The 42,245-nt window shown below is 74.2% G+C and carries 30 protein-coding genes; 15 read left to right on the forward strand and 15 right to left on the reverse strand.

The genetic code is table 11. From position 1 onward, the window contains the following. The first annotated feature begins 208 nt into the window (after nt 1-208). Both ACMA1D_RS00295 and ACMA1D_RS00300 read left to right on the forward strand, forming a co-directional pair. On the forward strand, nt 209-868 hold the full coding sequence (locus ACMA1D_RS00295) for a GNAT family N-acetyltransferase (RefSeq protein ID WP_414721771.1): 660 nt from the start codon (nt 209-211) through the stop codon (nt 866-868). Beyond that, nucleotides 865-1,236 (forward strand): glyoxalase superfamily protein, encoded by a 372-nt coding sequence (locus ACMA1D_RS00300; protein WP_414721772.1) that lies wholly within the window; start codon nt 865-867, stop codon nt 1,234-1,236. The genes ACMA1D_RS00295 and ACMA1D_RS00300 overlap by 4 nt, the downstream gene beginning before the upstream one ends. A gap of 111 nt (nt 1,237-1,347) precedes the next feature. Here the strand turns inward: ACMA1D_RS00300 and ACMA1D_RS00305 are convergent, their stop codons facing one another. Beyond that, entirely contained in the window at nt 1,348-2,793 is a 1,446-nt protein-coding gene (locus tag ACMA1D_RS00305) for an alpha/beta hydrolase-fold protein (protein WP_414721773.1), read from the reverse strand. A 562-nt stretch (nt 2,794-3,355) separates the two neighbouring features. On the opposite strand from ACMA1D_RS00305, the gene ACMA1D_RS00310 reads away from it, so the two are divergent. Continuing rightward, complete coding sequence (locus ACMA1D_RS00310) at nt 3,356-5,542, forward strand: DUF5107 domain-containing protein (RefSeq protein ID WP_414721774.1); 2,187 nt, start codon at nt 3,356-3,358, stop codon at nt 5,540-5,542. A gap of 106 nt (nt 5,543-5,648) precedes the next feature. Here the strand turns inward: ACMA1D_RS00310 and ACMA1D_RS00315 are convergent, their stop codons facing one another. Next, the gene (locus tag ACMA1D_RS00315) at nt 5,649-6,005 is read right to left on the reverse strand and encodes a VOC family protein (protein ID WP_414721775.1); all 357 of its coding nucleotides are present in this window, start codon (nt 6,003-6,005) and stop codon (nt 5,649-5,651) included. A 23-nt stretch (nt 6,006-6,028) separates the two neighbouring features. Beyond that, entirely contained in the window at nt 6,029-6,850 is an 822-nt protein-coding gene (locus tag ACMA1D_RS00320) for a class I SAM-dependent methyltransferase (protein WP_414721776.1), read from the reverse strand. Nucleotides 6,851-7,171: 321 nt separating this feature from the next. On the opposite strand from ACMA1D_RS00320, the gene ACMA1D_RS00325 reads away from it, so the two are divergent. Beyond that, nucleotides 7,172-7,516 (forward strand): VOC family protein, encoded by a 345-nt coding sequence (locus ACMA1D_RS00325; RefSeq protein ID WP_414721777.1) that lies wholly within the window; start codon nt 7,172-7,174, stop codon nt 7,514-7,516. A gap of 123 nt (nt 7,517-7,639) precedes the next feature. Here the strand turns inward: ACMA1D_RS00325 and ACMA1D_RS00330 are convergent, their stop codons facing one another. Then, nucleotides 7,640-9,232 carry a bifunctional phosphatase PAP2/diacylglycerol kinase family protein gene (locus tag ACMA1D_RS00330; protein WP_414721972.1) on the reverse strand — a complete coding sequence of 531 codons (1,593 nt, stop codon included), beginning with the start codon at nt 9,230-9,232 and terminating at the stop codon, nt 7,640-7,642. 665 nt (nt 9,233-9,897) lie between these two features. On the opposite strand from ACMA1D_RS00330, the gene ACMA1D_RS00335 reads away from it, so the two are divergent. Then, nucleotides 9,898-10,485 carry a TIGR03086 family metal-binding protein gene (locus ACMA1D_RS00335; protein ID WP_414721778.1) on the forward strand — a complete coding sequence of 196 codons (588 nt, stop codon included), beginning with the start codon at nt 9,898-9,900 and terminating at the stop codon, nt 10,483-10,485. A 220-nt stretch (nt 10,486-10,705) separates the two neighbouring features. Here ACMA1D_RS00335 and ACMA1D_RS00340 read toward each other — a convergent pair whose 3' ends face one another. Further along, complete coding sequence (locus tag ACMA1D_RS00340) at nt 10,706-11,254, reverse strand: type 1 glutamine amidotransferase domain-containing protein (RefSeq protein WP_414721779.1); 549 nt, start codon at nt 11,252-11,254, stop codon at nt 10,706-10,708. Between the two features lie 389 nt (nt 11,255-11,643). On the opposite strand from ACMA1D_RS00340, the gene ACMA1D_RS00345 reads away from it, so the two are divergent. Next, nucleotides 11,644-12,438, forward strand: a complete 795-nt coding sequence (locus tag ACMA1D_RS00345; RefSeq protein WP_414721780.1) for a SigB/SigF/SigG family RNA polymerase sigma factor — start codon at nt 11,644-11,646, stop codon at nt 12,436-12,438. Nucleotides 12,439-12,769: 331 nt separating this feature from the next. Here the strand turns inward: ACMA1D_RS00345 and ACMA1D_RS00350 are convergent, their stop codons facing one another. Both ACMA1D_RS00350 and ACMA1D_RS00355 read right to left on the reverse strand, forming a co-directional pair. Next, a complete protein-coding gene (locus tag ACMA1D_RS00350; protein ID WP_414721781.1) occupies nt 12,770-13,204 on the reverse strand; it encodes a VOC family protein in 435 nt (144 codons plus the stop codon). Between the two features lie 422 nt (nt 13,205-13,626). Continuing rightward, nucleotides 13,627-14,271 carry a class I SAM-dependent DNA methyltransferase gene (locus tag ACMA1D_RS00355; RefSeq protein WP_414721782.1) on the reverse strand — a complete coding sequence of 215 codons (645 nt, stop codon included), beginning with the start codon at nt 14,269-14,271 and terminating at the stop codon, nt 13,627-13,629. Between the two features lie 328 nt (nt 14,272-14,599). On the opposite strand from ACMA1D_RS00355, the gene ACMA1D_RS00360 reads away from it, so the two are divergent. The 5 genes from ACMA1D_RS00360 (at nt 14,600) to ACMA1D_RS00380 (ending at nt 22,271) form a co-directional block, all read left to right on the forward strand. After that, nucleotides 14,600-16,000 carry an aminotransferase class I/II-fold pyridoxal phosphate-dependent enzyme gene (locus tag ACMA1D_RS00360; protein WP_414721973.1) on the forward strand — a complete coding sequence of 467 codons (1,401 nt, stop codon included), beginning with the start codon at nt 14,600-14,602 and terminating at the stop codon, nt 15,998-16,000. Nucleotides 16,001-16,345: 345 nt separating this feature from the next. Continuing rightward, nucleotides 16,346-17,449 carry an MBL fold metallo-hydrolase gene (locus tag ACMA1D_RS00365; RefSeq protein WP_414721783.1) on the forward strand — a complete coding sequence of 368 codons (1,104 nt, stop codon included), beginning with the start codon at nt 16,346-16,348 and terminating at the stop codon, nt 17,447-17,449. 376 nt (nt 17,450-17,825) lie between these two features. Continuing rightward, the gene (locus ACMA1D_RS00370) at nt 17,826-19,319 is read left to right on the forward strand and encodes an erythromycin esterase family protein (protein WP_414721784.1); all 1,494 of its coding nucleotides are present in this window, start codon (nt 17,826-17,828) and stop codon (nt 19,317-19,319) included. Between the two features lie 290 nt (nt 19,320-19,609). Next, nucleotides 19,610-20,812 carry a serine hydrolase domain-containing protein gene (locus tag ACMA1D_RS00375; RefSeq protein WP_414721785.1) on the forward strand — a complete coding sequence of 401 codons (1,203 nt, stop codon included), beginning with the start codon at nt 19,610-19,612 and terminating at the stop codon, nt 20,810-20,812. A 190-nt stretch (nt 20,813-21,002) separates the two neighbouring features. Beyond that, the gene (locus ACMA1D_RS00380; protein WP_414721786.1) at nt 21,003-22,271 is read left to right on the forward strand and encodes a serine hydrolase domain-containing protein; all 1,269 of its coding nucleotides are present in this window, start codon (nt 21,003-21,005) and stop codon (nt 22,269-22,271) included. A gap of 227 nt (nt 22,272-22,498) precedes the next feature. On the opposite strand, the gene ACMA1D_RS00385 is transcribed toward ACMA1D_RS00380, so the two are convergent. Both ACMA1D_RS00385 and ACMA1D_RS00390 read right to left on the reverse strand, forming a co-directional pair. Next, nucleotides 22,499-23,119: a DedA family protein gene (locus ACMA1D_RS00385; RefSeq protein WP_349993091.1), complete on the reverse strand. Its 621-nt coding sequence runs from the start codon at nt 23,117-23,119 to the stop codon at nt 22,499-22,501. After that, nucleotides 23,116-23,898 (reverse strand): MBL fold metallo-hydrolase, encoded by a 783-nt coding sequence (locus ACMA1D_RS00390; RefSeq protein WP_414721787.1) that lies wholly within the window; start codon nt 23,896-23,898, stop codon nt 23,116-23,118. The genes ACMA1D_RS00385 and ACMA1D_RS00390 overlap by 4 nt, the downstream gene beginning before the upstream one ends. A gap of 457 nt (nt 23,899-24,355) precedes the next feature. Between ACMA1D_RS00390 and ACMA1D_RS00395 the strand changes: the two genes are divergently transcribed. Then, nucleotides 24,356-25,708, forward strand: a complete 1,353-nt coding sequence (locus tag ACMA1D_RS00395; protein WP_414721788.1) for an MFS transporter — start codon at nt 24,356-24,358, stop codon at nt 25,706-25,708. A 262-nt stretch (nt 25,709-25,970) separates the two neighbouring features. Beyond that, the gene (locus ACMA1D_RS00400) at nt 25,971-28,280 is read left to right on the forward strand and encodes an alkaline phosphatase family protein (protein WP_414721789.1); all 2,310 of its coding nucleotides are present in this window, start codon (nt 25,971-25,973) and stop codon (nt 28,278-28,280) included. Nucleotides 28,281-28,386: 106 nt separating this feature from the next. On the opposite strand, the gene ACMA1D_RS00405 is transcribed toward ACMA1D_RS00400, so the two are convergent. Both ACMA1D_RS00405 and ACMA1D_RS00410 read right to left on the reverse strand, forming a co-directional pair. After that, on the reverse strand, nt 28,387-29,148 hold the full coding sequence (locus ACMA1D_RS00405; protein WP_414721790.1) for an SDR family NAD(P)-dependent oxidoreductase: 762 nt from the start codon (nt 29,146-29,148) through the stop codon (nt 28,387-28,389). A gap of 320 nt (nt 29,149-29,468) precedes the next feature. Next, the gene (locus ACMA1D_RS00410) at nt 29,469-30,077 is read right to left on the reverse strand and encodes a TetR/AcrR family transcriptional regulator (protein ID WP_414721791.1); all 609 of its coding nucleotides are present in this window, start codon (nt 30,075-30,077) and stop codon (nt 29,469-29,471) included. A gap of 206 nt (nt 30,078-30,283) precedes the next feature. Between ACMA1D_RS00410 and ACMA1D_RS00415 the strand changes: the two genes are divergently transcribed. Then, nucleotides 30,284-33,556 (forward strand): chondroitinase family polysaccharide lyase, encoded by a 3,273-nt coding sequence (locus ACMA1D_RS00415; protein WP_414721792.1) that lies wholly within the window; start codon nt 30,284-30,286, stop codon nt 33,554-33,556. A gap of 205 nt (nt 33,557-33,761) precedes the next feature. Here ACMA1D_RS00415 and ACMA1D_RS00420 read toward each other — a convergent pair whose 3' ends face one another. Both ACMA1D_RS00420 and ACMA1D_RS00425 read right to left on the reverse strand, forming a co-directional pair. Next, nucleotides 33,762-34,448 (reverse strand): response regulator, encoded by a 687-nt coding sequence (locus tag ACMA1D_RS00420; RefSeq protein ID WP_414721793.1) that lies wholly within the window; start codon nt 34,446-34,448, stop codon nt 33,762-33,764. Beyond that, nucleotides 34,445-35,626: a sensor histidine kinase gene (locus tag ACMA1D_RS00425; protein WP_414721794.1), complete on the reverse strand. Its 1,182-nt coding sequence runs from the start codon at nt 35,624-35,626 to the stop codon at nt 34,445-34,447. Before ACMA1D_RS00425 ends, ACMA1D_RS00420 begins: the two co-directional genes overlap by 4 nt. Nucleotides 35,627-35,892: 266 nt before the next feature. Here ACMA1D_RS00425 and ACMA1D_RS00430 point away from each other — a divergent pair, with 266 nt between their 5' ends. Next, entirely contained in the window at nt 35,893-38,253 is a 2,361-nt protein-coding gene (locus ACMA1D_RS00430) for an MMPL family transporter (protein WP_414721795.1), read from the forward strand. 108 nt (nt 38,254-38,361) lie between these two features. On the opposite strand, the gene ACMA1D_RS00435 is transcribed toward ACMA1D_RS00430, so the two are convergent. Both ACMA1D_RS00435 and ACMA1D_RS00440 read right to left on the reverse strand, forming a co-directional pair. Next, the gene (locus tag ACMA1D_RS00435) at nt 38,362-39,669 is read right to left on the reverse strand and encodes an acyltransferase family protein (protein ID WP_414721796.1); all 1,308 of its coding nucleotides are present in this window, start codon (nt 39,667-39,669) and stop codon (nt 38,362-38,364) included. 99 nt (nt 39,670-39,768) lie between these two features. Further along, nucleotides 39,769-41,898, reverse strand: coding sequence for a PIG-L family deacetylase (locus tag ACMA1D_RS00440; RefSeq protein ID WP_414721974.1), 2,130 nt, complete (start codon nt 41,896-41,898; stop codon nt 39,769-39,771). Nucleotides 41,899-42,245: the final 347 nt, after the last annotated feature.

The raw sequence follows: 42,245 nt of genomic DNA on the forward strand, positions 1-42,245 counted from the left end.
GGCCCGGCCGGCCGGGCCGCGGGGTGACGCGCAGGACGCCCCACTGATCCGAGGGCGGGAGCCGGTCCCGTACGGAGCGTACGGTCGTTCACCAGGCGAACCCCCGGGCACCACCCGCCCCTCACCGGCGCGTCCCCGCCCCGTGTTCGCCGGTTCGGCGCGGGCCCGGTGGCTCGCACGCCGGGTGTCGCGTTCGTACGATGGAACGATGCCTGACCCGCACCCGGGACCGTCGTCCCGCGAAGACCACACCCAGGCCCCGGCGACCGACGGCACCCCCGAGACGGTCCTGCTGCCCACCGGGCCGTGCCACGCCTATCTGGCCCGGGCCGAGCGCACGGGCATCCGCCCGCTCCAGCCCGAGGACGAACGGGAGTTCATCACGCGCACGCGGGAGAGCGTCGCGCTGCACCGGCCGTGGCTGACGCCGCCGGAGACGCCGGAACAGTTCGCGTACTACGTGCAGCGCCTCGCTGCGCCGGACCGCGCCGGGTTCGTCATCTGTGAACTGGCGAACGACCAGATCGCCGGCTACGTCACCATCAACAACATCGTCGGCGGCGCATTCCAGTGCGGGGCGCTCGGCTACGGAGCCTTCGCGCACGCCGCCGGTCGGGGGCTGATGGCCGAGGGCCTCGGCCTCGTCATCGACCACGCCTTCGGGCCGCTCGGCCTGCGGCGCCTCGAAGCCAACGTGCAACCCGACAACGACCGCTCCAACGCCCTCGCCCGCCGCCTCGGCTTCCGTCACGAGGGTTACTCGCCCGAGTTCCTCTACGTCGACGGCGACTGGCGCGACCACGAGCGCTGGGCCCTGACCACCACGATGCGTTACCCGAGCCCCGGGCAAGGCACGATGGTCCCATGAAGATCACCCTCCGCCCCGCCGTGCCCATCCTCCGCGTCTTCGACCGGGCCAAGGCGCACGAGTTCTACGTCGACTACCTGGGCTGCGCCCTCGACTGGGAACACCGCTTCGCCCCCGACCTGCCCGCCTACGCCCAACTCTCCCGCGGTGCCCTGGTCCTGCACCTCTCGGAGCACCACGGCGACGGCACCCCGGGCACCGCGGTCTACGTCGAACTCGACGGCGTACGCGCGCTGCACGCCGAACTCGACGCCAAGCAGTACCCGTTCCTCAAGCCCGACCTGGAGGAGGACGAGGAGATCGGCCTCTCCCTGACCCTGCTCGACCCGTTCGGCAACCAGTTGCGGTTCGCCGAGCCCGTGGAGTGACCGAGGCTGTGCCGGTAGCTGGTAGCTGGTAGCTGGTAGCTGGTAGCTGGTAGCTGGTAGCTGGTAGCCGGTAGCTGGTGGAGGTGGCGGGCCGGGTGGGTCCGCCCCGGCTCACCCCGTTCCCAACAGGTCCACCAACCCGTCGGCCAACTCCGTGCGCCAGCACAGGTAGTCGTGGCCGCCGTTGAACTCCCGGTACTGCGCCGAGTAACCCTGGGCGCGGAGCAGCTCCGGCAGTCGGCGGTTGGCGGGGAGCAGCACCCACTCCTGCTCGCCGGCCGACAGCCAGCAGCGGACCGGGTGGGCCGGGTCCGCCGGTGTCCCGGCGACCAGCGACGTCAGCCACTCGCCGGCCGGGCCGTCCGGCCACCAGAAGGAGCCCGACTGGCTCAGCGCGTTGCCGAACCGGTGCGGGGCGCGTACCGCCGCGTACGTGGCGAGCAACCCGCCCAGGCTCTGCCCGGCGAGTACGGTGCGCGCCGGGTCGGTCGTCAGGGGCCAGCGGGCGGCGGCCCACGGCAGCAGGTCGTCCGTGAGGAAGTCCACGAACCTGTCGTTGCAGGCCAGTTCGGACCAGCGGGTGTCGCTGTCCAGTGCATCGGGCAGCAGCGCGACCAGGGGCGGCAGCCGTCCGTCGGCGATCAGGTTGTCGAGCAGGGTGGCCACCCCGAGTTCGGGTTGCCACATCTCGCCGTCGAAGAGCACCAGGACGGGGAGGGGCGTGGCTGACTCGGGGCCGGCCGGTGCCGGTGTGGCCGATGCCCCGCTGGCTGGTGCTGGTGCCGGCGGCTGGGTGGGTGACGTGGTGGCGGGTGTGTACACCCACACCCTGCGTTCGTTGCCGAGCGCCGCGCTGCGCACCGTGTGGAGCGTGACCGTGCCGCGGGGGACGTCGGCCCGCGGTTGCCAGTCGGCCTCGCCGGGGGCGTTCGGCAGGCGCACCACCGACTGGGGGGCGCCGCCCCAGCGGCGGGGGAGCGTGTGCGGGTTGCGCGGGTCGGGGCGGCCCTGGCCGCGCAGCCAGGGGAGGTAACCGGGGTCGCTGGGGGCGGGCGCGGCCACACCCTGGGCGGTGCGCGGTGCCGCGGGTCGCACGGCCGCGACCGGGGAGGCCGTGACCGCTGGCGCCATCGCTGTGACCGTCGGTGCCGGTTCCACCGCCGTGCCTGCCGGTTCCACCGCCGGGGCCTGGGCTTGCGCCACCACGGGTGCCCCACCTGCGGGTGTCTCACCCACCGGCTCCCCACCCGCAGGCCCCCCGGCCACCGGCTCTCCCGCCGCACCAGCGGGCTCGTCCACGCACAGTGCGTAGCTGGCCCGCCAGTCGCGGCGCATCCGTAGCGACCAGTGCCACACGTCGGTGCCCGGCAGGTGCGCCATCAGGTTGTCGCTGGGGGTACGCGGGTCGATGACCTTGTTCGGCAGGACCAGCACCGAGCGGGTGGCGGGCGTGCCGCGCCACAGGAAGGTGACGACCGCGTGGTCGGGGTCGCCCGCCGGGTCGGGCTCGACCAGCGGCGTGCCCGCCGCCTCGACCTCACTCCAGAACTCCGCCACGGCGTCCCAGTGCCCACCCCGGAGCACCCCCGCCGCCGTGCCCGTACCACCCGCTACCTGCGCCCCGTACGCCCCAGCCCCGCCCCCATGCGCCCCAGACCCATTCCCATTCCCAGCCTCATCCCCGTGCCCCGCCCCGTCGGCCGTCGTGGTCAGGCCGAGCCGGCGGGCCAGGGCGGCCACCCGTGGGCTGGTTGCCCGGGGCACCGGGGCGGGGCGGGGGGTGCGCGGCGGGCGGCGCGGGGCGTCGGTCGGCGGCGGGGATGCGGACATCGGGTGGAACCTCCGGCACGGCGGACGCCCGAACGGAAGACCCCATCGGGTACCGGACGGAAGACTGGCAAGGATCTGCTACAGATGAGGTTCACCTTACTTACCGTGGGGCGTGCGCTGCCCACCGGCCGTCCGGTGCAGCGTGCGGCCCCCGGGAGGGCCGGCCTAACTCCACATGCTGGAAGCCCTGTTCAGCGGGGCCCGCAGGATGTTCCATGGTGATCACACGGCCGCCGTAGCCACGGCGGCTGCACGTGAAGGACTGAGAGAGGCAGTTGTGGTAACGAGCGTGCGACGCACCACCCTGACCCTGCCCGCCGCCCCGCTGGGCCCGGAGAACCCGCTGCCCGCTCTACGCCCGCTGGACGAGGTCCACCAGATCGACGACCGGACACGCGCCGGGCTGCCCGACCAGATGGCCCGGCAGGTCGCGTACGAGCCCCTGCGCTCCATACTGCCCACCAGGCTCCGCGACGCGTACACCCGGGAGAGGGTGACGACCGAGCTCGATGCGATCGTGATCGAGAACGACCGGCTGCGGGCCACCGTGCTGCCCGGCCTCGGCGGGCGCGTCGCCTCCCTCTTCCACAAGCCGACCGGGCGCGAGCTGCTCTACCGCAACCCGGTCTTCCAGCCGGCGGACTTCGCGCTCAACGGCGCCTGGTTCTCCGGCGGCATCGAGTGGAACATCGGCGCCACCGGTCACACCACCCTCTCCTGCGCCCCGGTGCACGCGGCGCGGGTGCCGGCGCCGGACGGTTCGGGCGGCGAGATGCTGCGCCTGTGGGAGTGGGAACGGCTGCGCGACCTGCCCTTTCAGGTGGACTTGTGGCTGCCGGACGGTTCGGACTTCCTGTACGTGGGCGTCCGGGTGCGCAACCCGCACCCGCATCCGGCGGCCGTCTACTGGTGGTCCAACATCGCCGTCCCCGAGGACGCCCGCACCCGCGTCATCGCGCCGGCCGAGGCCGCGTACCACTTCGGCTACGAGCGCACCCTGCGCCGCGTCCCCGTGCCCACCTGGCAGGGCGTCGACCACAGTTATCCGCTGCGCGGCGACTTCGCGGCCGACTTCTTCTACGACCTGCCGGCGGGCGCCAGGCGGTGGATCGCCGCGCTGGACGGTACGGGGCACGGGCTGGTGCACACCTCGACGGACCTGCTGCGGGGCCGCAAGCTCTTCCGCTGGGGCGCCGGCGCCGGCGGGCGCAGGTGGCAGGAGTGGCTGACCGAACCCGGAACCGGCGGCTACGCCGAGATCCAGGCCGGTCTTGCCCGTACCCAACTCGAACACGTACGGCTCGGCGCCGAGGAAGAGTTCAGTTGGCTGGAGGCGTACGGGCCGCTGTCCGCCGACGCGGCCACCGTGCACGGCGACCACTGGGCCGCGGCCCGGGGCGCGGTCGCCGAGGCGCTGGCGGCGGCCCTGCCGCGGGACCGGGTGGACACCGCCTACCGGACGTGGCTGGTCAGTGCGGACGCCGAACCCAAGGAAGTGCTGGCCGAGGGGTCGGGCTGGGGCGCGCTGGAGTTGGAGCGTGCCGGTTACGAGTTGCCGGGCACCCCCTTCGCCCCCGCCTCGCTGGGCGCGCCCCAGCAGCCGTGGCGCGAACTGCTGCGCACCGGCGCCCTGCCCACCCCGCAACCCGCCCGCCCGCCGGGCACCTCGCTGGTCTCCCGCCCCTGGCGCGAACTCCTGGAGACCGCCGACGCCGACGTGCTCGTGGACCCACACCTGAAGTACCACCTCGGGGTGGCCCAGTGGCACGAGGGCGACCGCTCGCAGGCCGTACGGAGCTGGGAGCGGGCCATCGAGATCAGCGACTGGTGGCCGGTGCTGCGCTGTCTGGCCGTGGCCGACCAGACCGACGGCCACGTCAACCGGGCGGCCGATCGCTGGCTGGCCGCGTTCCGCGGGGCGTTGGGGGAGTGGCGGGCCGCTACCGCCGCGGAGGGTGTGGCCGCTGCGCAGGAGGGTGTGCCGGGGCCGGATGCTGCGCCGGCGCCGGAGGGTGTGTCGGGGTTGGGCGCTGCCCTGGGACCGGACGCGCAGGTTGTTGATGCCCGGGCTGCTGATGCCCAGGCCGCGGCCGAGTGGCGGTCCGCGCTGGCGGGGCTCGCCCGGGAGACGGTGGGGGCGCTGCTCGCGGTGGAGCGCGCGGCGGAGGCGCACGAGGTGCTGACCGCGCTGCCGGACCAGGTGCGGGCCCGCGGCCGGTTCGTCCTGCTGGAGGCCAGGGTCCTGCTGGCCACCGGCGACGCCGCGGCGGCCCGGGCCCTGTTCGACCGCGGTTTCGAGGTGGCTGACCTGCGCGAAGGCGAGGAGACGCTGAGCGAGACCTGGTACGCGATCGCCGAAGGTCTGGTCGCCGCCGAACCCGGGGCGAGCGGCCTCGACCCCGCGGCACTGCGCGCCCGCGCCCGTACGGATCACCCGCTGCCCGAGCGGTACGAGTTCCGTATGCGGCCGTCCTGAGCGGGCCGGGCCGGGCTGGCCCGCGCGGCGGGCCTACCCCGGCCCGCCGCATCCGCACCACCCCACCCCGCGGTGCAGCGGGTCGCCGCGGGGCGGGGCAGCGGTCCTACTGGGGTGCGCGCTGCACGTCCACGTACTCGAAGACGGAACCGTCCGGGTGGCGGGCGACCAGGTTGCGGCCGATCGGGGTGGGCAGCGGGCCGGCGATGATGTGCGCGCCGACCGCCTGGAGGTCCATCACCGCCTGGTCCACGTCCCGCACTGCCAGGGTCGCCGTGACCTTCCGCAGGATCTCCAACTCGTTCTCCGGGCCGCTCATCAGGAAGAAGCAGCCGACCGCGGCGACCGAGACGCCGCCCCGTTGGAAGCGCATGGCCTGGGCGCCGGTCAGCCGCTCGTAGACGGCGATCGCGGCGTCCAGATCCGGCACGCACACCCGCAGTGAAGTCCCCAGAATGTCCATGCGTCGAGCCTAGTTGAGCGCGATCACGCGCGGCAGAGGATCTCCCCGTGGAGGACGGCGAACCAGCCGTCGGCCGCCCGACCCCACTGGCGCCAGGCGTCGGCGGCGGCCAGCAGCCCGGCCTCCGTGACGTGCCCGCCGGGCACGGCCGACGCCCGGTAGTGCGAGGAGAGCGTACGGTCCGCCCACAGCCCGCTCCACCAGGAACGCTCCTCGTCGGTCGCGTAGCACCAGGCGGTGGCGGTGGAGGTGACCTCGGTGAACCCGGCCTGCCGGGCCCAGGCGTGCAACTGCCGCCCGGCGTCCGGCTCCCCGCCACTGGCGCGGGCGACCGTGCGGTAGGTCGCCAGCCAGTCGTCGAGCCCGGGCACCTGCGGGTACCAGGTCATCGCCGCGTAGTCGGCGTCCCGGGCGGCGACCACCCCGCCAGGCCGACACACCCGGCGCATCTCGCGCAGCGCACCGACCGGGTCGGCCACGTGTTGCAGCACCTGGTGGGCGTGGACCACGTCGAACGAGTCGTCGGGGAAGTCCAGCCGGTGCACGTCGGCCACGGCGAACGTGAGGTTGGTCAGGCCGCGTTCGGCGGCGGTGGCCCGTGCCTGGGCCAGCACGCCACCCGCCGCGTCCACACCGGTCACCTCGCCCGGCGCCACCCGCTCGGCGAGGTCCGCGGTGATCGTGCCGGGCCCGCACCCCACGTCGAGCACCGACTGGCCGGGGGCCAGTTCGGGCAACAGGTAGCCGGCCGAGTTGGCGGCCGTGCGCCAGGTGTGCGAGCGCAGCACGGCCTCGTGGTGGCCGTGGACGTAGTGCGCCGCGCGGCGCGGGGCATCGGCGGACATGCCGGACCATCCCTTCCCGTGGGACGCCCAGGGTCGGGCGCCTGTCTGCACCGTACGCGGGCGTCTCGGTTAATGAGAGTGGCGTCTCGGTATGCGGACTGGGGTGGGATGGCCAGTTGGTAGTCGGTGGCCAGTGGGTGGGTTGACATCAGGTCGCCGCGGGTCGTCACTGGGTTGCCAGCGGGTGAGCCGGTCCTCACCCCGCTCCACACCACGTCGCGACGTGCCCTTCCACAACCTGCAACCCCACCCGATCCCACCCCACTCCACCCCACCTGACCCCACTCCACCCCGCCCCCGGCGCGGCATAGGCTCACGGCCATGCGTGCACAACTGCGTCAGATCGTCGTGGATTGTCGGCAGCCGCGGGTGCTGGTCAGGTTCTGGGCCGCCCTGTTCGACGCGGAGCCGGTCGACCGCGCCCGCGGCTGGTCCCACCTGGAACTGCCCGGGCTCGCGAGGCTTGCCTTCCAGCCGGTGCCCGAGGCCAAGGTGGTGAAGAACCGGTTGCACCTCGACGTCGCGGTGCCCGACGTCGAGTCGGCCGCGACGGCGGCGGTGGCGCTCGGCGCGGTACGGGTCGGCCCGCTGGTCACCGACGACCAGGGTGCCTTTCAGACCATGCACGATCCGGAGGGCAACGAGTTCTGCCTGGTGAGCGAGTGAGGTGGTGCCTGGCCGGGGGTGGCGTGGCACAGGCGGCGCCGGCTGCGCTGCCCGGGTGACGGCACAGCCGGCGGTGACCTGCGGTGATCCGGACCTGCGGGGACCCGCAGGCCGCCGACGGGGTCAGTCTGCCAGTGGCCGGTACACCCGGAGCGCCTCGTTCACCTTGTCCAGCGTCAGGGCGCGGGGCGCCGGCTCCACCTCGCCGTCGTACGCCAGCGCCGTACCCTCCGGGATGTCGTCCACGCGCAGCCTGCGCAGCCGGGCTTCGGCGTGCACCGGGGAGCGGCGCAACACGCCGAGCAGCGCGGCCGAGAGGAGCCGGGCGCGGGGCAGCCGGCCGCCGTGCACGATGCGCACGTCAAGGAGGCCGTCGGCCAGGTCGTGCCGGCTGGCCGGGGCCGAACCGACGCCGCGGTACGAGCAGTTGCCGGCGAAGAGCATCCACACCGAGCGGCGCTTGCCGTTGATCACCAGGTCGAGCGGTTCGGCCGTGCGCAACACCTGTGCGGTGGCGAGCACCTCGGCCGCCCAACTGCCCACCCGCCCCGCCCAGCGCTCCCGGATGCGGACCAACTCCGGGTAGCAGCCGATGCTGAAGGTGTTGACGTAGTGGGTGCTCGACCCGGCCCCGTCCGCGGTGAACCGCGCCAGGTCCACCGCGACGGCCTGCCCCGCGGTCACCGCGCGGCAACTGTCCTCGACGGTCTCAAGACCCAGGTCGTACGCGAAGTGGTTGAGCGTACCGCCGGGCAGCACGGCCAGCGGCAGCCCGGCCCGCGCGGCCACCTCGGCGGCGGCGCTGACGGTGCCGTCGCCGCCGCACACGCCGAGGGCGCCGCCGAGTTCCCGGGCCCGTTGTGCGGCCTTCTCCAACAGCTCCGTCAGCGAGGGTGTCTCGGGCTGCCGGCCCGGACCGGCACCCGCACCCGCGCCGTAACCTGCTTCTGTGGCTGTGCCTGGTTCCGTGTCCGTACCGGTGTCGGTACCCGCCTCCGCGCGGGCTGGTGCATCCTCCGGGACCAGGTCGCGGTCGGGTTCCGGGGTGAACGACCAGAACTCGGCCTCCGGCAGCGCCTCCCGGATCGGGTCCAGCGGATCGGCGCGCGGCGGCCACACGCTGGTGGCGCCGGAGCCCGAGTTGGCGACCACGACCAGCCCCCGGCCGCGGGGCAGCGCCGGCGCGTCCGTCCGGGGGCGGGCGGCGGACGGCAACTGCGACCTGGTCGGCACCAGACCGCGCACCGCCAGCGCCGCACCAGCGCCGATGGCACTGCCGACGAGGACGTCGCTGGGGTAGTGGGCGCCGGTGTAGATGCGGGAGAAGGCCACGGACGCGGCGATCGGCGCCACCACGGCGCCCCACCGGGGCGACTCCAGGGCCACACCCACCGCGAACGCCGCGGCCGATGCGGAGTGCCCGGACGGGAAGGAGGTGGTGATGGGCTGTCGGCGCAGCCTGCGGATCATCGGCACGCCGTCCACCAGCGGCCGGTTGCGCCGCACCGAGCGCTTGGCCACGGTGTTCACGGTCGCCGACGCCAGCGCGAGCGAGGCGACGCCGCGCATCGCCGCCCGGCGGGTGGCACGGTGCTTGGTGGCCGCCATGCCCGCCGCGAGTCCCAGCCACAGCAATCCGTGGTTGGCGCTGTGGCTCAGCCGCGGCAGTACGGGTTCCGCGCCGGGCCAGTGCCGGGACGCCACCGCGTGGAACATCCGCTTGTCCAGTCTGACCAGCCAGTGGTCGTGGCCGTGGGCGTGCCGAGCGGCGGCGGTCCGCTCCGCCGCGGCCTCCTCAAGCGCCCGCAAGTAGCCGCGTGCCCGCCGCGAACCGCGCTGGCCGGCGGCCTGTACGTGCTCGCCGACCTGTTCCAGGGTGGGAGCGTGGCCGCCGGCCGGGGCGGCGCCGGCGAACAGCGGACCGGCCGCTGCGGCGGTACGGGCCCAGGCCCGGCCTGCGACCGTCCGCCGGGAACCGGCACCCGACCGGCCGACCGGCCCGGCCCCGGGCCCGCCCGGCAGCAACCGCCCCAGCAACCCGTACGCCCCGGCCCGTCGCTCGCCCTTGCCCACCATGCGCCACCCACTCCTTCGCTCGACCACACCAACCACTGCCCCGCCGCGCGTCGCCTACCCGGCCCGGCACTCCCACGGCGCGGCACGGCCCCGGCGGCCCGACCGTACGGTGGCGGCACGCCCCAGGCGCCGTGCGGCAGCGCCGTGATCCACTCGGATACCCGGCGATCGCCAGCCTAGGCCGAAGTGGGTACGTACCGATCGCCCGGAGGGTTAATTGTGGGTGGGTTGGTGTGGCACGGGTGGGTTGGTGCTGATGGGCCCGTACGCAGGCGGGCCCGCCGCTGCCCGGGGACAATGGGCGCATGGCTGCGACGACGGACGAACACCAGGTGGCCCGGCGCCACCGGGAGGCGCTGGAACTCTTCACCTCGCGGGTGCATGCCATCCGCCCCGACCAGTGGGACGCCCCCACACCCTGCACCGACTGGTCCGTACGGGACCTGGTGAACCACCTGGCTGCGGAACAACTCTGGGTGCCACCCCTGGTGCGCGACGGCTCCACCATCGAGGAGCAGGGCGACCGGTTCGACGGCGACCAACTGGGTGAGCGGCCGGTGGCCGCCTGGGACCGGGCGGTGGCGGGCGCGCTCCGGGCGTTCGCGGAGCCCGGCGCCCTGTCGCGTACCGTCCACCTGTCGTCCGGGCCGAGCAGCGCCCTCGCCTACTGCGCGCAGATGACGATGGACGCGACGGTGCACGCCTGGGACCTGTCTCGGGCCATCGGAGCCGAGGAGCAACTGCCGCCAGAATTGGTGGAGTTCGCGGCCCGTGAGGTGCAGCCGTACGCGGCCGACCTGGTCGGCACCGGCCTCTTCGCGGCCCCCCGCACCCCGCCGCCGGGCGCTGACGCCCAGGGCGAACTGCTGGCCCTGCTCGGCCGCCGCCCCTGACCACCCCCGCCCCGCCGGGCGGCGTGCGGGTGGTCCACAGGTTGACGGGCCTGAGGGTTGCCGGGGTGGCGGGTCGGCGGGTCAGTAAGGCAGCGGGTTGCCGGGGCGGCGGGTCGGCGCGCCGGCAGGTTGACGGGCCGGCAAGGCGGCGCGGCAACGGGTTGGCAGGGTGGCGGTCGGCGGCGCCCACCGGGCCCGGGGCGCCGCCGCCACCCGGCTGCTACCGGCCGCCCGAGACCTTCCCGAACTCCGCCACGAACGCCGCGTTGAACGCCGGCAGATCGTCCGGGTTGCGGCTGGTGACCAGCACGTTGGGCCCGTCGGCACAGACGACGACCCGTTCGTCGACCCACCGCCCGCCCGCATTGCGGACGTCGGTGGCCAGGCTCGGGTACGAGGTGAGGGTGCGGCGCCTGACCACATCGGCCTCCACCAGCGTCCACGGTGCGTGACAGATCGCCGCGACCGGCTTGCCCGTCTCGAAGAACTCCCGGACGAAGGCCACCGCGTCGGCGTCCTGCCGCAGCGCGTCCGGGTTGGCCACGCCACCGGGCAGCACCAGCCCGTCGAAGTCCTCGATGTGGGCCTCGCCGACGAGTTGGTCGACGGGGAAGGTGTCGGCCCTGTCGAGGTGGTGGAACGCCTGCACCGTGCCGGGCGCGGTGGACAACAGGGTCGGCGTGCCGTTCGCGTCCCGTACGGCCTGCCAGGGGTCGGTGAGCTCGACCTGTTCGACGCCGTCGGGTGCGGTGAGAAATGCGACTCGCATGGGTGTGTTCCCTCTCTGGGTGGGTGACGGGGCCCGGGGCGCAGTGGCGTTGCCGGGCCTGTGGCGGCGGACGCCGAGCCGGTCGGGGCGGCCGAGCCCGGGGTCATCGATAGTTGCCCGGCCGCCGGCCCGCCAATCGAGCGGGCTCCGCCGAACGGGGTCCGCCAACCGGGCTCGTACACCCTCCGGCTGCCCACCGGGGGCGGGGTTTGCGCCCGAAAGACCTCGGGCACCCGAAGGACTGTGCCTCGGACCGGAGGCACGATTGCGGGAAGGCGCTGGTAGCCCGCGTGCGACCAAACCGTCCGCGCGTGCCCCGCTCCCGCCATGACATCTGCGACCGCCACTGCGGCGAACCATCGATGCACCGCAATCAGGGAGAGCGGAACATGACGCCTGTACGTCCACGCAAGCGGCACCCGCACGACGATGCCCCCGACACCTCGGCCGAGTTCCAGCGCATCGACGAACTGCCCGACGGCCCCGAGAAGGACGCCCTGCGCGAGCAGGTCGTATGCGCCTGGATGCCCATGGCGGAGCGCATCGCCGCCACCTACCGCAACCGGGGCGAGAGCGGCGAAGACCTCGCGCAGGTCGCCATGCTCGGTCTGGTCAAGGCCGTGAACCGGTACGAGGCGGGTCGCGGCACCGCCTTCGAGAGCTATGCGGTGCCCACCATCGTCGGCGAGGTCAAACGCCACTTCCGGGACCACCTGTGGAGCCTGCACGTGCCGCGCCGCGTCCAGGAGTTGCGGCAACAGGTACGGGCCGCCATCCAGGCCCTGACCCGCACCCCCGACGGGCGCCGGCCATCAGTGGCGGACGTGGCGCGCCACACGGGTTTGACCGAAGCCGAGGTCCGTACCGGAATGGGCGCACTCGACTCCTTCGCCACCCTGTCCCTGGACGCCGAGCTGACGGGCGGCGCGGACGGCTACTCCCTCGCCGACACCCTGGGCGCCCCCGACCCCGACTACGACCGGATCGTGGCCCGCGAATCCGTCAAGAAATCCCTCCACGCCCTGCCCGAACGCGAACGCCGCATCCTCTACCTGCGCTTCTTCTGCGACATGACGCAGAGCCGGATCGCCGACCAACTCGGCATGTCCCAGATGCACGTCTCCCGCCTCATCCACCGCACGTGCTCCCGCATCGGCCAGCGCGTGCTTGCGGACGTGGCGTGAGAGGGCGCCGGGCACGGTGCGCGCGGGTGGGGCGGGGCGGGCCGGTCGCCGTGCCGGAGCGTTGTGGTGCGTCGTCCACCGAGCTGACCTGGCCGGACAGGCTGAGACGACGTACCGAACCATGGCGACCAACCCTCCGCGTCAGACGGGATGGCACCGGGCTACGAGCCGTCGCGCCGTGCTGACGCAGACGGAAGGGGGGACGGCTACCCGGGTCCGAACGGGCCGAGCCGGGCCCTCCGGGGCGACCGACCACCCCGGGCACCGCCCGCCCCGTGTGCCTCACCGACCGCCCCGGGGCCACCCATCCCGCCCCACCGGCCCACCCCGATCAGTCGAGGCAGAACTCGTTGCCCTCGATGTCCCGCATGTAGATGCAGGACTCGTTCTCCTCGTCGGCGAGCATCAGCTGTACGCGCTCCGCGCCGAGTGCCATCAGCCGGGCGCACTCCGCCTCCAGGGTGGCCAGGCGCTCCTCGCCCACCAGGCCGGCGCCGGCGCGTACGTCGATGTGCACCCGGTTCTTGGCGACCTTGCCTTCGGGGACGCGCTGGAAGTACAGCCGGGGCCCCTCGCCCGAAGGGTCGATGCTGGCGAACCACGCGCCCTGCTTCTCGACGGGCTGCGCACGGTTGTACGCGTCCCACGTTTCGAACCCGTCCGGCACCGGCGGCGGGACGTAACCCAACACCTCACACCAGAAGCGACCGACGCGCTCGGGGTCCGCACAGTCGAAGGTGATCTGGATCTTCTTGATCGATGACATCGGCGCACCCTAGCAGGGGGTGCGTTCCGCCCTTGGGTGTGACGCCGGCTGGGTGGTGCGGGCGGTGGGTGACGTGATGTGGCGCGGGTGGGTGGCTCGTGGTGGTCAGTCGCCGGGGGTGACACCCAGGTCGTGGCGCATGGCGGTGCGCAGGGCGCCGAGCAGGTCCCACAGTTCGTACTGGGCGCGGCTCGCCGTCTCCACCGTTTCGCCCGGCTCGGGTGCGCCCCGCTCCAACCAGCGTGCCCGCGACGCCGGCCACCGCGATGACGACCGCACCGAGGTCCATCACCGCGCTCCCCGGAACGGTCCGGCCGCCGACCCGGTGCCCAGGAGGTGCGCGGGCGAGGGCGCCCGGGCCCCGCAGGCGAGGCCCGGGCGCCGCTGGGGCAGGAGCGGTTGCGGTTCCGCCGCCGGGGTGGTCACGGTGTCCGGTGGGCGAACAGGATCGCGCCCGGTGTCGGTTGGTCCGGGTCGAGCAGCCACTGGGCCTCGACGGTGAAGCCGGCGGCGCGTAGCCAGTGCGCCACCTCGGTGGGTTCGCGGCGGTGGACGGCGACCTTCATCGGGTGGCCGCCGTAACCCTGCGTCTTCAGGCGCACGCCCGCGCCCGCGTGGAAGCCGAGTAGCAGCGGGCCCGCGGGTGGCAGGACGCGGTGGAAGTGGTCGAGCACGCCCGGTACCGCGTCGTCGGGTACGTGGATCAGGGACCAGAAGGCGAGCACGGCGGAGACGGACGCGGCGGCGAGCGGTAGCCGGGTCATCGAGCCCACCGCGAACCGCAGGTGGGGATGGTCGCGCCGGGCCACGTCGAGCATGCGCGGGGACAGGTCGATGCCGAAGGCGTCGAGGCCCAGCCCGTGCAGGTGCGCGGTGACGTGCCCGGGACCGCACCCCACGTCGGCCACCGGACCGCCCCCGGCCGCCCGTACCGACTCGGCGAACACCGCAAGCGCGGCCCGGAGTTGGGGCTTGCCCGCCAGGGCGCCGCGCAACTGGTCGGCGTAACTGACGGCGACGGTGTCGTACGAACTCCGGGTGTCTGCCAACCACGCGTCCCTGTCCATGGCCGCACACGCTAGCCGACCGCCCCCGATGCGAAGCCTTCGCCCACCGGGCCAGCGGCCTGAGCTTCCCGCGGCCCCTGCGGCTTCTGTGGCTTCTGTGGCTGCCACGGATGCCGAGCCCTTCTCGGCTGGCTGCGGCTCCCGCGGCTCCCGCGGCTCCCGCGGAGGCCGCGCCGCTGGCTCGGTCGGGGCGGGGTGGCGCGCCGCGCGGCCGGGGCGGCGGTGGCGCGGGGGCCGTCGTGTCGGCCCGCGCCCGCACTCGGGTGATCTGCGAGGGTTGCCCCGTCACGGTCCCTTCGTCGATGGAGGTACGGATATGGAGGCACGGATGCAGCGGCCCGACCCCGCGTCCAGTGCTCCGGTCCTTCCCTGGGCGGCGGAGGGCGGGTTGCCGCCGCTGCCCGACCTCGCCGCCCACCTCGCCGCGGCATCCGACCGGACCGGGCCGGAGCCGATCGGCGGCGCGCTCGCGCTGCGCCGCGCGGCCGGCGACTACTGGGGGCGGCGCGGACTGCACACCGCGCCCGATGACGTGCTCGCCGGTCCCGGTGCGCAACCGCTGCTGCTGGCGCTGCTCGCCACGGTCGGCGGCGACGTGCTGCTCACCCGTCCGGCTGCCGCCTGGTACGCACCGCTCGCCCGGCTCGCCGGCCGGCCCGTGTACCCGGTGCCGGCCCCTGCCGCGGGCGGTGGCGTGCCCGATCCGTTCGCCCTGCTGGAGACCGTGCGCCGGGTCCGCGCCGAGGGCGGTGACCCGCGAGTGCTGCTGCTCGCGGTGGCTGACGACCCGACCGGCACGGTCGCGCCGCCCGAGTTGCTGCACGAGGTGTGCGAGGCGGCCGAGGCGGTGGGCCTGCTGGTGGTCAGCGACGAGACCTGGCGGGACACGGTGCATCCGGCCGCGGGCGAGCCCGCGCGGGAAGGGGCGTGGCCGGTGGCTGAGGGCGCGCGGCCCGCTCCTGCCGCCGGGCGACTGCCCGTCCCCGATGCGGCGGGTGGTCGCGATGGCTCGCCCGGCCCGGGCCGACCACCGGCGCCCGGCCCGGGCTTGCCGATGCCGCCCGCCTCCTGGCCGGCCGAGAACGTGCTGGTCAGCCCGGCTGAGATGGTGGCCGACCGGGTCGTGGTGCTCACCGATCTGGCCGGTGCGTTCACGCCCCCGAGTTGGCCGGCGGCCGTGGCCAGGTTCCCCCGCACCGACCGGGGGGCCGCACTGCGATCGGACCTGCTGGCCGCACTCAGCGCCGTACGGGCCGAACTCGCCGCCCCGGTGGCCGCGGCGGCGCTGCACGCGCTGCGGGAGCCGGAGCCGGTACGGGCCAGGGTGGAGCAGGCGGCCCGCGCCTTCGGGGCGGTCGGCGCGGCGGCCTACGACCGGCTGGGCGCGCTGGGCGTCCGCAGCCGGCCGCCGCGCGCCGGCCGCCATCTCTACGTCGATCTGGAGGAGCTGCGCGGGCCGCTGGCCGAACGCGGCATCACCGACTCGGTGGACCTGGAGCGGGAGCTGACCCGGCGGCTGGGGCGGCCGGTCCCCGGCGGCCACCGGTTCGGCGACACGCCCGACGCGCTGTGCGTACGGCTGACCACGTTGCCGCTGCTGGGCGCCGACGACACCCAGCGGCTCGCCGCGCTCGACGCCCGAGAACCGCTCGAACTGGCCTCTGTGCGGGGGGCGTTGGATCTCCTCGCGGCTGTCTTCGGGGAACTGGGGCAGGCGGGGGAGAGCTGAGCAGGGTTGGGCTGGGCTGTGTCTGCCTGGCCTGGCCTGGCATGAGCTGGGTGGGATCGGGCTCAGATCAGCCTGGGTCGGGCTGGGTTGGGTTGGGCCGGGCTGGGGCGGTGCGGCCCGGGTCGGGCTGTTGCCCGCCGGGCGGCGGTCGTCGCCTGCTGTGCGTTGCCCGCCCGTCCGCGGGGCGGGCCGAGGTGGTCGCCGGGCGGCGGGGCGTACGGCGACCCGGTTCCGTTGGACCGAGGAGGCCGGGGCCGGTCGAGTGGGGGCGGGACGGGGTAGCCGTCTCGGTGCGCGGTGCTTCGCGCTCGCGACCGGTTCGCCTCACCGAATGGAGCCTTGTCGATGACCGATCAGACCGAGCGGTTCCGTACCGAAGCCGGCCCCGAGGGTGTGGCCCGCCCCCAGGCCGGCCGGCGGGCGCGTACCGACGGGGGCCCACGTCCGCTGCCGGCGCCCCGCCCGCTCGGTGGAGTGCGCCGCTGGCCGAGGACGTTCGCCCACCGGCTGACCACACCGCTGCCGGGCGTGCGCGCGCTGGCCAGGCTCGCCCGCGAGGGGCTGCTGCGGCCGTCGGGTCAGGACCTGCACACCATCGCCGACCTGCCGTTCGCGCCCGGCCCGCAGCCCCTGCCCGGGCCCGGGGAGGTGGCGCTCACCTGGGTGGGGCACGCCAGTTGGGTGATCCGCATCGGCGGGCTGACCGTCCTGGCCGACCCGGTCTGGTCCCGGCGGATCTTCGGCACCCCGGCCCGGGTGACGCCGGTGGGCGTGCGCTGGGAGGACCTGCCGCACATCGACGCCGTCGTCATCAGCCACAACCACTACGACCACCTGGACGCACCCACCCTCAAGCGGCTGCCCCGCGACACCGCGCTCCTGGTGCCCGCCGGGCTCGCCCCCTGGTGTCGCCGCCGCGGCTTCACCCACGTGACGGAACTCGACTGGTGGGAGGCGGTGGAACTGCCCGCGCCCGACGGCGGCGTCGTACGGTTCGACTTCGTCCCCGCCCACCACTGGAGCAAGCGCGGCCTCACCGACACCTGCCGTTCGCTGTGGGGCGGCTGGGTACTCACCGCCCCACCGGCCGCGGACGACACGCCCGGGCACCGGCTCTACTTCGCCGGCGACACCGGGTACGGCCACTGGTTCACCGAGATCGGCGACCGCTATCCGGGCATCGACCTGGCACTGCTGCCGATCGGCGCGTACGAACCGCGCTGGATGCTGCGCCCCGTACACCTGGACCCCGAAGAGGCGGTCCGGGCACTCGGGGACCTGCGGGCGCGCCGGATGGCCCCCATGCACTGGGCGACCTTCCTGCTCTCGGCCGAGCCGCCGATGGAGCCACTGCGCCGCGCCCGTGCCGCCTGGGCCGCGACCGGCCGCCCCCGCGAGGACCTGTGGGACTTGCCGGTGGGTGGCTCGCGGGTGTTGGGGGAGGGGTAGCGAGCTCTGTGGGCGTGGCTGTGGCTGTGGCGGAGGTTGGGCCGGGGCGGCGGTGGCGGGTTGGGTGGGCGCGGTCCGTGGCGCGGTGGGCGGGGTGAACCCGACCACCCACCGCCGAAGAAGCGACGACAACAACTGGCCGCCCGATCAGCACTTCTGGCGAACCATCACCCGGCCGAGCCAGCCGGAACCACACCCCGACGCCCCCTTCCGGTTGGGGCAGGGCTCCGCCCGCCCCCGTGGCGTACGAGTGAAGTCCTGCCCCGGGCTGAGGTGGTGGGCAGGACCCTCGTCCCAGCCGCGGGGAACACAGGGACCTGGGCACTCGCGCCCGCGGGCGATGTGCCGGCGGGGTGCGGTTTCCTAGCCTCCAGACATGCGATCACACGATGTGCCCGAGACCGGGCCCATGAACGGGGTTTCCGCTTCCGTCACCCGCGGCGGCACCCCGGTTTCTACTCGTACGGAGCACGTGGCCGGTACCCGTACGGAGCACACGGCCCACACCCGTACCGGACGCCCTGCCCACACCCGGCGCCGCAGCTCAGGGTTGCTCCTCGCCCTCCCGTTGACGCTGTGTCTGACCGCGCTGACCGGGGCCGGTGCGGCGCAGGCCGCCGGGTCGGGCGGCGGTGACCCGGCCCGGGAGCTGGCCCGCGTCGACCAGCCGTTGCGCAGCACCGCGCCGGACGCGCCCTTCGACGGCGACCTGCGGGCCTTCGGCCGGATGGTGGGGGCTGCGGACGTCGTCGGGGCGGGGGAGGCCACCCACGGGTCGGCCGAGTTCGTCACCACCAAGCACCGCCTGTTCCGCTACCTCGTCGAGCACCGGAACTTCCGCACCTTCGCCTTCGAGATCCAGTGGAGCGCCGGCCTGCGCCTGGACCGCTGGGTGCGCACCGGCGACGGCGACCTGGCGACCATCATGGATGAGGAGTTCCAGAACGGCGGCGCGCTGTGGAACACCGAGGAGATGGCGGACCTGTTCCGCTGGATGCGCGCCTGGAACGAGGGCCACCGCGACCAGCTCCGGGTGGTCGGCGACGACGCGGCCTTCGCGGGGCCCGAACTCTTCGACCGGGTCACCGCGTACGTCGCCCGCAACTACCCGGCCCTGCTGCCCACCGTCAAGCAGAAGTACGCCGCATCGCGGCCGACCGCCGGCATGGACGAGACGATGACGTCCAGGTTCGCGATGCCGCTGGCCGAGCGGCGACAGCTCAGGGACGATGTGCAGTCCGTACTCACCCTGCTGGAACGGCAGCGGCCAGGACCCGACCGGCGGGCGCACGCGCTGGTCCTCCAGCACGCCAGGGCCATCGCCCAGGTGGGCACCCTGTTCGGGTACGACATGGTGAACGACGCGCCCGGCGCGATGCGCTACCGGGACGAGGTGATGGCCGCCAACACGGTGTGGTGGCAGCGGCACAGCGGCACCCGGGTCTTCCTGTCCGCCCACAACACGCACGTCGGGGGCGAGTCCAACGTGCCCGACTACTACCCGACCACCCAGGGCGAGGTGCTGCGCGAGGAACTCGGCAAGCGGTACGTCAACCTCGGATTCACCTTCGGGCAGGGCGGGTTCAACGCGGTCGACCCCGAGGACCCGAAGAAGGTCTACCGCCCCGTCGAGCTGGGCCCCGCCGCCCCCAACAGCAGCGAACACACCCTGGAACGGGTCGCCAAGGGTGACTACTACCTCGACACCCGCACGGCGCCCCGCACCGCCCGCAGTTGGCTGACGACCGCCCGCCCGGTGCGCAGCATCGGCGCCTCCTGGCCGGCGGACGAGTACGAGTCGACGCGGCTCGGCCACAACTACGACATCGTGGTCCACCTGCACCGGGTCACCACGACCACGCCGCGGTGACGCCCCGGCCCACGGCCCCGATCGGCCCCCGCCGCCCGCACCTGCGCCACCCGGCACCCCGTACGAGGCGTACCAGGCGACCGCGGGCCCGCAGCGCCCCGGAGCTGACGCCATACCAGCAGCCCCACCAGCCGCACCCGGGGCAGGCTCCGCAACCCGCCGGCCAGTCCGTGCGTCAACCAACGCAGACGGCACGACGGCCGGGACTCGGGTGCGCGCCCCCGCCCGGCGACCTGGCACCAACCCACTCATCCGCCGCGCCCACCGGGCGCGACCTGGAGGTTCCTTCGATGACCCGGCTCTCGGACCGTCCCTCGGCCCTCTCTTCCCGCCTGGCGGGAGCCCGTTTCGCCCCGCGCCGGCCGCGGCGCGCGCTCGCCGTGGCCGCGGTGGTGAGCACGGCGCTCGCCGTCGGCGCGACCTTGCCGGCGACGGCCGCCCCGCACCGCCCGCAGGACACCGTGGGCCAGGGCCTCGTCCACCTGGTGCGCGATGACCAGTACCCGGCGGCGCTGGCCGCCACCACCGAGCCCGACGGGCGGACCCGCAACCAGGTCGCCGGCGTCGCCGACCTGCGCACCGGGGCCAAGGCCCCGCTCAACGGCCGGGTGCGGGCTGGCAGCAACACCAAGACGTTCACCGCGACGGTCGTCCTGCAACTGGTCGGCGAGGGGAAGGTGGGGCTCGACGAGCCCGTCGAGCGGTATCTGCCGGGGCTGGTGCGCGGCGAGGGCATCGACGGCCGGAACATCACGGTCCGTCAGATCCTCCAGCACACCAGTGGCCTGCCGGATTACGTGCCCTACCTCGGCGACATCACCGGCAGCGAGCGGCACGCCTACGTGCAGCCGCGCACCACGCTCGACCTGGGCCTGGCGCACGGGGCGCTGTTCGCGCCCGGCGCCGGCTGGGAGTACAGCAACACCAACTACACCATCGCCGGGCTGATCATCGAGAAGGTCACCGGACGGCCGCTGGCCGAGGAGATCACCCGCCGCATCATCGACCGCATCGGCCTGCGCCACACCACCTTCCCCGGCGTCGGCGACGAGCGCATCCCCGGGCCGCACCCGCGCGGCTACTACGCGGCCAAGGTGGGCGCGCCGCTCCAGGACATGACCGAGCTCGACCCGTCCTGGGGCTGGGCCGCCGGGCAGATCATCTCCACCCCGGCCGACCTGAACCGGTTCTTCACCGCCTTGCTCGGCGGCGAACTCCTCGCCCCCGCCCAGCTCGCCGAGATGCGCACCACGGTCCCCACCGGCGGCAAGCTGTGGGCCGGCGCCCGCTACGGGCTCGGCCTCATCAGCACGCCGCTCACCTGCGGCGGCCTGGCCTGGGGCCACGGCGGTGACATCCCCGGCTACCAGACCAGCGTCGGCGTCACCGAGCGCGGCAGGGCCGTCTCCGTCGCCGTCACCGCGGACCGGCACACGGTCAAGCAGGGCCCCGGCGACGTCCGGGCCCTGGTGGACTCCGCGCTGTGCCGCTGAGGGGCGGCCGGCGGTGACCGTCGGGGCGCCACCGGGACGGAAAAAACTCGGCGGCGCCCGGCGGCACCCGAGGGGGAGGATGGAAGGACCCGCGCCCGGGCGCCGTACGCGCGCCGCCCGGGACGCGGGCCGGCGGCCAGGGCCGGATTGCCCGTCAACGGCGGGTGCCGGCGCAGTGAGAGGGGGAGCGGTGCGGGGAACCACTGCGGGAGCGGACGGCCGCGGTGCAGGGGGCGGCGGCCGGCGCGGGCGGGTGCGGGGCGCCCGCAGGCTGCGGATCGGCATCGGCCTCGGCGTGGTCGCCGCGGTCGCGGCGGGGGCGGTCGCCACGGCCACCGGCACCGCGCCCGGACAGGCCACGCTGGACCGGCGCGAACTGCGCAGGGACGTGACGGCCGTCCAGGTCGCCGGCGGTACGGGCGTATTGGCCGAGGTCAGGACCGTCGACGGGACGGCCGCGGCCCGCGCGGGCGAGAGCGACCTGGCCACCCGCAGGCCGGTGCCGTGGAACGCGCACTACCGGATCGGCGACCTGGCGACCCCGTTCACCGCGGTGGTCGCCCTGCAACTCGTCGGCGAAGGCGAGCTCCGCCTCACCGACACCGTCGAAGGGTTGCTCCCCGGCGTGGTCCGCGGCCACGGCAACGACGGCTCCCGCATCACCCTGGCCGACCTGCTGCGGCACACCAGCGGCCTCCGCGACTACACCGAACACCTGCCGTGGGTAAGGGACTTCACGCCCGGCGCCTTCCGGGCCGCACGGCTGGAGGCGTACCGGCCGGTCGAGTTGGTGCGCTGGGCGACCAGCCGCGAACCACTCTGGCGGCCCGATCCCGGAACGCCGGTCGAGCGGCGTCGCTGGGGTTACTCGCACACCAACGACCTGCTGGTCGGCCTCATCGTCGAGAAGGTCACCGGCCGGCCGCTGGCCGACCAGATCCAGCAGCGGGTGATCGCCAGGCTCGGCCTGCGCCGCACCGCGACCGTCCCCGCGTCGGGCCAGCTCCCGCCGCCGTCGGCCACCGGCTACACCCGCTTCCCCGGCACGGACGAACTCACCGACACCTCCGTCCACCTGCCGCCCGGCCGCGCGCCGCTCACCAGCACCGCGGGCGACGTGGCGGAGTTCTTCCGCGCGCTCTTCGACGGCCGGCTGCTGGCCGATGCGCAACTCGCGGAGTTGAAGCGGACCACGGCGGTGCGGGAGGGGCGGCCGGGGGAGCCCGGCGCGCGGTACGGGCTCGGCCTGTACTGGCGCCCGGTGCAGGGCTGTCGGGCCGGGATCTGGTACCACGGCGGTGCGACGCCCGGCTACGTCTCCTGGGCCGGCGCCACCGACGACGGCCAGCGGGCCGTCGCCACCTCGGTGACCACCTGGCGCCCCGGCGACCCCCGCCAGACGAGCCAGGACGAGGCGACGGGCCGACTCATCGACCATGCGCTGTGCGATGCCGATTGACCTGCCGGCCGTAGGGCGGGGTGTGCCGACCGGGGTGTTTCGGGGTGCGCCGGGGTGTCTCGGGTCCCGGGTTGCCCGGGGCGTCGTTGCCCGGGGCCTCTCAGGGTGTGTCGGCCGGGCCGGGCGGGCCGGCCCGTACTGCGCGACGGGGAGGGTGTGCGGCGCGGGCCCGGAGCCACCCCCGTACGGCTAACCGAACGGGCACTCCCGTGGCGCGCCGCCTACATTCACCCGGGCGACGTGCCGCGCACCCGTCGCCACACCGGCGGGGCCACGGTGACGACCAGGGCCAGGCCGACGGCCGCGGCCACGCCCTCCCACGGCTCGGCGAAGAGTGAACCGCCCAGGATGCCGATGAGCTGGTACGTGGCGGCCCAGGCCAGGGCCGCGGGGGCGGCGCCGCGGGCGAACTGGCGCAGCGGCAGGTGGGCCAGCAGGCAGGCGAGCATCACCGGGATGCGCCCGGCCGGCAGCAGTCGGGACAGCACGAGGACGGCGGTGCCGTGCTCGGCGAGCCGGGTGCGGGCCTGTTCCAGCCGCTCGGGCGCGGCCCGTTCGCGTAGCCGGCCCAGCCACCGCGAACCGTTCTTCGAGCGCACGCCGCGCTGGCCGAGCCAGTACAGGCCGAGGTCGCCGAGGAAGGCCGCGGACGCGGCGACCGCGAAGACGACCAGCAGCGCCAGCGGCGAAGTCTGGTGGATCGCCACCACCGCGGCCGAGCTGACCACCGCCCCCGTCGGCACCACCGGCACCAGCGACCCCACCACGACCAGCAGGAAGAGCGAGGGGTAGCCGACCGCCTGTTGGGTGGACTCGGGCGGTACGGAACGGGCGAGTTCGGCGATCACCGAGCGGCCTCCAGGCGCACGCTCTCGCCGTGCAGCAGCCGGTGCACCGCCGCCTGCGGTACCAGTTCGCCCGCGTGTCGTACGAAGTCGTCGCCCGGCGCGTGGAACTCGTGCGGCCGGACCGCGTCGAGGCCGATCGGCCAGAACGTGCCGTAGTGCACCGGCACCGCGCAGGCCGCGCCGAGCCGCAGCAGCGCCTGTGCCGCGCGCCGGGCGTCCAGGTGTCCCGGGCCGAGCTGCGGTCCCCAGCCGCCGACCGGCAACAGCGCCACGTCGCACTCCCCGACCACTTCGGCCATCTCGTCGAAGAGCCCGGTGTCGCCGGCGAAGTAGGTGGTGGCCGCGCCGTGCAGCACGTACCCGAGCGCGGGCGCCCTGCGCCGCCCGTACGGCAGCCGCCGTCCGTCGTGCGCCGCCGGCACCGCGCGCACCCGCACCTCGCCCACGGTGACCTCGTCGCCCGGCAGCACCTCGGTGACCCGCAGCCCGCGCGCGCTCGCCACCCGGCGCAGCGCGGGCACGGCGGCGCCCGCGCCCCGCGGCACGATCAGCCGGGTACCGTGCGGCAGCCGCGCCAGCGAGCCGGGATGCAGGTGGTCGGCGTGCAGGTGGGAGACGAGCGCGAGATCGGTGTGCAGCGCGCTGGCCGGTGGGACGGGGCCGCGCCGCCGCCGCAGATGGGCGAGGCGCTGGACGAGCAGTGGATCGGTGAGCACGCGAACACCGGAGTCCACCACCGTCGCGGTGGCATGTCCCCACCAGGTGATCTCCACCGACACCCGGGGCCTCCCCTCTCACGCGCTGGCCCGTGCCAGCCCGTCCGAGCGTAGTTCAGCCGCCCGCCGGCACGGGGCCGGGCCGCGGTGGAGGTGGCCGCGGCCCGGGTCGCCGGCGCTCGTACGCGATGGGGATGGGGTGTGGATGGGGCGCGCCGGGCTCGGAGTGGGTGGGCGTGCGGTGCTCGCGGAGCCCGGGGTGGGTGCGGGGTGGCTGTCGGACCCGGGCGTGTGGATTGCTCAAGGCGCGGTCATGGGCGGGTCATGGGGAGGTGAATTCTCGGCCGGTGCGGGACGTGGGAGGCCGCCGGAGCGTAAGGGGCGCATTAGCTAAGTTAGCCTTACCTAACGGGACTCCGGGAGTGGCTGGGAAGGGGAACGCATGTCGCCGCGCGCCGTGTTGAGAAGCGGGGGCAAGACCGGTGCGCCGGGGGCCGTCGCGGGCCCACCGGGGAGCGGCATGACCCGGCCGTGGCTGTTGATGCTGCTCTCGTGCAGCGCCCAGTTCCTCGTGGTGCTCGACGCGACGATCGTGTCGGTGGCCCTGCCGCCGATCTCCGGGGCGCTCGGTTTCAGCGACGCGTCGATCGGCTGGGTGGTCAACGCCTACACCCTCGCCTTCGCCGGCTTCCTGCTGCTCGGCGGCCGGCTGGCCGACCTGATCGGCACCCGCGCGGTCTTCCTCGCCGGGCTCGGCGTGTTCACCGCGGCCAGCCTGTGGTGCGGGCTGGCGACCGGCGCCGCCCAGTTGGTCATCGCCAGGGCCGTGCAGGGTGTGGGCGGCGCGCTGCTGATGCCCACCACGCTCACCATCGTCCACCTGGCGTACGCGGGGGCGGCCGAGCGGGCCAAGGCGCTCGGCCTGTGGAGCATGATCGGGGCGGTCGGGGCCGCTGCCGGCACGGTCTTCGGCGGGGTGCTCACCGACTCGCTCGGCTGGCGCTGGGTCTTCCTCATCAAGGTGCCGATCGGCCTGGTGGTGCTGGCCGTCGCCTGGCGGGTACTGGCCCACCGGCCGCCGAGCGAGTCCCCGCGCGAACCGCTGGACGTGGCCGGCGCGCTGCTGGTGACCTGCGGGTTGGCCGCGCTCGTCTACGGGGTGGTCGCCTTCGGCGAGCCGTCGGGGACCGGGCGGGCGGTGGCCTTCCTGACCGCCGCGGTGCTGTTGCTCGCGCTGTTCGTGGCCTGGCAGCACCGGTGGGCGCGCAGCCCGCTGATGCCGCTGCGGATCTTCAGGCAGCGCGCGGTGAACAGCGCCAACGCGGTGATGTTCTGCCTCGGCATCGGCTATCTGGCCAGCCCCGTGGTGCTCTCGCTCTACCTCCAGAACGTGCTGGACTACTCGCCGTCGCGCGCCGGTCTTGGCTTCCTGCCGACCGCCCTCGCCGTGATGGCCGGCGCCCAGGTCACCGGCTGGCTGACCACCCGCTGGGGCACCCGGCCCACCGCCTGTCTCGGTCTCACCCTGGTGGCGGCGGGCTTTCTGCTGCTGGTCAGGCTGGGCCAGGACACCGCGTTCCTGCCGGACATCGTGGTGCCGCTGGTCCTGGTCGGGGTTGGCGCCGGGGTGGCCTTCACACCGATCACGGTGGCCGCCACCAGCAGCGTCCCGCCTGCCATGACGGGCCTGGCCTCCGGCCTGCTCAACACCACCCGGCAGGTCAGTACGGCCCTCGGCATCGCGGTGCTGACCGCGGTCGCCCACGCCCGGGGCGGGGCGCAGGGTTACGGCACGGCCTTCCTCATCGCCGGCTCCCTCGCCGTCCTGGCCACGGTGGGGGCGGCGACGCTGATGCCCCGCGGGCGCGGCTGAGGGGGTTGAGTGGACCCGGCGGGTGGGTTGTGGGTGGCTCGGCTGGGTGGGTGTCTCGTACGGTCGACGGCCTTGCGCCGGATGGGCAACCCGGAATGACGGGCTGCCGGTCCGGTGGGCCGCGCTGCCGGCCCGATCGTGGGTGCGGCTGGCCGTCGCGGAAGCCGGCCGGTGCCAGCGCGAAAGTACGGTCGCGGCCACACCGTGACACGCTGGACGCGAGCCCGGCACCAGCGGGCGGGAAACACGAGGTGAAGGCGCGTTGCAGTGGCCCCGATGGAAGACCGTGGGCGGCACCCTGTTGCGGGTGACGGTGGTGTGGGCGGTCAGCACGCTGACCATGCTCGCCCTCGCCGGCATTCTGCCCGACTTCAGGCTCCAGTCGGCCGACGGGGACAGCGCCACCCGGATCGGCATCACCGCGGCGTCCGGCGCCGGCGCCTTCGGCCTGCTCAGCGCGCTCGTCTGGCCCGGCCTGGTGCGCGCCCTGCTGTTGGTGCCCGCGTACGTGCTCGGCCTGCTGGTCTTCTTCCTCAACGGTTCGCTGCTGTTGGTCGCGCTGAGCCTGATACCCGACGGTCGCGGCGAGGTGGAGCCGGAGACCGCCGTCGTGGTCGCCGCCGTCATGTCGGCCGCCTCGTCCGCCACCAGCACCGCGCTGGCCGTCCGCGACGACGGCGCCTACCGCAGACGGCTGGCCCGGCTCGCGTACCGCAAGCAGCGCCGCGGCGGCGGAGCCCGTACGGCGGCGCACCGCGGCGGGCCGGCCGGCGCCCCGGTACCCGGTGAGCCGGCCGCCGCGCCCGGCACGGTCTTCCTGCAACTCGACGGCGTCGGCCACGCGACCCTGTACGACGCGCTGCGCCAGCGCCCCGCCGCACGGGGCCGCACCCGTCCCAGACCGCCCCTGATGGAGACCCTCGCGACCTGGGCCGGCACGACGCACACCCTGACGCCGTGGCGCACCGACTGGTCCAGCCAGACCGGCGCCAGCCAACTCGGCATCCTGCACGGTTCCAACGCGGACGTGCCCGCCTTCCGCTGGTACGAGAAGGACACCGGCGAGCTGATGATCAGCAACCGGCCGTCCAGCGCCGCCGAACTCCAGCGCCGCGCCACCGCCCGCGCCGGCCACCCGGGGTTGCTCGCCAACGACGGCGCCAGTCGCGGCAACCTGTTCACCGGCGGCGCCGACCAACTCGCCCTGGTCCTGTCGGTCGCCGCCGGCCGCGGACGGCACAACCGCTCCCGCGCCGGCTACTTCGCCTACTTCTCCGACCCGGCCAACGCCACCCGTACCGCCGGCTCCTTCATCGCCGAGGTCTGCCGCGAAGTGGGCCAGTCCACCCGGGCCAAGCTGCGCCGGGAGCGGCCCCGGGTGGGGCGCGGCGGGCTGTACCCGTTCGTCCGGGCCTTCGCCACCGTCGTCGAGCGCGACGTGGTGGTGGCGGCCGTCATCGGCGACATGCTCGCGGGCCGCACCGCCGTCTACGCCGACCTGGTCGCCTACGACGAGGTCGCCCACCACTCGGGGCCGCACAGCCGGGACGCGCAGCAGGTGCTGCGCCGGCTCGACCGCAGCATCAAGCTGATCGCCAAGGCCGCCCGACACGCCCCCCGCCCGTACCGCTTCGTCCTCCTCTCCGACCACGGCCAGACGCCGGGCGAGACCTTCGCGGCCCAGTACGGGCTCACGCTGGAGGACCTGGTGCGGGCGGGGTGCGGGCTGCCGGTGCCGCGCCGCGCGGGCCGCACCCGCAGCGGTTCCGAGGCCCGCGCGGCGGCCCGCGCCGCCCTGCACCGCCCCGAGGAGACCCACGAGCGCGAACACGCCCCGAGCCCGTCACCTGCTCACCCCGCGACCGGCCCCGACGACCACCCCGATCCACCCCAGGAACGCCACTTCGACCGCCCCGAGGCGCAGCGGCGGCGGCGGTCGCGACCGATCGTGCTGGGGTCGGGCAACCTGGGGCTGGTGTCGTTCCCCGACGTGCCGCACCGGCTGACGCGCGAGGAGATCGACCGCCGGCACCCGGCGCTGCTGCACACCCTGGCCGAGCATCCCGGCATCGGCTTCCTGCTCGTCCGCTCGGCGGAGCACGGCCCGGTGGTGCTCGGGGCGCACCGCAGCGAACACCACCTCGACACCGGGCGGATCATCGGGACCAGCCCGCTGGAGCCGTTCGGGCCCGGCGCGGCGCAGGCCGTGGCGCGGACCGACGGCTTCCCGCACGTGGCCGACATCATGATCAACTCGGCGTACGACCCGCACGCCGGCGAGGTGCACGCCTTCGAGGGCCAGATCGGCTCGCACGGTGGCCTCGGCGGCGACCAGAGCCACCCGTTCCTGTTCTGGCCGAGCGATCTGACCCCACCCACCACGGACGGCACCGAACTCGTCGGGGCCGAACAGGTCCACGAGGTGCTGCGCCGCTGGCTCGCGGAGGCGGAGCACCTCACGGAGGGCGCCGTGGAGGACGTTGCGGAGGACGCCGCAGGGGAGACGGAGGCCGCTGGCTCCCCCGAGCCCACCGGTTCGACCGGTTCCGCCGTACGGGACGGCGCCCGCTGATCCCACTCGGCGACCCCGCACCGTCCGCGGCTCGGCGACCCCGGGCCGGGGCCGCTGGGGCCACTGGGGCCACTGGGGCCGGCGCCGTGGGTCCGCCCGTCCTGCGTCAGGCGGTCGAGCCGCCGTCCACCACCAGGTCGGCGCCGACGGTGGACGCCGCGTCGTCGGAGGCGAGGTAGAGCACCGCGGCGGCGATCTCCTCGGTCCTGGCCACCCGCCCGTTCGGCACCTGCTCGCGCATCCGGGCGGCCTTCGCCTCCGGGGCCTCGCCCGGCAGCGTCGACATCGGGGTGTCGGTGGAACCCGGGCTGACCGCGTTGATCCGCACCCCCTCGCCGATGTGGTCGAGCGCGGCGTTGCGGGTCAGCGCGCTGACGGCGGCCTTGCTCGCCACGTACGCGGCCAGGTTGCGGCGCCGCGAGTGGGCGCCGAGCCGCGAGGCGATGTTCACGATGGTGCCGCCGCCGTGCGCCCGCATGTGCTGCACCTCGTACTTGAGGGACAGCCAGACGCCCGTCAGGTTGACGTCCAGGATGCGCCGCCAGTCCTCCTCGGCCAGGTCGGCGGCGGGCGTCGCGGGCAGGAAGAGCCCGGCGTTGTTGACGGCGACGTGCAGCCCGTCGAACCGCTGCACGACCTCCCGGACCAGGTGTTCCACCTCGGCCCCCTGCGTCACGTCCGCGGTGACCGCGGCGGCCACGCCGCCGTCCGCCTCGACCAGGGCGACGGTCTCCCGCAGCGACTGCGCGGACCGCCCGGCGACGACGACCCGCGCCCCTTCGCGGGCGAGCGAGCGGGCCACGGCCCGGCCGATGCCCGTACCGCCACCCGTGACGAGTGCGGTCTTGCCGGTGAAGCGTGCGGTCATGAGGGTTGCTCCCTAAGCGTCCGGCATCCCCTGACGGGCGATGCGCGACTTGATATCAGATCGATCGGTCTTGAATGAGGGTGTGTGGAGTGGCGCTCCCGCCCGGTTGGGACCCCGCTGCGTGATCGCGTGACTGGGTGACTGGGTGGCCGGGCGGTGGGGTGGCGTGGTGGTGGGAGGGCGCGCGGTGTCGCCGTGTCGGCCCGTACGGAAGTGGGCGGGGCGGTCGGGCCTGGTGCGGCCGGGGTTGTTGGGGGCGTGGGTGTGGGAGTCGGTCGGGGGCTGCCGATGCCGGTGTCGGGGGTCGGGCCGGTCGAAAGTCAGTCGGTCTCGGCGGCGGTCCCGGGCGGTTCGAGCAGGGCCAGTGCCTGTTCGGCGGCCTCCGTGAGCAGACCGGGCCGGTCGGTCGACCTGCCGATCACGCGAATCCCCTGGAGCAGCACGAGCAGCATCCGGGCCAGCGCCCGCGGGTCCCGCTCGGGCGACAGTTCGCCCTGCGCCCCGGCCCGGATCAGCGCCGAGGTGAGCGCGGTCTCGATGGAGTCCCAGTTGGCCCCGACCCGGCGGGCCATGGCTGGGTCGTGCGGGGCCAGTTCGATCGCCGTGTTGGTGATGAAGCAGCCCCGCCGCTCGTCGTCGGTCGCGGACTCGGCGGCGAACCGGCGCACCACCGCCCGCACGGCCGGCAGCGCGGGCCCCGGCTGGGACAGCTCGGTCACCAGGTCGGGCCCGTGCTGTTCGCCGTACCGCTCCAACGCCTTGGCGTACAACTCGTGCTTGCTGCCGAACGTCGCGTAGATGCTGGCGCGCGCGATGCCGAGGTGCGCCACGAGGTCCGCCATCGACGTCGCCTCGTAGCCGCGCCGCCAGAACAGCTCAAGCGCTGCCTGGAGCGCGGCATCCGGATCGAACTCCTTGGTCCTGGCCACGTGATCGACCTTAGCCCTATTGAGAACGGTCGGTCAATAAAGGTCGAGGTTGATGACGCCGCGCCCCCTGCGCCGCCGGCATCCGCGCCCGCCCGCGTCCCGTTCGGGCATCCGGGCCCGTTCCGGCGCGCACCCTGGGCCCGGTGCCGATTCGTCCGCACAATCGGGCTGCGGGGGAGCACCGGCAGTCGGCGGAAGGAGACCCCATGGAGCGCGGTGCCGAGGGCGGAGCGAGCGTACCGGGCGGGCCGCGGGTCGGGCGGCGGCGGTTGCTCGCCTACGGTGCGGCGGCCGGCGGCGGGCTCGCCGCCCACGGCGTCCCCCTGTTGCCGTTCGCGCAGGTGGGGACCGGCCGGGCGCTCGCCGCGGAACGGCCACCCATCACACCCGCCGCGGAGCGGCCACCCACACACCCTGCACCCGACCCGCGCGCCGTCGCCCTGGAAGAGCGCGCGCTCGCGCTCCACCCGCCCGCCTTCCTGCTGGAGAGCGCCGTGCCGCAGGCGCTCGCCGCGGGGCCCGGCAGTGCGGTGGCGATCGGCGCGGAACACGGCTCGGTCTGCGGGCGGCACGCGCTGCGGTGGGACCACGGGCCCGGCACCCACCTCACCATCACCGCCGACCTGGCCTGGTCGCCCGACCCGTACCGCACCCGGCCGCTCGCCGACCAGGCGTGGCAGGGGACCGTGGACACCTTCGCGGTGTGGATGTACAACGAGCACGCCACCGATGACGCGGTGCGCTTCACCTTCGGGCGGGGCGAGCGCGTCGACTGCTGGTTCGACTTCCGGTTGGACTACACCGGATGGCGTACCGCCTGGCTGCGGTACGCGTACGACCTGCACGGCCACCCGCGCACCGACATGGACACCTGTCGGATCACCGCGCCCCGCCGCAGCGGCACGCTCTGGCTCGATCAGATCCTGCTCAACGTCGCCCTGCGGCCCGACGCACCCTGTCGCGACGCGCAGGTCAACCACATCGGCATCGAGGGCGACGGCTGGGACCAACAGCACTGGCAGGCCCTCTACCTCTTCGACAGGCTGCTCACCCGACACCCCATCGAGACGCCGCCACCCACCGCCGCCGAACGCGCCGGGCTGCGCACCGTGCAGCGCCGCTACCACGACGACTACCTGGCAGGCGGTCCACCGGTCACCGACGCCTACGTGCGCCAACTCACCGAACAAGCAGAGGAGTTGGTGACAGATCGGGCGGTGTTCTCGTTCCAGGGGCAGATCTATCCGCCGCAGCTCGCCGGCGACCTCACCGCCTTCGTCGACGCCGCCGATCTGAAGGAGGTGACCGGGCTGCTCCGCGCCATCGCCCAGGCGCACGACGCGGCAGGCCCCGGCTCCCCGCACGCCACCCCCCTCGGCGCGCTCTACCTGCGGATCGTCCGCAGGCTGCGGGAGCTCGGTTGGGCGTACGGCAGTTGCCAGGGCACCGTCCACCACCTCGGGTTCGCCCTGGTGGGCTACTACGACTCGGTCGTCCTGATGCGCGAAGTGCTACGCGGGGCAGGTCTGTTGGAGGCGGTGCGCGCCGACCTGAGCTGGCTCTCCGGGCTCGGCAGGCTGCGCCGCGGCTTCGACTTCCGCAACGGGCACGGCTCCACCGCCGACATCCTCAACACCACCGTGCGCGGCATGTTCGCGGTGGCACTGCTCCAGGACGGACCGGCCCGCCAGGTGGGCCACCTGCGCGCGCTCAGCGACTGGCTCAGCAGCTACCTGCTGCCCACCGACGGCATCCAGGACGGCCTGAAGGTCGACGGCACCACCTTCCACCACGTCGGCTGCTACCCGGACTACGCCCGCGACGGGTTCACCGGCTGCACCCCCATCGTCTACCTGCTCTCCCGCGGCCCGTTCCGGATCAGCACCGAGGCCCACCAGGCGCTGCGGCACGCCGTGTTGACCCTGCGGATCTTCGCCAACACCCTGCACTGGCCAATCCCGCTCAGCGGTCGCAAACCCGAGGGCACCACGGGCCTCACCCCCGCCCCGTACCAGTGGCTCGCCGTCGCCGGCACCCCGGACGGGCGGCAGTCGATCGACCGCGAGGTCGGCGCGGCCTTCCTGCGGCTGCTGCCGGCCCGCCCCAGCGAACAACAGCGCGCGGTCGCCGCCCGGCTGACCGCCGCCGGGGTGCGCGCCGAACCGTCACCCACCGGCGCCTGGGCGTACAACTACGCCGCGCTCGCCGTGCACCGCCGCGCCGACTGGCAGGTCGTGGTCCGCGGCCACAACCGCTACCTGTGGTCGACCGAGGTGTACGAGGGGGCCAACTGGTACGGCCGCTACAACACCTACGGGCACCTGCACGTACTCCACCGCGGCAGGCCCGTCACCAACGAGGCCAGCGGATTCGTGCAGGAGGGTTACGACTGGAACCGGCGCCCCGGCACCACCACCCTGCACCTGCCGTGGGAGGAGCTGCGGGCCGACCTGACCGGCACCATCGAGGAGATGCTGCTCACCGACGAGGCGTTCGCCGGCGGGCACACCATCGACGGCCGCCACGGCATGTTCGCCATGCGGCTGCACGAACACCCCAAGCACGAGGCCAGCCACCGGGCCCGGATCTCCGTCTTCCTCTTCGACGACCGGGTCATCGCCCTCGGCACCGGCATCGGCAACCGCGACCGGCACCACGAGACCGAGACCACCCTCTTCCAGACCCACCTGGACCGCCCCGACGCCCCCACCCACCTGGGCGACCCGCATCCCCTCACCGCCTTCCCGTACCAGCACCCGGACGGCGTCCTCACCGCCGACACCTGGCTGCTCGACGACAAGGGGCTCGGCTACTACGTCCCGGCCGGCCAGCGGCTGGCCCTCACCCGCACCACTCAGCACTCCCGGCGGCACGGCAACGGGGTACCCACCCGGGGCGACTTCGCCACCGCCTGGCTCCGCCACGGCACCGCGCCGACCGCGGCCCACTACTCGTACGCCATGGTCATCGGGGCCACCCCCGCCACCATGGCCGACTTCACCCGGCGGATGGCCGACCCGGCGAGCGCCCCGTACACGGTGCACCGGGCCGACGACGGGGCCCACGTCGTCACCGACCGGGCGACCGGCATCACCGGCCACGCCGCCTTCGCCGCCGACCGCGGGCTCGGTGCCGGCGGCGGCGTGCCGCGCGCCGTGGACACCCCGGCGCTGCTGCTCAGCCGCCCCGAAGGACCGGACGCGCTGGCCCTCTCGGTCTGCGACCCGGACCTACGGCTCTACCAGGGCCGCGACCCCGACCAGTACGAGGGCGACCGCTACGTCGGCCACTGGAGCCCCTACTCGCGCCCCTGGCTCACCCACCCCAGCCAGGAACACACCCTGCGGGTCAGGCTGCACGGCCGCTGGCGCCTCGCGGCGGGGGAGCGGTGCCGGGCCAGCACGGCGGGCGGCGACACCGTGGTGCACGTGCGCACCGTGCACGGGCGCCCGGTACAGATGCGGTTGGTACGCGGCTGAGCCGGCCGGGGGCGGCAGCGGGCTGCCCCCGGCCCGTTCCGTACGAGAGCCGGGCCCACCGCAGCGAAGTCACCCACCTGCGGGGGAGTCACCCACCCGGGTGGCAGCCAGGGCACCCCCGTGGGAGTCATCCACCTCGTAGCAGCCACCACCCCACAGCCGGCCACTCCACAGCGCGACGACAGCCAACCCGCCCCCGCCGCGGCTACTTCCCGCTGCCGACCTCCACCAGCCCCGACTCGTACGCGGCGATCACCGCCTGGGCCCGGTCGCGGACGCTCAGCTTGCCGAAGACGCTCGTGATGTGGTTCTTCACGGTGGAGACGCTGATCTCCATCGAGTCGGCGATCTGCGCGTTGTCGAGACCGACCGCCATCAGCCGCCACACTTCCAGCTCGCGCGGGGTCAGGTCGCCGACCGTGGCGGTGACGGCCCGGGGGCGGTGCGGAGCGCGTACGTAGGTGGAGATCAGCCGGGTCAGCAGGCGGGGGGCGACCGCCGCTTCGCCGCCGTGCACCACCCGGACCGCGGTGACCAGCTCCTCCGGGGAGATGTCCTTGGGCAGGAACCCGGCGGCGCCGGCACGCAGCGCGGAGACCACGTACTCGTCCATGTCGAAGGTGCTCAGGGCCAGCACCCGGCACTCCGGGAGCTCAACGGCCAGCCGCTCGGTCGCGGCCACCCCGTCCATGACCGGCATCCGGATGTCCATCACCACCACGTCCGGCCGCAGCTCCTGCGCGAGGGCCACCGCCTCCGCGCCGTCGGCCGCCTCGCCGACCACGTCGAAGGCCGGATCGGGGGTGAGGATGAGCGCCAACCCGCGCCGCACCAGCGGCTGGTCGTCCGCGATCAGCACCCTGATCACCGGCTGGTCAACGGTCCCGCTCATCCCAGTGCCACCCCTTCGTCCGCGGCGAGCGGCAACCGGGCCGACACCCGGTACCCACCCTCGTCCCGCGGCCCGGTCTCCAACGTGCCGCCGTGCAGCACGACCCGCTCCCGCATACCGACCAGACCGTACCCGGAACCCGAACCGAAGCCCGTACCGCCGCCGTCCCCGTCGTCCGTGACCTCGACGGCCACCGCGCCCTCCTCGTAGGTGAGCCGCACCTCGGCCCGCGCCCGGCCCGCGTACTTGCGTGCGTTCGTCAGCGCCTCCTGCACGATGCGGAACACCGTCAGGCCCACACTCGGCGGCAACGGGCGCTCCGCCCCCCGCACGTCCAGCTCGGCCGGCAACCCGGCCCGGCAGGACTCCGCGACGATGCGCTCCAGGTCGCCGACGCCCGGCTGCGGTTCCGTCGGCGCCTCCTCCACCTCGTCGCCGGCCCGCAGCACGTCGAGGAGTTGGCGCATCTCGCGCAGCGCCATCCGGCCCGACCCCTCCAAGGTGATCAGCGCCTCCCGGACCACCTCCGGGTCACGGTCCAGGTTGGCGCGGGCGCCACCGGCCATGAGCTGCATGGTCGTGATGTGGTGGGCGACGATGTCGTGCAGTTCGCGGGCGATCCGACGCCGCTCCTCGGCCACCGCACCGTCCGCCCTGCGCTGCTCCTTGGCCGCCTGGTCCCGGTGCCAGTAGTTCACCACGGCGGCGGCGATCAGCACCATGATCGCGCCGGCCGTGTTGGCCGAGACGTCGATCGCGTTCGGCAGCGGCCACGCCCGCTGCCGGACCACCGAGCACACCACCGTCGCCACGGTGGCCACCATGACGAACGGGGGCCGCTGGGTGCGCGCCACCGTGTACAGGGCGACCGCCAGCGTCGCGTTGAAGTGCTGGGTCACCGGCACGGTCAGGTTGAGGAGCAGACCGAGCGCCAGCACCGCCAGCAGGGTGAGCCGCGGATAGCGCCGCCGCACCAGCAACGGCACCGCGGCCAACACCGTCAGCAGGCACCCGTCCACCGGGACGAACCCCACGTCGTCCTGCATGGTGATGGTGAAGCCGACCAGGTCGAGCACGCCGGCCCCGGCGGCGACCAGCGCGTCGCCGCGGGACCAGGGCCGACCGTCCGCCTCCGGGGGCACCACGAAGGCGCGCGGGGCGGGGCGCGATCTCGACATGTCGCTAGGTCCTTTCCGACACCCCTGCTGACCGCTGCCGGTACGTCGTGCTGAGGGAGCTCCCCTCCATTTTGCCCTGACCACCAGCCTCCCCCGCTGGTCAGCGAGGTGACTCGGGTCTAGGACCAGGGTCCTGGTCGACCCCGGCCACCGGGCTCAGCTCCCAGGCCCCTTTTCGTCCCGTGCTCGGACGATCCGGGCGCGGGGCGCTGGTGAGCTTGGAGTGGCCGGGAGAACTCGGCACGACACCGCTACCGGAGGACACAGTGATCCGAGCCTTGACCGGGTTCTCCACCCGCAATCCCTGGAAGGTCATCGCCCTGTGGGCGGTGGTCGGGATCTTCCTGACCCTGGTCAGCCAGGCCCTGATCTACCGCGTCACCCAGTCGCAGAGCGGCGACTTCCTGCCGGCGAAGTACGACTCGGCCGCCGCGCTCAAGGTCGCCGAGGAACGGTTCGGGGTGAAGCCCGACGCCAACGCGGTGACCGTGCTCGTCGCCCGCAGCGACGGCAAGCCACTGACCGGGCCCGACGAGCGACGCATCGGCGACCTGGCGAAGAAGCTCGGCAGCACCCGGTTGGAGATGCCCGAGCCGTCCGAGGACACCCCCGACTTCCTCGCCGAGGACTACGCGCAGACCCCCAAGGTCAGCACCGCCCTGGTGGCGCCCGACCGGGCCTTCGAACTGCTCTCCGTCCAGCTCACCGGCAACTCCTCCGACCCGGCCATGCAGGACCTGTACCGGGCCTTCCGGGACGACACCAAGGAGGACTTCGCCAAGCAGGGGCTGCGCACCGGGTTCACCGGCGGCCTCGCCGACCTGGTCGACACCGGCGACGCCCAGGAGGACACCGAGAAGATCGTCGGCATGGTCATGATGGGGCTGATCGTCCTCATCAACGTGCTGGTCTTCCGCAGCGTGCTCGCCGCCATCATCCCGCTGCTCGCCGTCGTCATCGTCGGTGGTGCCGCGGCCGGTGCGGTGGTCGGCGTGGCGCTGATCACCGACATCAAGCTGGACACCTCGACGCCCAGCATGATCAGCGTGGTGCTGATCGGCATCGGCATCGACTACTTCCTGTTCCTGCTGTTCCGCTTCCGCGAACAGCTCAGGGCCCACCCGGACCGGCCGGCGCGCGCCGTCGCGACCGAGGTCAGCGCCCGGGTCGGCACCGCCATCACCTCGGCCGCGCTGACCATCGTGGCCGCGTTCGCCACCCTGGGCATCGCCAGCTTCGGCCAGTTCCGGGTGCTCGGCCCGGCCATCGCCGTCTCGGTGCTGGTCATGCTGCTGGCCAGCCTCACCCTGATGCCGGCGCTGCTCGCGGTCACCGGGCGCAAGATGTTCTGGCCCTCGCGTTCGCTCAAGCGCGAGCCGCGCGCCGGGCTCGCCGCCCGCATCGGTGACCTCGTCGCCCGCCGTCCCTTCGCCCTGGTGGTGGCCTCGGTGGCGCTGCTCGGCGCGCTGACCGCCGGCCTGGTCGGCATCAAGATGGACTTCGACACCAGCAGCGGCAACCAGGACACCCCGGCCGCCGCGACCGCCAAGGAAGTCTCCCGCGCGCTGCCCGCCGGCGTGTCCGACCCGACCACCGTCTACGTCACCACCGACCGCGGCAAGCACCTGACCACCGGGCAGGTCGCCCCGCTGTCCGCCGCGCTCGCCAAGGTCGACGGCGTCGGCCAGGTCGGCAAGGTCGAGCTCAACGAGGAGCGCGACGCCGCCCGCCTCGACCTCTACCTCACCGCTGACACCCAGAGCAAGAAGGCCCGTGACCTGGTCGAAGGGCCGGTCCGGGACGCGGTGGCGCAGCACACCCCCGACGGGCTTGAGGCCCACGTCGGCGGTACGGCGGCGATCTTCGCCGACGTCGCCACGGCCGTCGACCACGACCTGAAGATCGTCTTCCCGGTCGCCGCGGTCCTCATCGCGCTGATCCTGCTGATGCTGCTGCGCAGCCTGCTGGCACCGGCGATGCTGATGCTCGCGGTGGGCCTCGGCTTCGCCGCCACGCTCGGCGCCTCCACCCTCTTCTTCCAGCACCTGCTGGACAAGCCGGGCGTCAACTTCATCCTGCCGCTGGTGCTGTTCCTGTTCGTGGTCGCGCTGGGCACCGACTACAACATCCTGATCAGCGACCGCATCCGGGAGGAGATGGAGCGGCCGGGGCCGGCCCGGGCCGCGGTGGCCCGCGCCGTGCGGCACACCGCGCCCGCCATCGCCACCGCCGGCGTCGTCCTCGCCGCCTCCTTCGGCAGCCTCGCCGTCAACGTGGTGCCCTCCACCCAACAGATCGGCTTCGCCACCGCGCTGGGCATCATGCTCTCCGCGTTCGTCCTGTCCGTCGTGCTCGTGCCGGCGCTCGCCGCCCTCCTCGGCCGCAGCACCTGGTGGCCGATCAGGCCCGACCGCAAGCCGCGCCACGACGACCAGTACGGGGTGCCGCAGCAGCACGAGCCGTACGCGTACCAGCAGCAGCCCTACCAGCAGGCCCAGTACCAGCAGCAGCCGTACCAACAGGCTCAGTACCAGCAGACCCAGTACCAGCAGCACCCCTACCAGCAGCACCAGCCGCAGTCCCACCCGCAACAGCAGCCGTACCAGCGGGACACCTCCACACCCTGACGCGGACCCGGCCCGGGCGGGCGTGCTCCCCGCCGCCCCGCCGCAGGGCGGGAGTCACCCGGCCCGCGGCGCCGGCCGAGCCCTCGTGGCCCGGCCGGTGCCGCGGGCTCAGACGCGTTCGCCGACCGGGGAGCGCTCGGCGGGTACCAGCGGCGCCCGGTCAGCGGTGGTGGTGGACGCGGGCTCGGCGGAGCCGGCGGGGGCAGCCGCTGCGGGCACGGGCCCGGTGGCGCCGGCCGCCGCGACGGGCTCCGTACGGCCACCGGTCGGGCCGCCGTCGCCACCTGCGCCGCCCGAGCCGGCCCGGGGCACCGAGTAGCGGCGCATGTCGTCGATGCCGCGCCGCAGCGCCCCGCGCAGCCAGGAACCCAGCGGGCGCTCCACGCAGCGGTGCAGCAGCCAGGCGGCCACCAGCATCACCCCCACCACCAGCAGCACGAGGTAGGGCGCGGGCAGCAGCCCGCGCAGCCAGTGGATCATCGTCAGGCCGATGTACATGTGCACCAGGTACAGCGGGTACGTCAGCGCCCCCGCCGTCGCCAGCCACCGCCACTGCACCCGGTCAAGGGCGCCCAGCGCGATCAGCGCCAGCACGGCGAAGGCCAATGTCACGATCAGGTGGGCCGGCCAGTGCGCGATGGGTTGCTTGGCGCCGGCCAGGTTGTCCCCGATGCGCTCGCCGAGGTGGTGGTGGGCGAGCAGCAGCGACACCAGCACGATGCCCCACAGCAGTGCGGTGGGGCGGAACCTGTGCATCAGGTAGAAGGCGATGCCGGCGACGAAGTACGGCGAGTACAGCGGCATCGCCCACATGTCGAGCAGGGTGTTGTCGGCCGTCGGGGCGATCACCGCAGCGGCCGTCCAGATCCCGCAGAACATCACGCACTTGCGGTACGTCACCCCGGTGGCCACCACCACCGCGAACAGCGCGTAGAACTTCAACTCGATGAACAGCGTCCAGTACACGCCGTCCACGTCGGAGACGCCCAGGCCCTGCTGGAGCATGGTCAGGTTGGTGAACACCTGGTCCCAGCCGTCCACTTGGCGCACCTGCGGCCACACCGTGACCACCAGCGCCGTCAGCAGGACTGCAACCCAGTACGCCGGGTAGATGCGGGAGACCCGGGAGACCACGAAGTCACCGAGCGAGCGCCCCCAGGTGCTCATGCAGATGACGAACCCGCTGATGAGGAAGAACACCTCGACGCCCAGCCAGCCGTAGCGGGCGTAGGCGTGCAGGGAGGGGAAGACGGCCCGCGGGTTGTTCTCCCAGCCGCCGTACAGCGCCACGTAGTGGAAGAGCACCACCATCAGGGCGGCGATCAGGCGCAGCGCGTCGAGCACGTAGAGTCTGGGCGCCGACCGCAGGTGGTGGGTCGCCCCGCCATCGACATCGCCTCGGTCGGCGTCGCGCATATCGTCTTCCCCTCCTCGGAGCCCGGGCCGCCGGGCACGGCGACCATTCCGGGCATGTTGACATGCCAGGAGCCCAGCTCGCCGCAGCCGGTCCGGATGTCATACGTCCGATGTCGGATGGGGCTGCCAGACCCATGGCGCGGCGCCTGCCCCCATGCCGACGACGCACACCTGCTGATCCGCACCCGCCACCAGCGCACTGGCCCCCACCGGCAGCGGACCGGCCGGCGCCCGGTGCGGCACGGCACCGGCCGTCAGCCCCTTCTGCACCTGCATCCGGCCGTCCTCGGCCCGCCCGACCAGCAGCACGGCGTCCGTACCGCGGCGCCCGGCCACGGTCAGCGCCGTTATCGGCCCGTACCCGTCGAAGTGGCGCAGCGCGGTGCCGTGCAGCTCCCGCCCGTCGATGGCCGCTCGCGGCCCGCCGTCCCCGGCCGCCGTCGCCAGCCGGTACGCGAGCGGGCTCGGCGCGGCCGGTGCCCGGTAGACCAGGGCCAGCGTGCCGTCCGGTGCCAGCGCCACGCCCGGCTGGTGGCTGGGCTGCGGCAGCCCGGTCAGCGGCTGGAAGTAGACCGGGCCGCCCGGCGCGTCCTGCGTCCAGTGGTGCACGGAGTCGTGCCCGGCGGCGAACACGTGCACCCGCTGCTGCCGGTCCACCACCGCGGACAGCCCGTCCTGCACGCCGTCGCCGCCCAGGTCCTGCCACGGCCCCCAGGCCCCGTCCGCCGCCCGCACCCGGGTCGCCAGGCCCTTGGCCGCGGTACGGGCGAACAGGTGCACCCGGCCGTCCGCCGTGGCCAGGGCCACCGGCGTGCCGACCCGTCGGCCCCGCACCGGCCGCTGCTCCGGGGTGCCGAGACTGCGCCAGGGTCGCCAGCCGCCGCCGGGCGTGCGCTGTTCGAGCGCCACCAGCTCCCGTACGTTGCCGCCGCCCTGTCCTTCCAGGTGGGTGAACCGCAGCCCGAACAGCACCACCCGGCCCGCGGCATCGGTGACCTGCGCCAACGCCGGCGCGAGCGGCCCGCCCCCGAGGTTCTGCGGCGCCGCCCAGCGCCCGCTGCCCGGCGCCGTCTCGCGCCAGCGCGCGGCCTGGAGGCCGAGCACGCCGTACGCCTCAAGCCGGCCCGCCGCATCGGTGCGCACCGCGACCTGGGGGCCCGGGTAGCGGTGGTGCGTGGAGCGGACCCAGCCCTTGCGGCTGCGCAGCGCCCGGCCCTGGCCCTGGCCGTAGTCGCCGCAGCCGGCCGGGTTGCCGCACTCCCAGCGCGGGTCGCCGCCGTAGGCGTCCACCAGGCGGAGCTTGCGCTGGACGACGCTGGGCGGCAGGTTGTGCGGCCAGCGCTGGTTGTAGTAGCCGCGGAAGGCGAGGGTGGTGAAGCGCGGTGCGCGGTGGTCGCGTCGGGTGGCGTCGGCCACCCACTGGGACATGGCCTTCCAGGTGAACAGCGCGGTCGGGGTGTGGTCGCGGTGGTCGGAGCAGGAGCCGTAGTCGTTGTCCTTGGGGTGGTCCGCGTCGTGGGTCTGGAACTCCGGGTCCGGGTCCATGGTGTGGATCACCGTCGGCCGGCACTCGGCCATGATCGCGGCGAGCACGTCGACCAGGGTGTCGTGGTGGTAGCGGCTCACCGTCCGGCACGGCGACCCGGTGGCCACCAGGGTCTGCATGACCGCGCCGGCCTTGGACCACAGTGCGGGCAGCCGGACCCGCCCCGGCGAGAGCATCGCCAGGTTGAGGAAGATCAACTGGATCCGGTGCTGGCCGTGCACGAGGACGTCGCTCTCGGCCCGCACCCCGCCGGGCAGGTCGATCACCGAGGTCTGCCAGGCCGTGAACGCGTCGACGCCGATCATGGTGGCGTACGCCTGCCGCAGGCCCTGGTGCCGGGCGGCGGAGTAGGCGGCCTTGTCGAGCACGGGCCGGTCCATGCCGGGCACCCAGTTCTTGCCGATCGCCTCGCCCGCGGTGACGTAGACCGACACCACCGGCACCCCCGCGCGCACCAACTGCTCCGCGTCCGGGTTCATGAAGTACAGGTCGTCGTCCGGGTGCGCCATGACCTGGAGCAGCAGCGGTTTGCCGGCCGTGGTGTAGGCATCGGTCGCGCTCGGGTCCACGGCCCGGACCGGGGGGCGGGCGGGCCGTGGCGTCCCGGAACCGCCGCCCGCGCAGCCGGCGGCGGCAGCCGCGGTGACCGCGGCGATGCCGGCCAGCGCCGACCGTCGCGCTATCCCCTTGTGGGCGATGTTGTGCACCTGAGTGGCCCTGTGTCGTTCCTCGGCGGCCACCTGAAGGCCACCCTGGCATGCAGAGAGATGCCCTGGCGATCATCGAGGTTGCCCGCCGGGTCGCCCAAGCCCGTCACGTATCGAAAAACTGTCCGAATCTGTCCCGATCTGTACGGGAAGAGGCATGCGGGTGCGGTGGGTGAGCGCTGCGCGGGGAGTGGTGTGGAGTGCGGGGTGGGGCGCGCGGTTCTGTCCGCGGGGCCGCGGGGGAGACGGACGGTCCGGTTCCGGTGGGCGGCGTGACGGCGCCGGTGGTCCCGGAGAGCGGCCGGGACCACCGGCGCGGGCCC

The sequence above is a fragment of the Streptomyces sp. 796.1 genome, assembly GCF_047525675.1.
Classification (GTDB): Bacteria; Actinomycetota; Actinomycetes; order Streptomycetales; family Streptomycetaceae; genus Streptomyces.

What these genes read in the sequence shown, in the direction of transcription:
- ACMA1D_RS00315 (WP_414721775.1), bottom strand. Translation starts at nt 6,005, where the DNA reads ATGGACATTCTGGGGACTTCACTGCGGGTGTGCGTGCCGGATCTGGAC.
- ACMA1D_RS00330 (WP_414721972.1), bottom strand. Translation starts at nt 9,232, where the DNA reads ATGTTCCACGCGGTGGCGTCCCGGCACTGGCCCGGCGCGGAACCCGTA.
- ACMA1D_RS00370 (WP_414721784.1), top strand. Translation starts at nt 17,826, where the DNA reads ATGCGATCACACGATGTGCCCGAGACCGGGCCCATGAACGGGGTTTCC.
- ACMA1D_RS00340 (WP_414721779.1), bottom strand. Translation starts at nt 11,254, where the DNA reads ATGCGAGTCGCATTTCTCACCGCACCCGACGGCGTCGAACAGGTCGAG.
- ACMA1D_RS00395 (WP_414721788.1), top strand. Translation starts at nt 24,356, where the DNA reads ATGACCCGGCCGTGGCTGTTGATGCTGCTCTCGTGCAGCGCCCAGTTC.
- ACMA1D_RS00420 (WP_414721793.1), bottom strand. Translation starts at nt 34,448, where the DNA reads ATGAGCGGGACCGTTGACCAGCCGGTGATCAGGGTGCTGATCGCGGAC.
- ACMA1D_RS00355 (WP_414721782.1), bottom strand. Translation starts at nt 14,271, where the DNA reads ATGGACAGGGACGCGTGGTTGGCAGACACCCGGAGTTCGTACGACACC.
- ACMA1D_RS00425 (WP_414721794.1), bottom strand. Translation starts at nt 35,626, where the DNA reads ATGTCGAGATCGCGCCCCGCCCCGCGCGCCTTCGTGGTGCCCCCGGAG.
- ACMA1D_RS00295 (WP_414721771.1), top strand. Translation starts at nt 209, where the DNA reads ATGCCTGACCCGCACCCGGGACCGTCGTCCCGCGAAGACCACACCCAG.
- ACMA1D_RS00335 (WP_414721778.1), top strand. Translation starts at nt 9,898, where the DNA reads ATGGCTGCGACGACGGACGAACACCAGGTGGCCCGGCGCCACCGGGAG.
- ACMA1D_RS00365 (WP_414721783.1), top strand. Translation starts at nt 16,346, where the DNA reads ATGACCGATCAGACCGAGCGGTTCCGTACCGAAGCCGGCCCCGAGGGT.
- ACMA1D_RS00375 (WP_414721785.1), top strand. Translation starts at nt 19,610, where the DNA reads ATGACCCGGCTCTCGGACCGTCCCTCGGCCCTCTCTTCCCGCCTGGCG.
- ACMA1D_RS00320 (WP_414721776.1), bottom strand. Translation starts at nt 6,850, where the DNA reads ATGTCCGCCGATGCCCCGCGCCGCGCGGCGCACTACGTCCACGGCCAC.
- ACMA1D_RS00360 (WP_414721973.1), top strand. Translation starts at nt 14,600, where the DNA reads ATGCAGCGGCCCGACCCCGCGTCCAGTGCTCCGGTCCTTCCCTGGGCG.
- ACMA1D_RS00325 (WP_414721777.1), top strand. Translation starts at nt 7,172, where the DNA reads ATGCGTGCACAACTGCGTCAGATCGTCGTGGATTGTCGGCAGCCGCGG.
- ACMA1D_RS00350 (WP_414721781.1), bottom strand. Translation starts at nt 13,204, where the DNA reads ATGTCATCGATCAAGAAGATCCAGATCACCTTCGACTGTGCGGACCCC.
- ACMA1D_RS00415 (WP_414721792.1), top strand. Translation starts at nt 30,284, where the DNA reads ATGGAGCGCGGTGCCGAGGGCGGAGCGAGCGTACCGGGCGGGCCGCGG.
- ACMA1D_RS00405 (WP_414721790.1), bottom strand. Translation starts at nt 29,148, where the DNA reads ATGACCGCACGCTTCACCGGCAAGACCGCACTCGTCACGGGTGGCGGT.
- ACMA1D_RS00345 (WP_414721780.1), top strand. Translation starts at nt 11,644, where the DNA reads ATGACGCCTGTACGTCCACGCAAGCGGCACCCGCACGACGATGCCCCC.
- ACMA1D_RS00300 (WP_414721772.1), top strand. Translation starts at nt 865, where the DNA reads ATGAAGATCACCCTCCGCCCCGCCGTGCCCATCCTCCGCGTCTTCGAC.
- ACMA1D_RS00435 (WP_414721796.1), bottom strand. Translation starts at nt 39,669, where the DNA reads ATGCGCGACGCCGACCGAGGCGATGTCGATGGCGGGGCGACCCACCAC.